Here is a 57,671-nt window from a genome sequence, read left to right as displayed (position 1 = left end):
CTCCGGAAAAGCCTCCGGCCGCGCACCCGCCAATGCCGCACGGCAGATGTAGTTGATGTCCGCGTCCGCACCAATGCCGCAAACTGCGTCGCATTCCGGCAGCTGCTGCATAATTTCACTGCGGTAGCGCTCCGCAAGGCAGCCGGTGACAACGATGGCCTTGAGGTGCCCCTCTTTTTTGAGGCGGGCAAGCTCCAAAATCTCGTCGATACTCTCCTGTTTGGCACTCTGGATAAAGCCGCAGGTATTCACAATTGCAACATCCGCAAGCGCGGCATCGTCCTTTACTTCCCAGCCTGCGCTTTCCAGCGACGCCAGCATCCGTTCTCCGTCCACCTGGTTTTTTGCGCAGCCCAGGTTCACTAATCCTACTGATTCAGCCATTCCATTCATCCTCATTTGTATTGTATCGGCGCAGCGCGGCGCGAATCTCGTCATAACCGTAGCCCAGCCGCTGCAAAGCCGCCGAAGCCCGCCGCTGGCTTTTCTCATCGGAAAGGTCGCGGTACTTTTTCTGCAGAATCCGCAGAATCGCCTGCTGCGTCTCCGGCTCGTTGTCATCTGCGGCCTGCTGCACGATTTCCGGCGCGATGCCCTTATGCGCCAGTTCATAGCAAACGCGCCGTTTGGCGCAGCCCTTACGGTACAGTTCGCGCGCAAAACGCTGGGCGTAGTCCTCATCATCCACCAGACCGAGGTCCTCCATTTTCTGTGCGGCGACCTGTGCCGCCTCTGGTGATACCGTGCGGGCAATTTTCTGCTCCAGTTCTTTTTTTGAGTGGCTGCGGTGCTCCAGCAGATACAGCGCCTTTTCGCGCGCACGGTGTGCATCCGACTGCTGCAGCAGTTCGTGCAGTTCCTCGTCGGTAACATCTTGCCCCGGCTTCCAGCCGGCCTGCAGCAGCGTTTCGGTATCCACGCTCACCGCGTACTCTCCATCCAGAAACAGCGCCGTCATGCTGTGCCGCCGCGGTTCCGCCGCCGTCAGTTCCACCGCGCACACGCCCCCTTGGTCTATTTTTTACTCGTCGTCCGCCTCAATATCAATATTAACAGAAGCGCTCCGCGTACTTTGTTTGTTTTCCGCAGGTGCTTCAGGCTCCTGCGCATCGACTTTTTCCGCTGCCTCCGCTTCTACTTCTTCCAGCGGCTTCGCCGCGCTGGCGCGAGGCGAAATGGTTTTTTCGTAAAGCTTGTCCGCATTTGCGCGCACCTTGGCTTCCACTTCTTCGGCAAGCTCTTGGTTTTCTTCAAAGAATTTTTTCACATTATCGCGGCCCTGTCCCAAGCGCTGTCCGTTGTAGGAAAACCACGAGCCGCTCTTCTCAATGATGTCCAGCTTCACACCGAGGTCAATCAGCTCCCCAACGTGTGAAATGCCCTGGCCGTACATAATATCAAACTCTGCCACACGGAACGGCGGCGCAATCTTATTTTTTACCACTTTGGCGCGCGTGCGGGAGCCGACCTGCTCATTGCCGCTTTTCAGCGTTTCAATTTTGCGGATGTCAATGCGCACAGAAGCGTAAAACTTCAGCGCGCGGCCGCCGGGGGTTACCTCTGGGCTGCCGTACATCACGCCGACTTTTTCGCGCAGCTGGTTAATAAAAATCGCGATGCAGTTACTCTTGCTGATGGCGCCCGCCAGCTTGCGCAGCGCCTGGCTCATCAGGCGCGCCTGCAGACCGACGTGGCTGTCGCCCATTTCGCCCTCGATTTCCGCGCGGGGCACCAAAGCGGCAACGGAGTCCACCACAATCACGTCGATGGCGCCGGAACGTACCAGCGCTTCTGTAATCTCCAGTGCCTGCTCACCGGTGTCCGGCTGGCTGACCAAGAGGCTGTCCACATCCACGCCGAGCGCCGCGGCATAAATTGGATCCAATGCGTGCTCCACATCAATAAAGGCGGCATTGCCCTTGCGCTTCTGCCCCTCCGCGACGCAGTGCAGCGCCAATGTGGTTTTGCCGGAACTTTCCGGGCCGTAAATCTCGATAATCCGCCCGCGCGGAAAACCGCCGATACCCAGTGCCAGATCCAGACTCAGGCTGCCGGTGGGGATGGACTCGACGTGCATGGCCTCGTTCTGCCCCAAACGCATTACGGCACCCTTGCCAAACTGCTTTTCAATTTTCGCAAGCGCGGTTTTCAGCGCTTCCTCTTTATCCTTTGCGTCATCCACGGTTTTGTTCGCTGCTTTGCTAGCTGATGCCATAAATGGATTCCTCCTGAAAAGTCCGGCTTTTCGCCCGCCGGCCCGCGTTTTTTCCAATGTGCTGTAAAACGGCAGAGCACCGCTTCTTTGCTGTCTCTGCCGCAATTCCAGTTTAAGTATACTGTAATCAGCGGAAAAAAGCAATATACTTGAACGTTTGTTTGAAATTTTGCAAGAGATTTTCGCCGCTAAAATATTGGGGGAAGCCCCAGTATTTTCTCCCATCCGACCTTTGTGCCCACGCCATTTCCCACGGTACCCTGCCAAAGCCGCCCGGCAGGGCGGCAAGGGCTTTCCCCTGCCGCACGAATGCGGCAAAAAACGCGCGGTTGCTTCGAGCCGTACCGGCAGGCTGTGTGACACTTCGACCCTGCGGCTTGCAAAAAAAGGCAAGGTGTAAGCCTTGCCTTGCCCCAATTCGTACAAATGCCGCATTTCCCGGCAGTCAAACAAGTTTTTCGCCGCGAAAGCCATACACCACGCGGTCAAAGGCATTGAAATCCCTGCACACCGCCACATCGCGAAGACCCGCGCTCTGAAACAGCCCGGAAACCGAGGCTGCCTGGCTTTCGCCGATTTCCACCGCACAAAGTCCGCCCGGCTTGACCTGCGGCACCCAAATCTGCGCGATGGCGCGGTAAAACCGCAAGCCGTCCTCTCCGCCGTCCAGTGCGGTTTCCGGCTCGAAGTGCAACTCCGGCTGCAGCTGCGGAATTTCGTTTTCCTCTACATATGGCGGGTTGCACAGAAAGCCATCCAGTTTTCCACAGGCAGCCGCATCCTCAGTGGAAAACGCGTCCAGCTGCAGCGGCTGCACATGCAAATTTGCGTACTTACAGCAGTTTTCTCGCAGGTAGCGCAGCGCACCGTCAAACTTTTCCCCACAGAACACCGTCAAATCCGGTCGCAGGCTTGCAAGCCCCAAGCCAACCGCCCCGCTGCCCGCACACAAATCCAAAACCCGGCCGCCCTGCGGCAGCCGCTGTGCCGCTGTGCGCACCAGCAGTTCCGTTTCTTCACGCGGGCAGAGCACGCCTTCGCCGACCGCAAGTTCCAGTTCCAGAAACGGCCACACACCAAGCAGGTACTGCAGCGGTTCTCCCCCGGCGCGCAGCGCCGCGAGCCGCTGTAGTTCCCGCGCGTCTGCGTCCGGCGCCGCTTCCTGCCCGTGTACCGCCAAGCCGGCGCGGTCCAGCCCGAACACTTTCCTGCACAGACAGACCGCGTCAAAGGCAGGACTTTCCTTGCCTGCCTGCCGCAATGTCTTTTTCGCCTGCAGATACGCCTGCTCTTTTGTCATGCTACGATTCTGTCCTCCCCGTTTTCCGGAATTACCGTCTGCATGGCGGCAATCGCCACTTCCATCATGCTGTCATCTGGCTCCTTGACGGTAAGCCGCTGCATCCACAGCCCGGGCGCGGCGATTACACGCGTCAGCCGGTTTTCGTGCCGCCCGCAGTAGCGAATCAGCTCATACCCCAGCCCCATGACCAGCGGAATGCACAGCAGCTTCACAAATGTGCGCAGAAACGGATTGGAAAACGGAATGAAAATGCCCACGAACACGCCGATTAAAATCATCAGCACCATGAAGCTTGTCCCGCAGCGCGGGTGAAAGCGCCCCTGCTTTTTCACATTTTCCACCGTCAGCGGCAAGCCCGCTTCATAGCAGAAAATTGTCTTATGTTCGGCACCGTGATACTGAAACATCCGCTTCACGTCTGTCTGGTAGCCAATTAAGCCCATGTACAAAATGAAAATTAACAGCCGCAGCACCCCCTCAAAGGGGCTGCGCCACGCCGCCGCAGCCGGGCCAGCTGTCTGTGTGAGCAGATTGTACAGCGCGGTCGGCACAATGAAAAACAACAGCAGCGCCAGCGCCACGCCGAGTACCGAACCAATTGCCATCACGACACCGCCGAGCTTGTCGCCCAGGTGACGGTCAAGCCACTGGTCAAACTTGCTTTCGCTTTCCTCACTATCCAAGTCGGCCATGCCCGACTTTTCGGTTGCCATATTGAGTGCTTTGCTGCTCATCACTAAGCTGTCAATAAAAGAGGAAACCCCGCGCAGCAGCGGCAGGCGCAGAATCTTATAGCGGTTCCACAGGGGAACATACCGCAGCTCCTCCGAATCTATGGAGCCGTCCGGCGTGCGCACCGCAACTTCAATCCGCTTCGGCCCGCGCATCAGGATGCCCTCAATCAGTGCCTGCCCGCCAATCGACGTAATGCACTTTTTAGGTTGCTGAGTCGTCATTCGCTTTCCTTTCTTCCAACTGTTTCTTTTCGTGTTCTTCTTCCAGATGGTCGCGCAGCTTCTGAATGGTGGGGATGGTGATGGTCACCACGGTGCCGACGCCCTCCTGGCTTTCAATATCCAAGCTGCCGGAATGCAGCGTCATAATCTCATCCGCCAGTGCAAGCCCGATGCCGGAACCGCGCACCGTCTGGTTTGCTTTGTAAAATTTCTTTTTCACATTGGGCAGATGTTTTTCGGGAATGCCGCAGCCGTCATCACCGATGGTGACCTGAATGAAGCCCTCCGCCTCGTTTGCCGCCACGTTAATGGTACCGCCGCGGTCGGTATATTTCAAAGCATTGTCCAAAATATTCACAAACACCTGCCGCAGGCGGTTCACGTCGCCCAGCACCGGCGAAAGCATTGCCGGCTCCGCATACAGCAGGAATTTGCCCTCGTTTTTAGCGCGCTCGCTGAACATATACACCGCCTCGCCGAGTTCGGCAAGGATGTCAATGCGGTCCATCGTGAGCGTCATGCGGCCGGACTGCATCCGTGAAAAGTCCAGAAGCTCCTCCACCATGCTAGAAAGCCGCTCGGTTTCGCGGATAATCACATCCATACCCTTATTAAAACTTTCCGGAGAAAGGCCGCCGCCCTGCAGGGTTTCACCCCAGCCCTTAATAGCGGTCAGCGGCGTGCGCAGCTCATGGGAAACCGAGGAAATGAAGTCGTTTTTCATCCGCTCAGCGGTGTCCAGTTCTTTGGCCATGTCATTGATGGTTTCACAGAGTTCGCCGATTTCGTCGTCCTGCCGGATATTTTCAATGCGGGCGTTAAAGTCCCCCTGCGCAATCCGCTTTGCCGTGCTGCCAATCTCCTGAATCGGCAGCAGAATGCTGCGCATGAAATAGCGGCTGGAAAGCAGCACCAGTGCGACCACCACCAGTCCCACCGCGACCATCATCAGCACAAGCAGCAGAATCTGCCAATCCGCCGCAGAGAGGGAAACCACATAGCGGATGCCGCCCACCAGATTGCCGGTGTCGCTGCGCAGCACGCGCGTAACCGCCATAACCCGCTCCCCGCTGGAAAGCTTTCCGGTCCAGGTGCCGTAGCCGTTTTTGCTCTGCAGGGCGGCCTCATAATCCGGCATAACTTCCTTTTCGTCCGGTGCAAAACCCAAGCTGGTGTTCATGACCTTGCCACGGTTGTTAAAAACCATCAGCTCCATGCTCTCCTTATTCGGAAAGTTTTCCACATACTGGCGCGCCGCCTTATTAAACTCCGCGGGGGAGCGGCGGCCGTAATTGGCAAATACATTGGTCAGTTCTTCGCTTCTGGAGTCGATTGCGGTTTGAATACCATTGTACGTATAGCTGCGCACCGTGAGGGACAGAATCACAATCAGCGTAATCAAAATCGCCAGAATCATGCCTAAAGAGTTCAGCAGCCATCGTTTTGAAATTTTCGAAGCATTCATCCGCTGTCCCTCCTTTTGCGCTGATTCCGGCGGCACCAGCCGTCAGGTTTCCCACTTGTAGCCCAGACCCCAGACCGTCACAATATGCTGGGGGTTGCTCGGCTCGTCCTCCACCTTCATGCGCAGGCGGCGGATGTTGACATCCACAATTTTTTCTTCACCGACGTAAGCGTCGCCCCAAACGTGCTTGAGAATGGCGCGGCGGTCCAGTGCGGAACCGGGGTTGCTGAAGAAAAATTCCATAATCTGAAACTCAACCTGTGTCAGTTCAATGTTCTGCGCGCCCTTCATCAGCGTGCGGCTGCGCAGGTTCAGCGCAAACTCGCCAGAGCGGATTTCCTCCGTAAAGTTGTTTTCATCGCGCATCTGCGCCAGCGCCACGCGGCGGTAAACCGCATCCACCCGCGCAACCAGTTCGCTGGGAGAAAAAGGCTTCGTTACATAGTCATCCGCCCCCATCATCAGACCGCTGACCTTATCCATTTCCTGGGTACGCGCCGTCAGCAGGATGATGCCGATGGAGCCGCTTTTTTTGCGCAGTTCCTTGCAGACCGACAGCCCATCGTGCTCGCCGGGCATCATAATATCCAACACCGCCACGTCAAAGCCGCCGCCCTGCTCCTCATAAATCTGCAGAGCCTGGTCGCCGTTTTCCGCTTCGGTGACATCATAGCCGGCGCGGTTCAGATTGATGACGACAAACTCCCGAATGGCCTGTTCGTCTTCCGCTACCAATATCTTTTTCATGCTTACCTCCGTGTTCTGTGACCGCAGCAAATCCAGGCGCAAACGTACTGGATTACGTACCGGTTGTTACGGTTTGAAAGTCCTTTTTCAACTGCTGCGCCGAAATGGCCAGTGCAGCCTTTGGCGTTGGGCAGGATATAGCTGTGACCAAACCGCCGTCTGTCAAAACCTCGGTAAAGCCGGTGTGCGGCTTGCTTTCCCACTCTGTTTTTGAAAAAATCTGCACAACCAGCAGTGGGCTGCCCGCGGCGCCTTTGCTCAGGTCAAATGTATAAACCGTAAGCTTGCGCGCGCTAATGTCCTGCTTGGTTGTAATGGTATCCTTCCATTTGTCCGGCAGAATCAGCCGGTAGCCGTCGCGCGCATTGATGAGCATACTGGAAACCGTGGTATAGCTTCCCTTGGCGGCATCAAAACGGTTCCACTGCACCTCGTTGCCCACATCATCGGAAGCCGCGCCGGTGTAACCCGGCAGCCGCGTAACGATTGGAAACTCCAGAATCGCGTTGTTGTCCACATCGCTGCTGTTCACCGACAGGTCGCGCAGCGTCACATTTTGCTGCGGTGACTGTGCGTTGTACAGCGGCGCCTGCAGCATTTTTTCTTTTTTGTCCCAGTACAGCAGTTCGGTCAGGGACTTCCCGTTTGTCTGCACGCAGTCCAGCATGACGCCCGTCTGTCCTTTACTGATGTCACCGACAGAAATGCCGGAAAACTTGGAGATGCCGGTGTCCAGCCGGATACTGCCCATCAGCTGCAGCGCCGTTCCCTTCAAACGAAAGAGGCTTGCGGTAAACTGCTGCTGGTCGTCTGTGGACAGGTTGGCGGTAAACAGCTCCTTTTTGCCGTCGCCATCAAAGTCCATGAGTGCCATTTCGTTGTAGGTCTGGTCGAGTTTCAACTCGTTCATTTTGCCCTGCGCATACTTGAAAACAGAAATTGTGCTGGCGGAGCCGGCGCTGCTGCCCCAGCCAACGATGACCTCGTCTGTGCCGTCGCCGTCTAGATCGCCGAAACAGACACGATCCACCTGCGCTCCGGGATTGCTAAAGGAGCCGATGTCCTGCCACTTGCCGTTTTCCTCTGCGGTAAAGAGGATGTTGACCGAAGTGTCGTCATCCCCCCGCTGATACAGCGCAATCGCTTCCGGATGCGAGTCGCCGCACAGGTTGTGCTGAATGATGGCAGAGCGGTACTCTCCCGCCGCCGGGTACTTCAGCGTAAAGTTTTTGCCTGCCTTTGACTCCAGCAGTGCATAAATATCCGCTTTTTCCCCTGTCGGGCGCGGTGGATGCATCAGCGCACGTGCATCCAGCCCGGTGACGGAGCAGCCGGAAAGCAGCAGGCTGGCTGCCAGCCCAAGCACCGCTGCCCGAACTGCGGCGTACTTTTTTTTACGTTTCATGCCTCCGCCCCCCTCTACCGCTTCAAGCCTTTTTAGTATAGCATTTTCTGTACAAATTGACCAGTTTCAAATCTGTTACAGCCTTTGAATCCTTCCTATTATACCCGAAGCCTCTGCCGGATGCAACTGCCGGTGCTTGCAGAAGCCGGTAAATTCTGATAAGATAGTCTGCAGACTGTATATGAAGGTGCTTTCATGAACACAAATTTCGAATACTACAGGGTATTTTGTCAGGTGGCAAAGTACCACAGCATGACCCTTGCGGCACAAACGCTGAACATTTCTCAGCCGGCCGTCAGCAAGTCCATTCATCATCTGGAGACTGTACTGGGCTGTATTTTGTTCCAACGAAATAAAAACGGCGTACATCTGACCGCCGAAGGGCAGGAGCTGTACCGCTATGCTGCCCACGCCTATGAGCTGCTTGCCCGTGGAGAAGAGCGGGTGCGCAGTATGCGGGAGCTTTCCAGCGGCAGCCTGTGCATCGGCACTTCCGATATGCTCATGCATTTTTTTCTGCTGCCGTATCTGCGCAAATTTCATAATCTGTACCCAAACATCAAAATTCATCTGGTGACCGGCAACTCTCCGCAGACCACTGCCGCCCTGCGCGAGGGCCGCATTGATGTGGGCATTGTGGCCTCTCCGGTGGAAAAGGACGGGCTGACCGCTGTGCCTATCTGCTGTATCTACGATATTTTTGTTGCAAGTAAAAGCTTTTCGCAGCTTTACGGAAAGAATGTGACGCTGCAGGAGCTTGTGCGTTTTCCGCTCATTTGCTGCTCACCCGGCACCACTTCGCGGCAATTTTTGGACTCCTTTTTCCTGCAGCACAACATTGTGCTGCACCCGGAGTTTGAACTTGCCTCCACCGACATGATTGTGCCCTTTGCGGAAAGCGGCCTGGGCGTGGGCGTCGTATTACGCACGCTGGCCGCAGACAGCCTGCAGCGCGGCACCCTGTTTGAGGTGCAGACGTGCGACCGTATGCCAACGCGAAAAATCTGCGCAATCACCCAACAGGACACCCAGCCGTCCTGCGCAGCGCAGTCCTTTATGGAGGGACTGACCGCCAGTGGTGCGCTTGCGAAGCCGCCGGCGTTTCTCTGAGGCGTTTTTCCGGCAGCGCTCTCTTTTCCGTTTTTCTCTCCTGCAGAAGAAAAGCGGAGAAAGAAGGTACCGTTTTTGAAAAAAAGTATTTTTTATATCGCCCTTTCCGCTATCTTATTCAGCAGTATGGAAGTGGCTTTGAAGGCTGTTTCCGGGCAGTTTAACGCGATTCAGATGACCTGCACCCGCTTCCTGGTGGGCGGAATTGTTTTAATTCCATTTGCGCTGCACGCGCTCCGGCAGCGTGGTCTGCACCTGACCGGCAGCTTTTTAAAGCGCAGCCTGCTGCTTGGGCTGATGAACGTGGTGGTCAGCATGACACTGTACCAGCTGGCAGTGCAGAATGCTAATGCTTCGGTGGTGGCGGTGCTGTTCAGCAGCAACCCGATTTTCGTGACGCTGTTTGCCTTTCTGCTTCTGCATGAAGAAATCCACAAAAACCAAGTTGCCGCCCTGCTGCTGCAGCTGACCGCCATTCTGGTCATCATCAACCCGGCGCATATGCAAGCTGGCCTGCTCGGCATCCTGCTCACACTCGCGGCCGTGGTCACGTTTGCGCTGTACAGCGTCCTGGCTAAACGCGGGTGTGTCGAGTACGGCAGCATCGTGACAACCTGCGGCAGCTTTCTGTGCGGCAGTGCGGAAATGCTCCTGCTCATTCTGCTGAGCTGGGCCGAGCCGGTGGCAAGCCTGCTTGGTCGTGTCGGCTTATCTTCGTTTGCGCGGATTCCCATGCTTTCCGGCTACACCCTGCAGGATTTTCCTGTTTTCCTGTACATCTGTATCGGCGTGACCGGCGCCGGATTTGTCTGCTACTTCAAGGCAATGGAAATTTCCTCCACTGCCATGGCTTCGCTGGTATTTTTCTTTAAGCCGATGCTTGCCCCCATTTTTGCCTTGCTGTTCCTGCGGGAAAGCATCACGCCGGAAATGGCAGCCGGTATCGTGCTGATGCTGGCAGGCTCGCTTGCAGCCTTGGTGCCCGGCTTGCTGCAGACACGCCGGCAGCAGGCGGTTTCCATTGAACCGCCGGAGGCTTCCTGAGAATTTCGAGACAGCTGCAGCCTGCTGCGCTGTAATCGAATCCGGGCAGCAAAAGAATCGGTCGAAACCCTGCGCGGTTCCGACCGATTCTTTTTGATAAATCTCACCTTGCAGTTCAGCCTATCGGCGTGACTATTTTGTCTGATTTGTAGAGGTACTGACAAGTTTGACTTGCTTGGAAGAACCACTCCACACAGACAATTCGTTTGTGTATTGAATCGTTTGAATGCCGGCCGACTCCTGCGGCAGTAAATCCAGATCGGTTGTGCTGCCGTCGTCGTAAAGCAGCATACCCTTTGCCTTGCAGTCTGCGGTTAAGGTAAAGCGTAGCAGAATATGCGAATGCAGCTGAAAAGGGGATTTCCATGCGGCGGTGACTTCCAAATTCTTCGCGGCGACTTTTCCCCAGCGGTAGCCTTTTGTGATTTGCTGCTTTGCAAGTCCTTCGTATGCTTTTTCATTATTTTTGTCTGAATTGTATTGCTCTGCAAATTTAGAAATCTGCGCAATCTGTGTCTTTACCAGTTGGTCGGCAGTCTGCTCTTGTGCATCGGCGCGCATGGTGTTTGCCTGGGCAAAATCTGTAACGTACTGCCTGGCTTTCGAGATATAGGCATCTTTCTGCGCAAAAAAGACGATTTGATCAATACCGACGTATGCAAAAAAAACGACAAGTACACCCAGTAGAATCGCTCTGGCTTTGTGTTCTTTTATCCATTGACTTTTTTTCAATGCAGATGACCGTCCTTCATATGCAGAATGCGGGAGCAGCGGGAGGCTACCGTTTGGTCATGCGTGACGATCAGCATGGTGGTTCCGCCTTGGTTCAGAATTTTCATTTGCTCCATTACCTCATCTGCTGTCGCAGAATCCAGCGCGCCGGTCGGCTCGTCTGCAATCACCAGCTTGGGGTCACAGACGATGGCCCGCGCCAACGCCACCCGCTGCTGCTGCCCGCCGGACATCGTGCCCACTTTCTGCTTTGCGAGAGCTTCAATGCCGACTTTTTTTAATGCCTGCAGTGCCTTTTCTTTCATTTCAGGCAGCCGTGTTTTGTTAAAGTAGAGCGGGATTTCGCAGTTTCCAAGCGCCGTGTCCTCTTGCAGCAGCGCGAAATTCTGCAGCAAGATACCAATGCCCTGATTGCGCACCTTTGCAAGCCGGCTGTCCTTTAACTGACTGACATCTTCTCCGTCAAAATGGTAGCTGCCGGAAGTCGGGCTTTCCAAACACGCTAGAATATGTGCTAAAGTCGACTTTCCCGCACCGGAAGCCCCCATGACCGCAATCATTTCCCCTGCATCAATCTGCAGGTTGATGCCGTCCAATGCTGTCAGCTGGTTTGGCTTTCCGATATTATATTGCTTCGTAATGTTTTCAAGTACAATCATACGCTTATTCCTTTCTCAGCAGTGCCGCCAAGTCATTCTTTTGCAAAATCAGGTACGGTGCCAGCAGGGAGCAGACAATGACAATTGCGCAAATCAGCAGAATCCACAGAACGGACTGCGGCTGCAAAATCAAATATGCCCTTAATACCAAAGTGGTGTGAAGTTCTATATGCTGCAAAGCCGCAAACACAACGGTAAACAGCGCTCCCGCCAAAATAAGATAGAACAGCATATACCAAAGCAGCATCTGCAAAATCTGCTTCCGTGGGCAGCCCGTCAGGTAATAAACCTTAAACAGCCGCAGATTTTTCATAGTGGTCAGCATACTCATGGAAACCAGCCCTAAAAATACAACAAGAAAGAAAGTGATTAAAAAGGGCATCATCGTTTGCAGGGTTTGCAGTTTATCCGCCTGCTCCGCCGTAATCATTTCGGTATCCAGTTCTGTAAAGCCGCGCCCGAATTCCGCGCGCACCTGTTCAATTTGGTCTGTTGTGGCGGAGCGGTCTAAGTACAGGAAGGAGCTTTGACTTTCAATACCGCTGGTGCGCACCCCTTTGTAAAGCTGGCTTGGCGCAATCAAAAACATCGAATAATTGGTCATATCGTCAAAAAACGCAGAAGCACGGTCTGTAACGCTGGAAGAAAAGTTGAGATCCGGCGTTAGCTGCGGAAGGGAAAGTATGCCGGTCACAACAAAGTCCTGTTTCGGAATGGCACGGACTCCTCCGTTGTCGTTGCGTAGGACAGTATATCCCGGCAGGGTATCTCCCACATGAAAGCGTTTGGCATAGATACCGCCAATCACACAAGGAATTTTGCCGTCTACCAATGAAGTTCCCAGCCACTTGCCGCTGGAAAGTGAAAAGTGGAGGGATTCAATGGTCGCATTGTCATACAGTAAAACATGGGAACCGCGCGTTGTGGGAATGCTCTGTGAATTTTGCACGAGATTTGTAATAGATTCCGCGTCAAGTGCCAAATCTGAGGTATTAAACATCGAGTATCCCTTGATGAAAGGGTACTTTTTCTGCAGCTGTTTAATTTTTGCCGTATAAGCATTTCGCGAGTCCATGGTGATTGCATCAGGTTGAGGTGGGACCGTATTCGAGCAAAACAAAACGCGACTGCTGCTGGTTGTAAAAACGTTGATGCAACTTTGGCTGTACTGAAAAATATTTCCAAAAATCACCGTGAGAATGGAAATCGCCGCCAATTCAAGGGCGAGCACGCAGTTGGCAATCGGTCTTTTCCAAAACAAACGAATGCTTAACCAAAAAGTTTTCATCACAGTTCCCCTCCGCTGTTTACAATCTGTTTGCCGTAGTGCCGCAGGTAAGGCAGAATGAGCAGCACCATCAGGCATACGGTCACACAATAGATGACGAGAACATGGGCGGGAACAAACGCGGAATTTGTGAAAACCGTATTGGTACGGAACGCATACCGCAGTCCGGCAAAAATAGCGGTTCCAAGCAGATAACAGCCGGTAAACAGGAGCAGCAGCTCTCCAAACAAAATTTCAAGCATTTTGCCGCGGCTGCAGCCGCATACCTGCAGTACAAAGTAACTTTTCTTGCTGCTTTCCAACATATATTTAAAGATGAACAGCAGGTTTACCAATGCACTGACACCAATCAGCAGTGCCGCGAGGAACGGGAAAAGCAGGCTGACAAAGGTTCTTTCCGTCAAAGACTGCGGTACGGTCAGTTCTGCCCCCGGCAAAAGACCGCGTACATAATCACTAAGCTGTTGCTTTTCATCGTCCGCCGCACTGGCAGGGATAGTCACATCAACCTGTGTCAAAACAAAAGAGCGCAGCCCCACCGTATAGGGAATTTCTCCGCTCATATGATAAGAAAGCGGATTGGTTCCAATGACTTGAAACGGCATCCCGTTCAATTGGACTGTGCTGCCGGTTGCGTAACGCGTTCCTCTGTCTTCAGGAGACAAATCGGGATATCCGCTGATCAACACCTTTGCCCCGGACTGAATCTGCTGCTTGGTGATTTTTCCACCAACAACCTGATAGGCAAATTCATCCGGATTCCAGTAGGCGATGAATTTTTGCGGCGCAGCGCTGTCCTTTTCAGAAGGCAGAATAAAGGAAAAGGTCAGGTTTGTGGGTGTCAAAATGGAATTTTTCATCAGCTTTTCCGGCAGCTGTTCCGGCTTTTGCACTTGCGCGGAAAGCGGCAGCTTTGCTGTGATGGTGCGCATGGAATCATATTGGCGAACATAATTTTGCCTTGCCGTGTAGGTTGTGGTAAAAAAGAAAAGGAACCCAACACTGACGGTCACCTGCACCAACAGGAAAATAAAAAACGCAACGCGGTTGTTGTGATATAGTAAAGTGATTTCTTTTCGGATGAGCCGAAACCGTTTCACAGAAACACCTTCTTTAAAAAATCAGGCGATTCGCTTTACAAAAACCGGCTTGTAAAACCAACCGCCTGATTCGATTTTTGATATTGCTCAGCTTAGCTGATGGTTAAGTATGCGGAGTTCACCAAGGAGGAATTCAAGCTGTTCCCAGAATACACCTTCGAGTAACAATTTCCGGTTGCGGTATCGTGACTGGAATATTCGTAACCGTCAGAGATACTTTGAATTCGCTGCCAATAAGGGAATAAGAATGTTGCTCACTGCTGCGCCCAGCAAAACGGTAACCTATTTGGCGCATACGGATAGGCGCCGCCCCTGCCTCCGTATAAATATAGGCATCGTCAAACGGCTTAGTAGATCCAACATGGTACTCGACTTTCTGAAAATACGTGCTGCCGTCGCCCTGTGTATGTGCGGCACTGAGGTTAGAACTGGTATGGTAACTGCTTGCATTTGCAAAGGTGGTAAATGCAGCAATTGTACCGACTGCGCAAAGAACACTCATGACTTTTTTAAATTTTTCATTGTAATCCTCCATTTTGCAAAACCAGTTGATTTTTTCTTACCAAACTATTGAGAGGTTGGATAAGAAGCCAGCCCAACAGAATCACCTACTTCCGCTTCTATGGATTATTAACTACCAATATATTACTTAATTTGACCTTTATTGTCAATGTAAAATATTCACTACATTTCAATGTGTTATCTGTGCATGATTTAAAAATTTTCATCTACATTCCATCTATTTAAGGGTGCGTTTATAAAAATTTGATACCCGTGCGGTGCAGATGCACCACGCTGTTTCAAAATCGCAAAGCCGCCGTTTTCGTCTATCTCCCCAAGATTATCCGAAACTTTCTTTTAATTTTTATCATACGTTCACATACCGTACATGTTTCTCCTGTATATTTAAAACTGTTCCAAGGGACAGGAAATGACAAAAGCCTAAGCCCATGAAGCTGTACAATGAAGATTGTGCGCTGCATGACCGATATGAATTACTGCCGGGTGAATGAAGATGGACGGAATACCGGCTTCATTACATGGCAGACTAAAAATTCCCCCAGTGGGGTTTACATAAAAGGCCGAGGTGCTGTTCTGTAGGGCGCACCCCGGCCTTTTTTCTGTTTAAACTGGCGGTCCCTCTTTCTTTAAAAGATATTTCAATTCTAAATAATACATAATAATAATGAATATTGACAAAATAATAATAAATGCTATACTGAAGCTGTAAAGAAAAAATCCACTGCCGTTTCGCAGAAAGGTCGGTTTCTATGAAAATCATCAGCGCACCTGATTATCCTGCCATGAGCCGAAAGGCGGCAAATCTTCTGTCCGCACAAATTATCCTCAAGCCGGACTGCGTGCTCGGTCTTGCCACCGGCGGCACACCGGTCGGCGTGTACCAACAGCTGATTGACTGGTATCAGAAGGGAGATCTTGACTTTTCCAAAGCACACACGGTCAACCTGGACGAGTACATCGGTCTGCCGGTACAGAACCCGCAAAGCTATCGTTCCTTTATGAATGAAAACCTGTTTCAGCACGTCAACATTCCGATTGAAAACACCCATGTGCCCAACGGAACCGCGCGCAATATGGAGGCAGAATGCATTCGCTATGAAAAGCTGATTGAAAGCCTTGGCGGTGTGGATATGCAGCTGCTGGGCATTGGCAACACCGGACACATTGGCTTTAACGAACCAAATGACCGTTTCGACACCATGACGCACATTGTCACTTTAAAGGAAACGACCATTAAGGCAAATGCACGCTTTTTTGACAAGGAAGCGGATGTACCGCAGCAGGCCATCACCATGGGAATCCAAACCATTATGAAGGCGCAAAAGATTGTCCTTGTAGCGAACGGAGAAAGCAAGGCGGAGATTTTGGAGAAATCGCTGTTTGGGCCGATTCGCCCGGAAATTCCGGCATCCATTCTGCAGCTGCACAAGGACGTAACCGTCTTTGCAGACGAAGCCGCACTGGCAGTGATTCGCGAAAAGCATATGCAGTCCATCGACTAGCGGGGAAGCCCCCGCCGGCGATGTGCTGAAGCTCCCAGAAACTTTTCTCACTTCTTTTATAATCTGCGTCAAAGCCACGCAAACACTTCAAGGTTCTTTCAGCAAAAGTTCCGCCCGCCCTTTCAAGGACAGTAGGGTTTGGGGCAACGCCCCAAGGACTTAATCTGCAGGAAGAGCATGACCTAACGCAGGCGCAAATTGGCGCGGCGCTCGGTCTGCCGCAGCGTACTTATGCTTCCTATAAATCCGGTCAGCATATCCTGCCGCCGGAAGTGCTTAGTGCGCTCGCCGATTATTACGGCGTCAGCACAGACTATCTGCTGGGCCGCACCAAAAATCCGCTTACCAACCGGTAAGCGGATTTTTTCGGTCTTTGTGGTAAAAAAATTAGGGTAGATTCCGTAAAGATTGTCCCTTTCTTTTTCGTTTCTGGGTTGTTATAATGAAAGCAGTTTCAAAAAATGCAAATGGAGGATCGTATATCATGGAGACCCTGCTGAACAACCAAATGCTGCACGGCGGCGACTACAATCCGGATCAATGGCTTGACCGCCCGGATATCTTGAAAAAAGATATTGAACTCATGAAACAGGCACACATCAACTGCGTTTCTGTGGGGATTTTTGCCTGGTCCAGTTTGGAACCGGAAGAGGGGCACTACACGTTTGAGTGGCTCGAACGTGTCATTGACTCTCTGTATGAAAACGGCATCTATACGGTTCTTGCAACCCCCAGCGGCGCGCGGCCAGTATGGATGGCGCACAAATACCCCGAAGTCCTGCGCGTTGACGAAACCCTGCACCGCAACCGCATGGGCGCGCGGCACAACCACTGCTACACCTCTCCGGTCTACCGGGAAAAAGTGTGGGAAATGAACCGCCGCCTTGCCGAGGCTTTCGGCAGCCATCCGGGCGTGCTGCTCTGGCACATTTCCAACGAATACGGCGGTGCCTGCTACTGCCCGCTGTGCCAGGCGGAATTCCGCAGTTGGCTCAAGCAGAAGTACGGCACACTGGAAGCGCTGAACAAAGCCTGGTGGGCACCATTCTGGAGCCACACCTACACGGACTGGGCGCAGATTGAAGCGCCAGGCCCGCGCGGCGAACAATTGCTGCACGGACTGGTACTGGACTGGCGGCGCTTTGTGACCTCTCGCACCGTGGATTTCTGCGACTGGGAAAAGCAGGCCATCCGTGCGGGCGGCTCCAGCCTGCCGGTTACAACCAACCTGATGGGCTTCTACTACGACCTGGACTACACCAAGTTCCGCGACGTTCTGGACATTGCTTCTTGGGACAACTACCCCGCATGGCGCACAGAGGAAAACGACGTACAGACTGCCATTCACACTGCCATGACGCACGACCTGATGCGCTGCGTTAAATTTGCACCGTTTTTGATGATGGAAAGCACGCCGAGCCAAGTCAACTGGCGCGATGTAAACCGTCTGAAAGCGCCGGGTCTGCATGAGTTGGCATCGCTGCAGGCGGTTGCACACGGCTCCAACTCCGTGCAGTACTTTCAGTGGCGCCAAAGCCGCGGCGCTTCTGAAAAATTCCATGGCGCGGTGGTAGACCACTACGGCGAAAGTGACACCCGTGTGTTCGGAGAAGTTGCGCATCTCGGTGAACGTTTGGAAGGGCTTGCCGCGCTGTGCCACTCCAATGTCAAGCCGGAAGTTGCCATTCTGTTTGACCGAGAAAACGAATGGGCGCTGGACGCCGCCTGCGGTCCGCGCAACGGCGCGATGCACTATGAGCAGACCATCGAATCCCACTACCAGGCATTCTGGCGCATGGGTGTCGGCGTGGACCTTGTCTGCGAAGCGGACGACCTTTCCGGCTACAAACTGGTGATTGCGCCGATGCTGTACCTACACCGCGCCGGAATCGCCGCCAAGCTGCGCAGCTTCACCGCGAACGGCGGCACGCTGATTGGCACTTACTGGAGCGGTCTGGTGGATGAAAACGACCTTTGTTTTGAGGGAGCTACCCCCGGCGAAGGTTTGACTGAAATTTACGGTCTGCGCACAGAGGAGATTGATGGTCTGCGCGACGAAGACTGCAACCACATGATTTGGAACGGCAAAACCTACCAGCTGCGTGAACTGTGTGAGCTGGAACGCCTCTCCGGTGCAGAACAGTTGGCGTGTTACAGCGATGATTTTTACGCGGGCAAGCCGGCGCTGACTGTCAACCACTTTGGCAGCGGCGCAGCTTACTTTCTTGCCGCGCGTGCGGAAGATGCTTTCTATCATGATTTTTACGGTATGCTGGTGCGGCAGATGGGAATCCGCCCGGCGTTGGGCAGCACAGCCCTGCCGGACGGTGTGACCGCAGGGCTGCGTCTGGCGGCAAACGGTACCTCCTATGTCACCGTACAGAACTTTACCGAGCAGCTGGTCTGCTTTCCGCTGGAAGAGCCGATGAAGAATCTGGAAAACGGTTGTATCGGCGACTCGGTCACCCTGCAGCCTTACGGCATTATGTTCCTGACAAAGTAATCAAAAATCAAAAAGGCTCTGTAAACGGCAGACAGGTCGTTTACAGAGCCTTTTTAGCAATTTAATTTACCGGAACAGTCCGTGCTTTCTTCTGCGGTAACCGTAAGCTTTATCCGCCTGCAGCTCCTCTGTGATGTTCCACGCGGCGGGTTTTTCATCCAGATACAAAGCGCCGTCCTTCAGCGCCGTAATCTGCTGCGGCACGTGCTCCGCAGCAGCGGGCAGTCCCTGCCACTGCAGGCTGCCATCATCCTCCACACGCTCCGCCCAAACGGTGAAAACCAGCCCTGCCGCCTCTCCGTAACAGCTGCGCTCCAACCGCACCCGACCATCGTAGTACAAAAGCAGGCAATCCCGAAACCGCCAGGGGCCGCGGTTTCGTTCGTAGCGGTTTGCAACCGTTTTGCTGCTAAGCAACGTACCGGTGCGCAGCTGCTGCAGTTCCTCCTGTGTCAGCATTCTGCCGCATCCCCTTCCAGACAATATTTTTTCATGTAGGCATCCATCTTCGGCAGCAGTGCTTCATAGCCGCCGTGTGCGGACAGCCACGCGCGGATGTCGCGCACAGTCACCAACGCGTGCACGCGGATACCAAACGCCTCCTGTACCTCCATCACGGCAGTTTTGCCGGGCGTCTGCCCGACTTCGCAGCGGTTCACGGAAATGAACATCTCCCTGCAGGAAATGTCACCGCAGGCTTTCAGTACCGGCATGGTTTCCCGCACCGCGGTACCTGCGGTAATCACATCTTCAATAATTATGACGCGGTCGCCGTCTTTGGGCTTGTACCCAACTAAAGAACCGCCCTCGCCGTGGTCTTTGGCTTCTTTGCGATTAAAGAAATACGGCTTGTCCTCGCCGTACGCGGTGTAAAGCGCGCCCGCGCAGGCGGTCACCAGTGGAATGCCTTTGTACGCCGGACCGAACAGGGCGTCAAAGGAACAGCCGGTTTCGTGCACCATGTCTGCGTAAAATCTGCCCAGACCGGCAATCTGCGCGCCGGTGCGGTAATTTCCCGTATTGACAAAGTACGGTGTGCTGCGGCCGCTTTTTGTGACAAAGTCCCCGAAGCGGAGCACGTCAGCCTGCATCATAAATTCAATAAACTGCTTTTTCTGCTCTGTCAGCATCGCTTGCCTCCTGCTTTCCCGTGCAACGTATTTTTACCATTATACCAGTGCAGGCGGGCGCAGGCAAGGAAATCCTTCGCGGTTACTTCAAAACCGTCAGTTCCGGCTCCTGAATCATCTTAAACATCTGTACGCGATTGCGGATGCCCAGCTTGCGGTAAATATTGAGCACGTGCTTTTTCAGGGTGTTGACACTGATGACCAATTTGGCGCAGATAGCGGCATTGTCCATTCCTGCCATGAGCATACGCAGGATGGTTTCCTCCCGCTTGGTCAGTTCATACCGTGCCGCCGCCTTTGCAACCGTCAGCTTTTTGCTGCCGGCACGGCGGCGCTCCTGATACAGCCGGTATGCCAGATGATCCTTGAGCATATCCAGCAGAAAAATATCGTCATACCGGAAATTGTCCTTACCGATGGTGCGGTAAAAAGTGACAATGCCCAGAAACTCTTTTTCCCGCGCCAGAATCATACGCAGGGAAAAGTGCCAGTTGTTTGGAACAAAAACATTCCGATAGTATTCGGTCTGCACGCGCTTTTCGTCACTAATCATATCCGTCTCGCGGTAAACCATGCTTTTGCCACCGTCCATCACGCTGCGGCTGTACGCAGGGCCGCCGGTCTGCGAAGAGACACTGTCGCAGTTGTAGGTGACCGGCCGCACAAAGTCGGCGCCGCCGCTGCCCGCAAGGAAGAAGTCCGCGCTGTCGAAATCCAAGACCATTTTCAGCTGCTCCAGCAGCATCCGGCGCATTGCGTCGAAGTCCTCGGTTGTGTAGATTTTGTAGATGATGTTGTTCAGTACGAGCCAATCATTTGTTGCCAACTGCTTCATGTCATGCCCTCTCTTTCCGCCGTGTACCCATCTGCAGTAGTTTCCGCATTGTTTTCCTGCAGTGTGTTACCCCAAAAAATTATCTCATAAGAAAAAACAGCAACATTTGCAGATGCCGCTGACACTTTGTTACTTTAGTATAGCATACTCTAAAAGTATCTGCAAACCCTTTCTCCTGAAATTTCATACGAAAAAATGCCGGATTGGTTTGTAAAGAAAAACCGACAGGCAGACACGCGGCAAACACAGGCGCTTGTCACGGCCTTCTTTGCCCTGTTTAGGCGCAGTTCAAGCGCCCGCTTTTTTGAAATATTTTTTGCCCTCCATTCGTTTTCTGCTTTTGCACATCTGCGCGAAGTCACTATTTTTGCAGAAATGCTGTGCTTTTTATGCTTTTTAAAACTCGTCTCTTTCTTGCACTGCTTTGTTTTGCAGGATTTCTTTTGAAAAGCTGCATAAAATGATTGACAAACATAAAAAAGCACGCTACCATATTTATATGCAATGACAGAGACGTCTGCGTGGTGAAAACCCTCAGTCTGTCTCTATTTTTTCTCACTTTACGCTTTACCAAGTTGCTGTGGTAACACAAAATGTGCATATTTTATGCTAAAAAATGCGTATAACGGAGGGCAAAATTATGAAGAGAACGAAAGCGCCAGACACCAACCGCACAGGCAGACCGATGCTGCATCGTGCAGCCGCCCTGCTGCTTGCTGCTGTGCTCGCCAGTTCTTTCACCGGCTGTGGCAGCAGCACTTCCGGCTCCGGCTCCTCTGTGGGCAGTGCTTCCGCAGCCGTAACCAACACCCTGTATCCCGGCACTTCCGCAGCAGATTCCGTCACCTTGAATCTGCCCAATGAGCCGCCGCAGATGAACAGTATGCTGACCACCGACCAGGTTTCCGGCGATGTGCTGCGCCTGACCGTGGCAGGGCTGACCAAGCAGGACAAAAACAACCAACCGCAGCCGGATCTTGCAACCAGCTGGGACATCAGCTCCGACAAAAAAACTTACACGTTTCACCTGCGCAAGGATGCCAAATGGAGCAACGGCGAACCGGTAACTGCTAAAGACTTCGTGTTTGCTTGGCTAAACGTGATGACTGCCTCCACCGGCTCGCAGTATGCTTACATTTTGACTGACAATATCGCGGGCGGGCAGGACTACTATGACGGAAAAGTTTCGGCAGACAAAGTCGGTGTCAAAGCGCTGGACGATTACACCCTAAAGGTGGAGTTCAGCAACCCGATTCCATACGCCCTGAGTCTGATGGCATTTCCGTCCTATATGCCCGTCAACGAAAAGGGCTACAAGGAAATCACCAACGGAAATCCCGACAAGTACGGAAAAAGCCCGGAAACGCTGCTGACAAACGGTGCTTATAAATTGAAGGAATGGACACACGACGACCACATCACTTTGGTAAAAAATTCTGACTATTGGGATGCCGCCAAAACGCCGGTCACCAATGTCAAGCTGTCTATGCTCAAAGACGAAAACGCCATGTTTAACGCTTTCAAAGCCGGCGACACGGATGAAATCAACGTCAACGGCGACCAGATGGCGTCGCTGAAAGCAGAGGGGCAGAAAGTCGTCACCTACTCGGACGGCGGCCTGCAGTACTTGGAGTTTAACACCAAGCGAACCGATCTCGGCCTGAACAACGCCAAAATTTGTCAGGCGCTGGGTATGGCAGTGGACCGCCAGAGCCTTTGCACCGACGTGCTCAAAGACGGCTCCACCCCCGCCGACGGCATGGTGCCGCCCGCCATCACCGGGGTAAACGGCAGCTATGCGAAAGCGCGCGGCTCTATCCTGCCGGATTACAACAAAGACAAAGCCAAAACGCTGTTTGAAGAGGGGCTGAAAGAAGCTGGTTTGAACAAAAGCAGCCTGAAGCTGACCCTAGTCTGCAGCGATGACAGCAAAACCCAGAAAACCGCCGCTTACCTGCAGCAGCAGTGGAGCGACGCACTGGGCATTTCCGTGGAGCTGAAGCCCATGCCGTCCAAGTCGCGTTTTTCCGCGATGAGTTCCGGTGACTTTGAAATGGTCTATACCAACTGGTTCCCGGACTACAATGACCCCATGACCTATCTGGATACGCTGATGACCGGCGGCGGCAACAACGACGGCAAGTACAGCAACACAAAGTACGATGCCCTGCTGAAGCAGGCAACCGCCGAAACGGACACCACCAAGCGCCAGCAGATTCTCATCCAGGCAGAAAAGCTGATGCTGCAGGACTACCCGATTTTTCCGCTGGTCTTTAAGTCCCAGTGCTACACCACCTCCGGCAAGCTGACCGGACTGACCCGCACCGCTTTCCAAGATTTAGACCTGTGTGACGGCGCAAAAGTCAGCTAAACGCTTAGCAGCCATCCGGTTGCTTTTCCCAAATAATCTGCCGCCGCACCGCTGTGCGCTCCGGCAGATTTTTTTACCCGCAAATTCCGCGTGATGCCTTGCTTTTTCCTTTTTAGGGGACTACAATTAAAATGCGCGGAGTGTGCTTTTACTTTGCTTTTTAAACTTCTAACCGAAAGGTCTGTTCTATATGAAAATTGCTTCTATTCACACCTCCGAGTTCCGTGTCGGGTTGCGCACGCCGTTTAAAACCGCCCTGCGCACCGTCCGGGAAATCCACGACGTACTGGTCACCGTAACCACCACCGACGGTCGCCGTGGCTACGGTGAGGCGCCGCCGACCGCGCCCATCACCGGCGAAACCATCGGTTCTATCCGCTGCGCAGTCGAAGAATTTATCCAGCCGGCTTTAGTCGGGCGCGAAATTGAAGATTTGGAAGACACCATGCACGCCCTGCACACCGCCATCCTGCACAACACCAGTGCCAAAGCCGCCGTGGACATGGCCATTTACGACCTGTACGCCCGCAGTCTGGGGGTACCGCTGTACCGCCTGTTGGGTGGAAACAAGAAGGAACTGGAAACCGACCTGACCGTCAGCGTCAACAGCCCCGAAGAAATGGCTGCAGACAGCCTTGCCGCTGTCCGGCGCGGATTTCGGATTCTGAAAATCAAAGTCGGTCTGCAGCCGGAACTGGACCTCGCGCGCATCCGCGCGGTACGTGAAGCTGTCGGCTCGCAAATCGCCATCCGTGTGGACGCAAACCAAGGTTGGAGCCCCGCACAGGCGGTACGCATCATCCGCGGCATGGAGGATGCCGGACTGAACCTAGACTTCGTGGAACAGCCGGTCAAGGCCGCCGATTTGGACGGTATGGCTTATGTGCGCCAAAATGTATCCACCCCCATCCTTGCGGATGAAAGCGTTTTCTCCGCGGCTGATGCCATGGCTGTGCTGCAGAAAGGCGCTGCGGATCTGCTGAACATCAAGCTGATGAAAACCGGCGGAATCTACGGCGCGCTGCAAATCTGCTCCATCGCGGAAAGCTGCGGGGTTTCGTGCATGATCGGCTGTATGCTGGAAAGCAGCCTTGCGGTCAGCGCGGCCGCGCACCTTGCCGCAGGCAAGCGCGTGATTGCCTGCGCTGATTTGGATGGCCCCGGTCTGTGCAAGGAAAATCCCTACCACGGCGGGCCGCAATTTTTGGAGAACCGCATTGTAATGAATGAAAATCCCGGGCTGGGAATTTCACCAAAGTGGGTAGACGAAACAGAAGAAATGCGGTAAAATAAAGCTGAGGTTATTCATAAACTACAATTTCAGGGAATTTATGATTCCTTTATTTGTTTATTTATAAGCAATGAATCCATGTAGTCTTGTGGGTTTATCCATGTCGTCGTTCATATACACGAAAAGGATGTTGTCCATATGAAATCGGAAGAGCTGCGGAAGCAGACTGACACCCTGGCAAACGCCGCCCACGCACGCGTTTCCTTTCTGGTGCAGGAGCTTTCTCAGGCAGAACCGCTGCTGGCGCGTGATGCCCAGCGGAAGCTGGTTTCTGCCAGCACCATTAAAATACAGATTCTGCTGACCGTTCTGCAGCAGATTCAAAGCGGCCGCTTCTCCCTGCAAACCGCTGTGCCGATTAGCTCCGCGGCAATTTTGCCAGACAGCACCGCCTTTGACCGGCCGGTTCGTGAGGCAACAGTTGCGGAACTGCTGTTCTGGATGATTGCCATCAGTGACAATACCGCAACCAATCTGCTCATCCGTCTGGCGGGGATGGACGCGGTCAATGCATACTGCCGGGAGGTTCTGCACTTAACCGACACAGTTCTGGAACGAGAAATGCTGGACTGGCGCGCTGTGCAGCAGGGCCGCAACAACTACACCACCCCGCGCGATATGCTATGTACATTCCGGCTGCTTACACAGCAACGGATTCTGACCCCGCAGCTGTGTAACTATGCGCTTTCCCTGCTGGCGCGCCAGCAGGACAAAACCGTTGCATTCCGGTACATTTGGGAGCCTCTGCAGACCGCACACAAAACAGGCGGTCTGGATGTGGAACTGGACCATGACACTGGCTTGCTTTTCTGGAAAAACCGTACTTTCTTTTTCGGCTTCTTCACAACCGACGGCACCTCAAACCGTGAAAACCAGCAGCTAATCGGGCGGCTGTTTCGCCTGCTCGTCGACTATCTGAAGGAAGAGGAAAAATGAACACCGTATTTGTCAACAGCATGACCGATCTTTTTGATCAGCCCAACAGCACAGAACGGGTGGATCAGGCTCTTTGCGGAACCACCGCGAATATTTTGGAACAAAGCAGCGGGTGGTACTACCTGGAAACCTGCTATGGCTACCGCGGCTGGGTGCAGAAATCCCGGATGCGCCCCGTTGCCAAACGCAACACCTGGGATTTAGCTCCCAAGCTGATTGTGCTGCAGGCCATGGCTGATGTCTTAATCGAACCGCGCGTGCAAAGCGCCTGCCTGATCACCGCTGTGCGTGGATGTATTTTGGGTCAGTTCGGCGCCGTTTCGCAAAACGGCTGGCAGCATGTCTGCCTGCCGGGCGGAGAGGCAGGGTGGATTCCGGCCGCTTTTCTGTCTAAAATGCCGAAAATTGACGGCGTTTCCGAAAAGGAACTGCGCGAACGTGTGACCCGCTCAGCGCTTTCTTATCTTGGCACCCAGTACCGCTGGGGCGGCAAAAGCCCCGCCGGTATTGACTGCTCTGGTCTGGTACAGATGGCCTACCAACTCAACGGCGTGTCCATATGGCGTGATGCTGAAATCAAGCCTGGCTTTGCCATACACGAAATTGATAAAAGCCAAATGAAGTCCGCTGACTTGCTGTATTTTCCCGGCCATGTGGCGATGTACCTCGGCAACGGAAAATTTGTGCACGCCACTGGCCACATCGGCGACAACTGCGTTACCATTAGCAGTTTAGACCCTTATAATGACATCTATCGCAAGGACCTGGCAGAAAACATCACCGCCGTCGGCAGCGTGTTCCCGCTGACCAAAGCCGCAGCTTTTACCATTGACTGAACCGATTATCTTATAAAAAAGGCTGCCGCGGAAGGCAGTCTTTTTTTATAAGATTTCAACGTTTGCGGCACGCAGGGCATTGACCGTGCCCTCATCCGGCACCGTATCGGTAATAATCGCGTCAATGTCATCAAAATGCGCAAAGCGGAAGGAATCATTGAAGTAAAACTTGTCCCGCTCCATGACAATGTACTTGTGGCGGCTGCTGGACAGCACCGCACGCTTGGTCAGACCGTCCTCCACCCCCAGCGTGGTAATGGAGCCGTCCACCATATCAACGCCGCAACTGCCCAGAAACGCGCGGTCAAAGCTGTACTGCTTGATGACGTCGATGGCCGCCGCACCGAAAAAGCCATTCACCGTGCGCACCATGGTGCCGCCGGTGCCAATTGCCGTAATATACGGGCTGGCGGAAAGCGCCTGCAGAATATCAATCATATTAGAAACAACCACCAGCCGCCTGCCACTGCCTGCCAGCAGCTTTGCCAACAAAATGTTGGATGTAGAAACATCCAAAAAGATGGTCTCATCCTCACGGATGCAGTCGTATGCCTTTTGGGCAATCATGCGCTTCTGGGAAACATTTACGCTGCGCCGATCCACAAAATCCCGGCTCAGGGGAAAATCCTGCGATAAAATGGCGCCGCCGTAAGCCCGGCGCAGCTTCCCCTGATTCTCCAACACTTTCAGGTCCTTCCGTATACAGTCGGCAGAAACCTTGAACTTTGCACTCAAATCCTTTACCTTTACCGTTCCCTGGTCACGCAGGCACTGCATAATTGCATCCAGCCGCTCCTCAGTAAACACGCTCTGTCCCCCTTCTAATCTAAAATTGCATTTTTTTCGCGACAATCATTCACGTTTAATCATATCACATTTTTTTAAGATATACAATTCCTGCAAAAAATTAGGATTTTATAGAGTGGTTTTATTCATGTGTGTCAAATCATCCTTACAAAGTTGTCGACTTTTCCCTATGCCCGGTCAAATACCGCTGCACCTCAGCCCGCGTGGGAATCGCCTGCTGCGCACCCACACGCGCAACCGTAAGAGCTGCGGCCTGCGCCGCAAACACCATCGCCTGCCGCACAGTCCCGCCGCGCAGCAGTTCTGCGGCAAGGGCACCGATAAAGGTATCGCCGGCACCGGTTGTATCAACGGTCTGCGGTGCCGGTACGCACGGCTGAAAAAATGTTCCCTCCGCACCACTGTACAGGCTGCCCTTTTCTCCCAATGTAATGACCACGCTTCGGCAGCCGCTGGCGTGCAGCCGCGCAAACGCGCCTCCACACGCCAGCGGTGTTTCCGGACAGACGCCGGTGTAAAAGGCACACTCCGTTTCATTGACAACCAACAGGTCTGTGCTGTCAAACACATCCTGCGAAAGTTCCCGCGCCGGTGCCGGATTCAATAAGGTGTAAAGTCCCTGCTGCTTTGCCGTACAGAGTGCCGCCTGCACGGCGGCACTGCCACACTCATTCTGCGCAAGGAAAAAGCCGCCGTCCGGCGCGTTTTCCACCACCAGCCTGGCCGCCTGCTGTCCGGTGAGTTCCAGGTTGGCGCCCCCGCTGACAGCAATGCGGTTTTCCGCACCCGTTCGCGTGATGACCGCCACACCGGTCGGCTGCACGCCGCGCACCACCTGCGAGCAGTCCACACCGCTTGCCGTTAAAGTCTGCAGAAGCTCTGCGCCGAACGCATCCTGCCCTACACAGCCGAGCATGACGGTCGGTGCACCCAGACGTGCCGCCGCTGTGGCCTGATTGCCGCCTTTCCCGCCCGGATTGGTAAAAAAGTCATGCCCCTGCACAGTTTCCCCCGCCTGCGGTGCTTCCGCACAGGAAACGCACAAATCCATGTTCATGCTGCCAAATACCAGTACTTTTTTCACAAAAGCGCCCCCATTCCTGCTACAGCCTACCACTTTCCGGCAGCACCGGTCAAGTCTTTTTGCACGCAACCCGATCCGCTGCGCCTGTTTTTGCTATTCTTACACAATACGAATTATTGTTGACTTTTTAAATAATCTTTTTTATAATATGATTATTCAATTTATAAACGCAAGGAGAATATCATGCAGTCTTACGAAGACGCGACATTAACGGAACTTCAAAACGGATATATCCGCGGTACGGACGGTGCGCTAATCTGCTTGTCCTGCGGCCAGCGCTTTGAAACAGGGGAAGTCTACCCCTTTGGCGAACATTTTTACACTGCGGAACGCGCCCTGCAGCAGCACTTACAGGAACAGCACGCCGACCGCCTGGAAGAACTTCTGCGTGGCAGTTCGGAAATTCTTTCGCTGACAGACAAGCAGAAAGAACTGCTGACCTTGTTTTATAAAGGGTTGTCCGACAAAGAAACCGCAGCGCAGCTCAGCATTTCTCCCTCCACCGTTCGGCATCAGCGCTTCATGTTTCGCGAGCGCGCGAAAGCCGCCAAGCTTTATCTGGCTGTATGGAGTCTGGTGGAGGAGAGAAAAAACAAACAGCAGGCGCAAATCCTGCCTGTACACAAGGGGGCCATCATGGTAGACGATCGCTACAATATTACTGAAACAGAATACGAGAAAATTCTCGGCAACGTTTTCGAGAGCTTGAAACCGCTGAAATTGAAAATATTTTCTGCAAAAGAAAAGAAAAAGATTGTGATTCTGCGCAAACTTGCAGAACAGTTTGAAGTGGGACGCAACTACACGGAAAAAGAAGTCAATGATATCCTTGGGAATATCTATGCAGACTACGCAATGCTGCGCCGCTACTTGATTGAATACGGTTACCTGGAACGCACCAGGGACTGCAGCCGTTACTGGCGTAAATAAAGCAAAAAACGCACCGGCGCGGAATTTCCTTGACGAACGCCTATGAAATCGGTATACTAAAGCCAATACAAAAATAAAAGCAAGGAGGCTCTATCATGAAGGAAAAAAGCATCGGTGTTTTCGTCGGAAGTTTAAGAAAGGCATCTTATAACCGCGCGGTCGCAAAGTACCTGGAAACTCTGGCGCCGGAAAATTTTAAAATGCGGGAAATTGACCTTTCCGGGCTGACCATGTTCAACCAGGACTTTGACGACGAGGGCACCACGCCTGCCGCCTGGACAAAGTTCCGTAGCGAAGTAAAAGCACTGGACGGCTGCCTGTTTGTCACGCCGGAGTACAACCGTTCCTTTCCCGCCGTGCTGAAAAACGCACTGGACATTGCCTCCCGCCCCTACGGTCAAAACGTATGGGATGGCAAGCCTGCCGGCATCATCAGCGTATCGCCCGGCGGCATGGGTGGCTTCGGGGCGAACCAGCAGCTGCGCCAGCCCCTTTCCTTCCTGAACCTCCAGCTTTTGCAGCAACCGGAAGTATACCTGGGTCACGCAAACGCTTTTTTGGATGAAAACGGTCAGATTACAAATGATTCTACCAAAGCTTTTTTGCAGCAGTACCTGAATGCTTTTGTTGACTGGGTAACGTTCCTTTCTGAAAAACACTAAGCACACAGAATTTACAAATAAAAAAGGCGCCTGAAACGGGTTTGATAACTCCTGTTTCAGGCGCTTTTTTATCTGTACCGTTCGCTTTGCGCTGCGCCTGCAAACTCAGAAATTTGCCTGCAGCAGCGGAACCGTTTGGCGGCAGCGCTCAACTTCTTCCAAGGTCGGCATTGCCGGAATAGCGCCGCTCTTGACCGTTGCCATAGAACCGGCCGCATTTGCAAATGAAACGATTTCCTCCAACTCTGAAACCGGCAATGCCCGGATTTCCTGCAAGGCTTTGCCCTTCAGGCGGAAAAGCACCGCCCCAAAGAAGGTGTCGCCCGCACCGTTGGTATCCACTGTTTTCACATCGTAAGTCGGCAATGTGCCAAAAGCATCTCCCAGCAAATAAAAGGCGCCCTTCGGCCCCAGTGTGACCAGAACCAGCGTCACGCCCAGCGCCTGAATCCGGCGTGCACCCGTCAAAAGATCCTGCTCGCCGGTCAGCATCTCCATTTCCTCCTCGGAAAGCTTCACTAAATCGGCAAGCGGCAGCGCCGCGCCCATCTGCTCTTTGGCTTCCTGCTCGCTTTTCCAAAGCGGCGCGCGGTAATTCGGATCATAGCTGATGACCGCACCGGCTTCCTTTGCGGTTTTCACCGCATACAGCGTTGCGGAGCGGCTTGGCTCATCGGTTAGCGAAACGGAACCGAAATGCAGCACGCCGGTGTTGCGCAGCAACTCCGGCTTAACTTCTTCCGGTTTCAGAAGAATATCTGCGCCCGGGTTCCGGTAAAACGCGAAGGAACGGTCGCCGTGCGCATCCAGCTGCACAAACGCAAGCGTTGTGTGTACCTGGGAACTGAACACCAGATTCTCGGTACAGATTTGGTTCTGCTCCAGCGTTGCTTTTAAAAATCGGCCGAATCCGTCCGCCCCAACCTTACCGATAAAGGCAGTCCGACAGCCCAAGCGGCCTGCCGCCGCCAGCACATTGGCGGGTGCGCCACCCGGATTTCTCGCAAACAGCGCATTGCCGGCCTCATTGCTGCCTGCCGGTGTAAAATCAATCAGAAGTTCGCCCACTGCTGTGATGTCAAACATTTTCCCACTCCCTGCTGCATTCTATTTTTCATCCGTATCATTTTCTCACTTTGCCACTGTCCCGTCAAATCTTGTGCAGCGGAAGCGGCGCATAGGCATCCGTGCGCACCTCTTTTTTCAGCCAGTCCAAAAAGCGCACGATTTCCATATCCCAAAAACGCCACTCATGCGCATAACCCGGCACCGCGTGCCAAACGTGTGGCACCCCTCGACTGGCAAAGGCTTCTTCCAGTTCCCGATTATCCGCAAACAGCGAATCCTCCGTGCCGCACGCCAGATACGCCTGCGGCATCTTCCCGCCGGCTTTCTGCAGTCCATCCAGCAGGGCAAGCACATCCGGCGCGCCGGAAATCTCCTGTGATGCCGTCACCGTGCGAACTGGCGAAGAAAACGCGCCGAACGCCGCATACTGTGCCGGACAGCTGAGCGCGTGAATCAGTGTGCCGTAGCCGCCCATGGAAAGACCGGCAAGGTAGCGGTCCTCCGGACGATCTGAAATCGGGAAGTTTCCGCTGACAAACTCCGGCAGTTCCTGCTCCAAAAAGTCAAAATAGTTTTCGTGGTTCGGGCAATTGAGGTAAAACCGATTGCCGCAGGAAAAAGTCACAACAGCAATCTGCTGTTCTTCCGCCAGACGGCCGATGCCCGTGTAGCGCAGCCACGACTGATAGTCGTTCCCTTTGCCATGCAGCAGGTACAAAACCGGATACTTTGCGCGCGGCGTGTGACACGGATTGTCCGCAAAGTCACAGGAACTCAGTGTGGGCAGCGTTACGGTGATGTTCACACCGTGTTCCAAAGAATAAGACACAAAATTGCACTCTAATAATGCCATGGTATTCTGCTCCTGTTCCGCCTCGGTTTTGCCGAAGCAATTTCCTTTTTTACAGGCTCAGTTCTTTTTCGGCTCCCCCAGCAGGACTTTCAGCGCACGCTCTATATAGCAATCCCAAAACGCCCAATTGTGTTCGCCGGGTCCTTCCTCATAGGTAAAGTCAAAGCCCAGTGCGCGCAGCCGGTCACGCATCGCGCGATTCGGGCCGAGCAGGTCGTCCTCTGTACCGCAGGCAAGGTAAATGCGGGGGCGAGGTTTGTCGGAACGGGCAAGTCTTTCGGCAAGCGCTTCGGGGTCGCAGTCGCCGCCGCGCAGCTTAGACAAATCGCCAAACACGCTTTCATAGAACGAATAGCCTTCTATATTGTCGTGCTCCCCCGGCTGCAGCATCAGCACGCGATCCAAAATGAAGCCGGAAGAAAGCGCAATGACGGAGCCGAAAACCTCCGGGTGGCGCAGACCGTTGTAAAACGCACCGTAACCGCCCATGGAAAAGCCGCCGAGCATGGTGTCCTCCCGCTTCGCGGAAAGCGGAAACAGCGCGCGGGTAAACGCAGGCAGTTCCTGTGTCAGAAACGTGGCGTACCGTTCCTCTTTCGGGCCGTTGTCCGTGTAAAAGCTGTTGTCACCGGAGGGCATAACCACAGCAATACGGTACCAGTCCGCCAGCTGCTGAATCCGCGTGTTGTACAGCCAGTCGGTGTAGTTGCCTGAATAGCCATGCAGCAGGTACAGCGTGCGGAACGGTTCTGTGCTGCCGTCCTGCCTGCGCTGTTCCATGGGGAGAACCGCGTAAAACGGAACAATTTTCTTTAAGGATTCCGACAAAAAATTCACTTGTGCAACCGCCAATACAGTCAACCAGCTTTCTGTAAAAATCAGGTTTGTGCCGGTGTCACTCCGCCGCGTCTTCCTGCACCACGGAAAAGGACTGCGGCGGCACCAACACGCTGTCCGCCGTCATTTTTACCGGCGTGCCGATGGCGTACAGCAGACTGCCCCGCACCTGTACCGGCGCAGCCGCCACAGCCGCCGACGGGTTCAGCAGAAAGACCAGACTGCCGCGCCGGTAAACCAGCGGACAGCCCCGCTTCTGTACGTACAACACCTCAAACGGCGCATCCGCGCTGAGCTGTGCGTACTGCGCACGCAGGTGCAGCAGGCTGCGCACCGTTTCATAAAGGGACTCTGCCTGCCCCGCCTGTGCTTCCACATTCGGCGCATCCGGCGCGTCATCCACCGGCAGGTACAGCTTTGCGGCAGGCGCTTCTGAAAAACCGGCATTCTGCCCGGCGGTCCACTGCATTGGCGTGCGGGTGCCCGTGCGGCGGTAACCGCCCTCTTTACTGACCATGCCTTTCCGGTAGCGCATCCCGACTTCGTCCCCGTAATACAGGAATGGGACACCCGGCAGGGTAAACAGAAACGCATAGGCCAATTTGATTTCCTGCGGTGTCAGGCTTCCACCCAAACGCTCGGTGTCGTGGTTGCAGGTAATCAACCCAATGTAACCGCGGTCTTTAGTGCTGCGGTACCGCTGCTGAAATTCCTCCAGAAACGGCAGAACATCGCCCCCACCGTCCCTGCAAAAGAAGCTGTTCGGTTTTCCGCCTGCTTCGTCTGTGTCCCGCAGCAGGCGGTAGTATCCGTTGCCCTTTTCATTGAGGAAAAAGTCGCAGTGAAATCCGGCGGGCAGCGCCTGCTCCGGCTGACTCCACTCGGAAACCAGTGCCGCCTGCGGATAGGCAGTGTCCAGCATTTCGCGCACATTCCTCCACAAAGCACCAGTTGCCGACTTCTGCTCATCATCGTTTTTGACCAGAGAGTTTGCCATATCCACACGGAACCCGTCACAGCCGCGATCCAGCCAAAAGCGCATGACGTCTTTCATCGCCTCACGCGTTGCCACGCAGGCCGGGTGCTCCGGCGGCATCTGCCACGCCTCGGTACGCTTGGCAAACCCGTAGTTTAGCGCCGGCTGGGTACTGAAAAAATTCACCAAGTAGTTGCCGTCACGCTGAGAGCGGCCGCTGATAAAATGATAGCCCACCGGGTAATCCCAAACGCCCTCAGTCCAAACATAGCGGTTTGTAAACTCGTTTTCGCGGGCAAGGCTGCTCTGCCGGAACCACGGGTGTTCCTCTGAGGTATGCCCCGGCACCAGGTCGAGCAGCACATGCATCCCCAGCGTGTGCGCGGTTTCAAACAGCCGGATCAGGTCTTCGTTGGTTCCGTAGCGCGGCGCAACCTTTTTGTAGTCCCGCACATCGTAGCCCGCATCCATAAAGGGAGAGTCGAAACAGGGGTTTATCCATACGGCATTGCAGCCCAAATTTCGGATATACGGCAGCTTTTGGGTAATTCCGTTGATATCCCCGATACCGTCCCCGTTGGTGTCCAGAAAAGACTGCGGGTACACCTCATAAAAGATTGCTTTTTTGAGCCACTCCGGCATAGTCATGCCCTCCTGTTAGTCGTTGTCTAAATCGATGGTCGTTTCACAGCCCTGCGCGTCCCGCGTGGTAATGACGAATTTGCGGCTGGGAAGATCCGCGTGCAGAACTGCCTCACAGCCGTGCGCAGTCCTATGAATTTCGATGGTATGGTCATCGGTATCTGCCAGTGTGCACGCGCCGTCAAACGCGGGACAGCTGTTGCGAAAACGCATCAGGCTGCGCAGCCGCCGCACCACCGGGCGCTGCATCGCGGTGTCCACTTCTGCAGTCGTATAGTTATGGCGGTTAATATCGCGCCCCTGCTTGGTCTTTTCCAGAAGCGCAATATCATTTTCACCGGCAAGCATTCCTACATAATACACCTGTGGCACCCCCGGTGCAAAGAACTGCAGGGCGCGCGCCAGCAGGTACGCGTCATCGTTGTTGCCCAAAGCAGAGTAATAGGTGCAGTTGATCTGATAGATGTCCATGTTGTGGTACAATTCGGAATTATAAACGCGTTTCACGTGCGCACCCTGCTCAAACAGGCAATTCTGCGTTTTTTCCACCTGTTCGTCCGTGAGCAGGTCTTTTACGTCCACCACGCCGATACCGTCGTGGGTATCCAGCGTGGTAAACTGCCTGCGCGGGCAAATGGTCAGCCAATGTTTCAGCGGAGCGGCGTCGTGCAAGTACAGGGTGTAAAGCACCAACATGGGCAGTGCGAAGTCGTATACCCAGTAACCCTTTTCGGCAAGCTTGAGCTGAATGGTGTAATGCTCATGCATTTCCGGCAAAATCATGCGCCCGCTGTCGTCCAAATCCTTTTGAACAGAAGAAAGGATTTCCCAGATTTCCGGCTCGACAAAAAAACACTTGGTTCCCCTCTTCTTTGCCGTGTACGCGAAAGCGTCCAAACGGATAATCGCCGCACCGCGCGCCGCCAAAAACCGCAGCGTATCGCGCACATAGCGCCGGGTGACCTCACTCTGAAAGTTCAGGTCAATCTGCTCATCATCAAAGGTGCACCAGACCTTTTCGCTGGTTCCGTCCGCAAAGGGAACCTCCACATACGGTGCGCGCGGCTTGCGTTTGTAGATGCGGTCAATGTCCGTTTGGGTCGGCTCGCCGCCGGGCCAAAATTCCTTGTAGCGAATAAACATATCCCGGTAGGGAGATGCGTCCTTCTTTGCCGCAAAGTCCTGAAAATATTGGGACTGGCGGGAGATGTGGTTAATCATAAAGTCAAACATCAGGTAGTATCGCTCAGACAAGCGCCGAATGTCCTCCCAATCCCCGAAAGCCGGATCGACAATGTCGTACCGAACCGGTGCGAACCCGCGGTCTGCAGAAGAAGGAAAGAATGGAAGGATGTGCACGCCGCCGACCGCCCCTTGATAATGTTTTTGCAGGACGCTGTCCAGTTCCTTGAGGTTTTTTCCCATGCTGTCCGCATAAGTAATCAGCATAATTTGATTGTTAAATTTCATAATGTTTTAGTCCTTGCTATACAATTTCATTCCGTCAGGAATGTCACACACGGTCAGGTCTTCACAGCACCCGCAACGATGCCTTCCACAATATATTTCTGCAGGAAGATGTAAATAATCAGAACCGGCAAAATCGTCATAATCAGCGACGCAATCAGCGGGCCGAAGTTGACCGACATCTGCCCGGAGAACGAGTACGTGGAAAGCGGCAGTGTCAGCTGATTCGGCTGCGTCAAAACCAGCGAGGGCAGCAAGTAGTCGTTCCATACCCACAAAACGTCCAACACCACCAGGGTTGCAAACACCGGTTTGAGCAGCGGAAGCACAATCAGGAAAAACGTCTGGCGCAGGTTCGCGCCGTCAATGCGCGCTGCCTCTTCCAGTGAAATCGGCACGCCGGTCTTGATGAAGCCGTGAAAAATGAATGTTCCCATGCCGCAGCCAAAGCCAATGTACAGGTACACCAGCATCGGGCGGCTGTTCAGAACCCCCATGTGACCGTAAATGGTGACCAGCGGAATCATGATGGCCTGAAACGGCACCATCATGCTGGCAATCAATGCATAAAACAGGATTTTGCCTGCCTTGCTTTTGGAACGAACCACATAGTACGCCGTCATGGCAGAAGCAATGGCGATCAGTGCCACACTGACAATGGTCAGTACCACCGTATTGAACAGCGCGCTCATGTAGTTCATCTGGTTAAACGCATCCACAAAGTTCTGGAATGTGGGCTGCGAGGTCAGCGCCAGCGGGTTGTCCATGATTTCCGCGTTGGTTTTGAAGGCGTCGATGATGACCACCACAAACGGCAACACAAAAATCAGCAGCAGAACCCAAAGCAGCACTGTACTGAAAAACTTGCCCCAGCGAAAGGGCTTTTTTGCTGTTGGTGTCATTGTTCCACCTCCATCTTTTTGCCTGAATAAACCTGTGTCAGGGAAATTGCAGCGATGATCAGGAACAGCAGGAAGGCTTCTGCCTGACCGGTGCCGTAGTTCTGGTTATTAAATGCTTCGCGATAAATATTCAGCGACACCAGCACCGTGCTGCCGAATGGTTCCCCCTTGGTCAACGAAATGTTGACGTCGTAGACCATGAAGCACCTGGACAGCGTCAGAAACAGGCAGATGATAAAGGACGGCACCATCAGCGGTGCTTCCACCTTCACAATCTTCTGCCAGTAGTTGCAGCCGTCGATGTCGGCGGCCTCCAGCACATCTCTGGAAATCCCCATAAAGCCCGCCACATAAATAATCATCATATAGCCGGAAAGCTGCCACACGGTCACGATAATCAGCGTGACCAGCGCCTTGTTCGGATCTGCCAGCCAGGACTGCTCAAAAATCGGAATGTGCAGCGAGGTGCCAACGTAAACCAGCGCATTCTGAAACACAAAGCGCCACACCAACCCCAACACAATGCCGCCCAGCAGGTTCGGCGTAAAAAATGCCGCGCGCAGGAAGTTCTGACCCCGGATGCCCGTTGTCAGCAGGTATGCGATGATGAATGCCAGCAGGTTGGTCAGCACCACGCAGCCCAGTACGTACTTGAGCGTGACCACCATGGAGGTCCAGAAAACTTTGTCCTGAAACACCTTGATGTAGTTCTGCAGACCTACAAACTGGTTGGTGCTGGAGATGCCGTTGGTGTCTGTAAAGGACATGGCAAGCCCGTAAATGAACGGAATCAGCATCACCGTAACGAATATGAACGCGGTCGGCGCCGCAAACGCCAGAAAAAATTTGAAGTCATACCACTTTTTATTTTGTCCCATTTTATACCTCTTTCTGCAGTCCGCGCGGGCAGCGCCCGGCCTTTTGCGATTTTTCACAGGAGATAAAAATCGGCATATCCTGCCGCGCTGTCAAATCTGCGAACAGAGCGCGCCGGAATATGCCGCGTGAAAATCCCGCTCAGGCAATCTGCTTGCTTCGGGGCTTTCGCTGCCCGCCGAAAGGCTGTCGTGCCTGCGGCCGTTATTTTACCCAGGAAGCGGACTGGAAGTAGCTGTCGATTGACTTTGTCAGGGTGGACTTGTCCATGTTGCCTGTCAGATATTGCTGCAGGTATGCGCCGACCTTGGTGTAATAATCGCCGGAAAGGTTCGCGCCAACAAAGGTCTTGCCCGCTTTAATGTAGCTGACCATCGACTTAGAGAGGCTGTCGCTGGGGGTGTACTTGGAGTCTTTGAATGCAGAGATAATGCCCATGTCGACACTCAGTGCTTTCTGCCCCGCGTCATCCGTCGCAAGCCAGTTCAAGAAGGTATTTGCCGCTTTGCGCTGCTCCGGTGTGGACTTGGTATTGTCAATCAAAATGACCTTGCTGCCACCTGCCATAATGTTGCCGTCTGTCTTACCGCCGGCATACAACGGCAGGAAGCCCAGCTCATCCTTGGCATGGTCGCCGGTCAGGAACTGCGAAACGTTCGGCATAACCCACACGCCGTTAAACCAAAACGCGACCTTGCCGGTAGCGATGTTCTTTGGATCGGATGTATTGTAATCAGAGGACATCGGGGAAGCCTTGTAGATGTTGTACTTTTTGTTGAGATCCAGCAGATTCACCAGGCCGTTGTAAACGGTGTTGTTGGCAAGGCTTTCTTTGCCACTCTTTAAGTCCTTATAGTACTGGGTTTCGGAAGTAGAGCTGTCCTGCCCCGTATATGCCAGCGCGAGATAGTGGGAAGCCAACGACCAGTCGTCATGGGAAATTTCCACCGGCGTTACGCCGCCTGCCTGAATCTTCTTATACAGTGCCTCCAGGTCTGCCTGGCTTTTGATGCTGGTCGGGTCAAAGGTACCGCCAATTGCCTTTTCGATGGTGTTCTTGTTATAAATCAGGCCGTCGCCTTCCACCGCAAAGGGAAATGCGTAAATCTTGCCGTCCACTTTCAGGGAATCAACAAAGGAGTCGTTAATCTGGCTTGCCCAGGATTCCGAAGAAAGGTCGGCAGACTTGGAAGCATAGGAGGCAATGTTGACCGGATCCACCATGTTGATGGTGCAGGGATTGCCGGAGGCGTACTTGCTCATCATGGTTTCATCCACCGTAGAGCTGGAGGAAACGGTGGTCATGCTGATGGTGATGCCGTCCTTGTTGGTTTTGTTAAAGGTATCCACCGCCTGCTGCAGCTTCTGTGCAATTTCGCTTTTGCTGTTAAGCATGGTAATGCTGACTTTACCGGTCGAACCGGTGGTAGAGCCGGCTGCGGAGCCGCCTGTTGCAGAGGTGGTTCCGGTCTGCCCGCATCCTGTGAACAGGGTGGAGGCAGTCAGCACGGCGGCGAGGGTCGCTGATACAATACGTGTTTTTTTCATTTTTATCCTTCTTTCTTTCACTGAAGCGATTGACTGCGTGAGAATGTTCGAAACGTTAAATGATTCCCACATTTCTGCGTATTCATGTACAACTTGCCTGCTCAATTCACTTGCATTATAAATCCGGTTTCCGTGTATGTCAATACGTTGATGTATAATCTTTTAATATTTTTTTTAATATATAAAGATATTTATGTATTTATCGACCAACAATATCCTCAGCCATTTTTGAATTTCTCCCGATTTGTGATAGATTTATCATACATAATCTCGTAATTCATGATAACATATTGATAGAAAATCTGGGAAGCCTGATAAAGATTCGCTGTTTTTGCGCAGTTCCTGCCCGCTAAACTCCTCCAATTTTCGTTTTTTTGCCGGAATATCTTGTTTTATCGAAAAAAAAATGATAAGCTTACATAGAATTCCGAAAGGATAAGCAATTCATATATGGTACCACAGGCAGGCGCCCTGCGCCCCTGCCGAAACGTGAGGAAGGATTGTAATTGGCAAATATTAAAGACGTCGCGAAGCTGGCCGGACTTTCCGTTGGCACGGTATCGCGCGTGCTGAACAACCGGGGCTACATCAGCGACGAAACCCGAAAAAAAGTGCACGATGCCATGCGAGAGCTCAATTATGTGCCCAACGAACTGGCCAAGTCCATTTTCCGGCAATACACCCGCACCATCGGCGTGATGGTGCCGTTCGTCACCCACCCTTATTTCGGTATGATTGTACAGTATTTGGAATACTACGCCTCCAAAATGAATTATAAAATCATTCTCTGCAACTCCTACTTTGAGCGGGACAAGGAACTGGAATATTTCCGTATGCTGCAGGGTTACAAAGTGGATGGTATCATTCTTTGCAGCCGCAGCATGGATATCCGCAATGAGATTCAGGAGGGTCCGCCCATTGTTTCCATTGACCGCATCCTCAGCGACCGAATCCCGTATGTTTCTTCGGATAACTACCAAGGCGGCTCCTTAGCTACCGAACATCTGATTCAGAAAGGCTGCCGGAAAGTCGCGCACATCTGCGGCTCTCCTTCCCTGCACATGACTGCCAACCAGCGCAGCAGCGCCTTTGAGGAAACGTGCCGCAAAAACGGCATCGAGTCAATCGTTGTTTCCACTAACGAAGACCAATTCTCCTCCCTGTCCTATTATGACAATATTCAAAAGCTGTTTCAGAAGCATCCGGATGTGGACGGCATCTTTGCCAGCAGCGACATCATCGCGGCGCAGGTCATACAGGTGGCTGCCAAGGCCGGCCGGCACATTCCGGAAGACTTGAAACTGGTCGGGTTTGACGATGTCAACATCGCCGCGCTCACCGCCCCGCCGCTCACCACCGTCCACCAGCCCATTAAGCAGCTGTGCAAATATGCCTTTGAACTGCTGCTCGACGAAATCAAGGGGGAAATTGTGCCGATGTGCACGATTCTGCCCGTCAGCTTCGTGCAGCGGGACTCCACCTGACACCGGCAGTGCCGACCGGAAAAGGAGCTTTAAAAATGGAGATTTCAGAAATTCTGTCCAAACTGACTTTAGAGGAAAAGGCGCGCCTGTGCACCGGTGCGGATGCCTGGCACACCGCCTGCCCGCAATCAATTTCCGTACCACAGGTCACCGTTTCCGACGGGCCGCACGGCCTGCGCCGTGAAACCGGCGTACCCGGCGAGAGCGCATCTGCCACCTGCTTCCCCAGCGGCTCCGCACTCGGCGCTTCCTGGGACCCCAATCTGCTGGAGGAACTTGGGGAAGCTTTGGGCGAGGAATGCCGCGCGCAGGGGGTGGATGTCCTGCTCGGCCCCGCCGTCAACATCAAGCGCTCACCGCTGTGCGGGCGCAACTTTGAGTATTACGCCGAAGATCCCTGTCTGGCAGGCACGCTTGCGGCAGCGTACATCCGCGGTGTGCAGAAGCAGGGTGTGGGTACCTCACTCAAACACTTTGCTGCCAACAACAAGGAGACCGGCCGCCTGACCACCGACACCGCCGTGGACGCGCGCACCCTGCGTGAGCTTTACCTGCCCGCCTTTGAAACAGCGGTAAAAGAAGCGCAGCCGTGGACGGTCATGGCGGCGTACAACCGGCTCAACGGCACCTACTGTGCAGAAAACAAGCGCCTGCTGACCGATCTGCTGCGTGGTGAATGGGGCTTTCAGGGGCTGGTCATGTCAGACTGGGGCGCGGTCAGCGACCGTGACCGCGGCATTGCCGCCGGACTGGACTTGGAAATGCCCGGCGGCTGCGCCATCGGGCCGCAAAAAATCATCCGTGCCGTGCAGAACGGCACCCTTTCCGAAGAAGCACTGGACCGATGCGTCACCAGAGTCTTGGAACTTGCCCAAAAAGCCGCAGCACACAAAAAGCCTGCCCCTGCGAAAACACCGGAAGCACTCTATGCGCAGCACCACGCACTTGCCCGGAAAATTGCGGAACACTGCATGGTGCTGCTCAAAAACGACGGTACTCTGCCCCTGCGGAAAACCGGCAGCCTTGCGGTAATCGGCGAATTTGCCAAAACACCGCGCTGCCAGGGCGGCGGCAGCTCTCATATTCACCCGACCGCACTGGACGTGCCGCTGGAGGAAATTCGCAAAGCGGCGCCGCAGCTCACCGTTTCTTACAGTGAGGGCTATACCCTGACCGATGACCGGCCGGACGAAGTGCGTATTGCTGCAGCTGTCCAGACGGCAGCTGCAGCGGACGCGGCGGTGATTTTTGCCGGTCTGCCGGATGCCTATGAATCCGAAGGGTTCGACCGCAGTCATATGCGGATACCCGAAAGCCACAACGCCCTGATCCAGGCGGTTGCGCACGCGCAGAAAAACACCGTTGTCGTCCTGAGCAATGGCTCTCCGGTGGAAATGCCGTGGACGGAGCAAGTGTCTGCCATTCTGGAAAGCTATTTGTGCGGGCAGGCCACCGGCAGCGCACAGGCCGCCATCCTGTTCGGCAGTGCCAATCCCTGCGGCAAATTGGCAGAAACGTTTCCGCGAAAGCTGCAGGATAACCCCTCATACCTCAACTTCCCTATCACCAGCCCCGACTTTGTAGCATACCGCGAGAGCGTGTTTGTCGGCTATCGTTATTACGACACCAAGCAGGTGCCGGTGTGTTTTCCGTTTGGCCACGGGCTGTCCTACACCACTTTCTCCTACCTGTCCATTGAAACCGACCGCGCAGAACTGACCGATCGCGAAACGCTGACCGTGCGCGTGACCCTAAAAAACACCGGCAGCCGTGCCGGCCGTGAAACCGTGCAACTGTATGTGCACGACATGGAAAGCAGCATTCCGCGTCCGGAAAAGGAACTGCGTGCTTTCCGCAGTGTGGAACTGCAGCCTGGCGAGGAAGCAACCGTTTCATTCCCGCTTTCCAAGCGTGCCTTCGCTTACTACGATGCCGCGGCACAGGACTGGACGGTGGAAGACGGTGTGTTTCAGATTTTAGCGGGTGGCTCCAGTGCAGAAACGCCGCTCTGCGCTTCTGTAACCGTGCATCCCGCCGAACCGAGGCCCCACATCTTTACCCGCCACACCCTGACCGCTGAAGCTTGGGACAAACCCGCCACCTGCGCAGTTTTAAAAGAGTTTCTAACAAAAGCCGGTTGTGACAACTTACACGTGCAGGCAGACTGGATGCGAGATATGCCCCTGCGCAACCTGTTTATGTTCGGCGCAGTCTACACGCAAGAAGAACTGGACCAGCTGGTGGAAACACTAAACCGGACAACCACCTTCTGCTAAAACACCCTTCCACGCAAAAAAGGCACCCGCGGTTTTCCCGCAAGGCGCCTTTGGTCGCTTTTGAAGCAGTCCGTTAATGCGATTGGTCCGTTTTCGGTGCCTGCAAACTGCTGTTGATGTGTGAAATCACGGTATCAAACTTCACTTTTTGTGAAGCTGGATACTGCAGAATATAACCGTCAATGGAACCTTTGCCGACAATCCCGGTTTCATAGCCGATGGTCTTGCCGTCTGTCCACGATACCGCATACCCTTTTGCTGTTTGTGCATGGTAACTCACCCGGCCATGCAGTGTCTGAAGCACCTGCTTTAAATATGCCGCCGATGTCAGCATCTGCGCGTTGTTCTGACCAAAAGCTGTAAATTTCACACTGCCGTCCTGTGATGCGAAAGTCTGTCCTTCCCCATTTGCGGCACTGTCCGTTTTTTTAAGGTCAGCAGGATACTCTACAGAAAATCCAAACCGAGCGTTTTAGTAACGCAAAAAAGAGCTTGCCGCCGATTGTGATGATGGAAACTGCGCCTCAAACGATGCAAAGCTTTTGACTTGCCCAATTGTTTGACTGGTTTTCCCCGTACCTGTCGGAAGTGCTGAGGTTTATCCCCTATTTGGCTGTGACACGGGGAGCCGCGCGGTCTTCCCTGCTGTACCGCAACCTGCGGCGGCCAAAAGCAAAGCGGTAACTGCCGCCACACACAAAACCCGCAAATTTTTTCGTTTCATTATGATACCACCCCTGAAAATTATTTTTACGTCGCCGGAAAACTTTATCCGGTTTTATCTATCAAACAAGTATACAGAAATCTCTTCATTTTTTCAGAGAATGCGGTGGCTGCGCCGATTTTTTGCAGGCACGCAGAGTTGAGGGCTTATGAACAAATTCAGAAAGTATCCTGAGCAGCTGTATTTTCTATACTACACGCTCCTGTACGCCGGCATTGCCGTGTACGGCGGCTACATCAGCATTTACTATATGAAAGCCGGTTTTTCGCTTTCCGAAATCGGGACGCTGACCACAGTCGGGCCGCTGTTTTCGCTGTTTGTACAGCCGGTCTGGGGCATGGTGAGTGACCGCACCGGCAGGCACCGCCTGGTGCTGACGATTTCCCTAATCGGCAGTGTGCTCTCCGTTCTGCTGTATTCCCTGCACACCGGCTATGTCTTTTACCTAATCATCACAATGGTCTTTATGCTGTTTTACACGGCAATTCAGCCACTGAGCGACACCATTTCCGTCGACTACCTGACACGCTCCGGCTACAATTACAGTGCAGTGCGCATGGGCGGCTCCATTGGCTACTCCGTGGTGGTCTTGCTGCTCGGCAACTTTTTTAACGACCACCTCAGCTTGCTGTTTGCGCTGTGCGCCGGTCTGCTGCTGCTTGCCCTGTTTTCCACCGCGCTGCTGCCGAAAGAGCAGCCGAAACCGGATGCCGCTGTGCCGGACAGCGCCCCTGCTGAGAGCAAACCCTTTAACAGGCGGCGGCTGATTCTGTTAATCGGCTTTTCCTGTGTACTTTTCTTTGCGTTGAGCTTTAATATTTCGTTTGTTGGCATTTATGCCAAGGAAATGACTGCTTCCGGCACCCTGCTCGGTGTCGCGCTGTGCGCGTCTTCCATCAGCGAAGTACCGGTGCTGCTGCTCATTACAAAGTATTCGCGCCGGTTTAACCAAATCAATATCTTTACCATTGTCACGTTTACCGGATTCCTGCTGGGCGCGCGGATGCTGCTTTATTTCTTTGCGCAGGGAATCGGCATGGTCATTTTTGCGCAGGCACTGCAGGGCATTACCTCCATGCTGCTGTTTTACAGCATGGTCACATACATCAACCGCGAAGTGCCCACCGCCCACAAAGCCACCGGGCAGAGCGCACTGGTCATTGCGCAGTCCGGCATCAGCAGTATTTTGGGAAACACCGGCGGTGGTTACGTCAGCGAGTGGATTGGCCTGCGGCAGACCTACCTGCTGACCGCGGTCATCGTTCTGGCTGCCACAGCACTGTTCGCCGTCGCTTATCTGCTGCACAGAAAGCACACCACGCAGACACGCCCGACCAGCTGAAAATTGACAGAAGAAAGGATCAGGTGATTTGCAATGTCCAAAAAACTGCACGCACAGAATATACAGAAGGCAACCCTCGCCGTCCGGGAAACGAGCCGCCTTGTCAACCCCCGTTTCCGTCAGAAGTATCACTTCATGGCGCCGGCGGGCTGGCTGAACGACCCCAACGGGCTGATTCAGTTTGGCGGACAGTACCACCTGTTTTATCAGCACAACCCGTACGGTTCCTCCTGGGGGCCGATGCACTGGGGGCACGCGGTGAGCCGGGACCTGGTACACTGGGAGCACCTGCCTGTGGCGCTCGCCCCCAGTGAAGACTACGAAAGCGGACACGGCGGCTGCTTCTCCGGCAGCGCGGTCGAAAAGGATGGGCGGCTGACGCTGCTTTACACCGGCGCTAGCACCGTGGGCGGTGAAGAGCGACAAGTGCAGTGCCTGGCGCAGAGCACCGACGGTGTCGTTTTTGAAAAGTATGCCGGAAATCCGGTTTTAAAGCGTTCCGGCAGCCGCCAGAGCGACTTTCGCGACCCGAAAGTTTGGCGGCACGGTAATTTTTGGTACATGGTCATCGCGTCACAGGAGCAGGAAAGCGGCGCGGCGCTGCTGTACCGCTCCGCCGACCTGCTGCACTGGAGGTTCATTTCCCAACTCGCGGGCGGCAGCCCGCAGCAGGGTCGTATGTGGGAATGCCCAGACTTTTTTGAACTGGGCGGCACCGGCGTACTGCTGTTTTCTCCTGTCGGGTTCGACAATCGGAAGGCCACTTACCTGACCGGCCGATTCGACTACGATACCGGTGCTTTTTCTGCAGAAACGCTGGGCGAAACGGACTGGGGCTTTGACTTTTACGCCGCGCAGTCCTTTCCCGACACACAGGGCCGCCGCATTGTAATTGGTTGGGCAAACGGCTGGGACTGGATGCCGTGGTGGAACGGCTTTGGCCCAACCCAGCAGGACCGGTGGTGCGGGCACATGAGCCTGCCGCGGGAAGTGACCATGTGTGCCGATGGCAGGCTTGCCTTTCACCCGGTTTCAGAGTTGCAAACCCTGCGCACAGACGCTTGGCGCACCGAATCGGTCACACTGCACGACAGTGAACCGCTTGCGCTGCACGCAGGGGACGGCATACACTTTGAGCTGCTGGCAGACTTTGACCTAACTGCCTCCACTTCCACACAGATTCGCCTGCTGATGCGCTGCTCGGAAACAGAGCAGACGGTGCTGACCTGCGATCTGCGGCAGGGAGAACTGATTTTTGACCGCAGTGCTTCCTCCCCGCACGATGCCGGTATCAAGCGCTGCCCGCTGGAATCCGCACAGCAAAAGAAACTGCGCCTGCACGTGTTTGCAGATACCTGTTCCGTGGAGGTCTTTACAGACAGCGGCAGAACCGTGCTGTCCTCCAACCTCTACCCCGCTGCGGAGAGCACCGGCATCTTCCTCTGCGCGGACGGCGGCGACGCGCAGCTTTCCTGTGTGGAAACCTGGGGGCTTGCGTAACGTTATCTGCCCTATCAAAAAAGAGCCATGGCATTGTTTGTAAATGCCGTGACTCTTTTTTTCATCTATTTAGTCCGCTGCAAGCAGTTCCACGCCGGCGTGCAGCACGCGGCTGCCAGTCAGCGCAAAGCTGCGCGCGTCCGGCTGGTGACCGCCGACATACACCGTATACCTCCCCGGCACATATGCCCGGCTGCCATCTTCCGCGACCGTGTAAAACAGCTCCGCGGGTATCTCAAACGAAAGCTGTCGGCTTTCACCTGCCGCAAGGTGCGTGCGACAAAACCCGCACAGCCGAAAAATCGGGTCTGCCGCCCCGACATTCTGTTTTTGCAGATACACCTGCGTTACTTCATCCGCATTGCAGGTGCCACTGTTTGCAACGCAGACTTCCAATTTCAGGCTGCTGCCCGCGCAAAGCCTGTCCGCTGCTATGCGCAGGTCGCTGTACGCAAAGACTGTGTAGGAAAGCCCGTACCCGAAGGGGTATAGCGGGGTGCCGCGGTAGTAGCGGTATGTGCGCCCTGTCATGGTGTAGTCCTCAAAGCCGGGCAGGTCGTTTACATCCTGATAGAACGTGACCGGCAGCCGTCCGGCGGGGGCTGCTGCGCCGAAAAGCAACCGCGCAAGCGCCGCACCGCCATGTGCGCCGCTGTACCAAACCTGCAGCACCGCGCCGCAGTGTTCCTGCGCATAGCGAAGGTCCATCGCACCGCCGCTGTTCATCACCAGAACCACCGGTGTTCCGGTTTCACAAACTGCCTCCAATAGCCGCTGCTGTGGTGCGGGCAGCGACAGGTCGCGCTTATCGCCCGCCGCAAACTCATTGCCGGCGTCGCCCTGCTCACCCTCCAGTGTCGGGTCAAGCCCCAGGCAGAGAACCACCACATCGGAAAGCCGCGCCACCGCGCAGGCTTCGCTCAGGCGGTCATCTTCCTGTGCCAAATCCATCACGCTGGTTTTGTAAAGATGGCAGCCCTGTGCGTAGCGCACCCGCGCCTTATCCCCGACATAATCCTCCACACCGCGCAGGTTCGTTTCCCATCGGGAGGCTTCGCCGCAGTAGTTGCCGCGCAGCACCTCCACGCTGTCTGCATTCGGGCCGATGACACCGATGTTTTTGATGGACGCAAGTTTCAGCGGCAGCAAACCGTCGTTTTTCAGCAGCACCGCGGACTTTTCGCTCATGCGCAGCGCCGCCGCGTTGTTTTCCTCACTGTCCACTTCGGAAAAGGGAGTATCCCGATAGGGGCAATCCGGTGCGAACTCTCCCAGCGCGAAGCGGATGGTAAACAGATGCACCGCCGCCGCGCGGATGTCCGCCTCCGCAATGCGCCCTGCGCGGTAAGCCTCCATGGCGTGCAGGTACGTGTCGCCGCAGTCCAGGTCACAGCCGGCAGGCAGCGACCGCTCCATGGTATCCACCGGCCCCTCCGTCAGTGGATGAAACTGGTACAAATCGTGCAGTGCCCACGCATCGCCGACAAAGTAGCCGTCAAATCCCCAGTCTTGCAGCAGGGCGTTCAGCTTTGCGCTGGCACAGCAGGGCTCGCCGTTTACGCGGTTGTAGGCGCCCATCACACCCGCCACGTGTGCTTCTTTTACCAGTGTTTCAAATGCGGGCAGATAGCTGTCCCACAGGTCGTGCGCGCTCACGTGCGCGTCAAAGCCATGACGGGTGGCTTCGGGGCCGCTGTGCGCTGCGAAATGCTTGGCACAGGCAGCTGCTTTCATATATGGGCCATCTCCCTGCAGGCCATTCACATACGCACAGCCAAGGCGCGCGGTTAAAAACGGGTCCTCGCCGTAGGTCTCCTGTCCGCGCCCCCAGCGCGGGTCACGAAACAGGTTGATGTTGGGTGACCAAAAGGTCAACCCTTTGTACAGGTCGCGGTCGCCTGCAGCCGCCTGCATATGGTACTTCGCACGCGCTTCTTCGGCGATGATGCCGCCCATTGTGAAAACTTCCGTTTCGTCAAACATCGCTGCAAGCGCGATGGCCTGCGGAAAAACCGTTGCCGTACCGGCGCGCGCCACGCCGTGCAGCGCTTCGTTCCACCAATTGTATGCGGGAATGTGCAGCCGCTCAACCGCCGGTGCGGCATAAGTCAGCTGCGAGGCCGCCTCTTCCACGGTCATTTGCGCAACCAAATCGGCTGCCTGCTGCTGAAAGCGTTTCCAATGCTCTTTGTAACTCACGGGTACCTCCTAAAAAACACAAAAGCCGCTTTTGCGGCGGCCTTTGCCTGCTTATTCCGCAAAGCGGATTTTAAAGGTCTTAATTTCATACGGCGCAATCTGGAAGGTAAAGCTGTTTTCGCCGCAGGGCACCGCGCCCTGTTCTTTTTCCACCAGGTTACACTCGGTAACGGACTGAACCGGCTTGCCGCAGGTCACAGTAACCGGCCCGCGCTGGTTCTTGTAGTCAAACACGCGCACCACCGTACCGCTGGCGTCCTCCGCCTGCTTGACGGTTTCCAACAGAACGTGTGCCGCGTCCACAGACAGCAGGGAAAAGGAAAGCCCCGCCTTACCCGGCACTGCGTAAGCAGGCTGGTTCAGCTTTGCAGCTTCCTGCTCGGTGCCGCCCTCCTGCCAAGAGCCTGCGTGCGGATACAGGGAATACGTAAAGAAATGCTCCTCCTGGTCAGTGGTCGGGTTCGGCTCGATGCCAGACTTAATCAGCGTCAGCGCAAGGTCGCCGTCGTGTACAGAATGACCGTACTTGCAGTCATTGAGCAGGGAAACCCCGTATCCCCCCTCGGAAAGGTCGGCCCACTTGTGCCCGCAGGACTCAAACCGCGCCACTTCCCAGCTGGTGTTTTGCGTCACCTTGCGCTTCACGTTGCCAAACTGAATGTCAAACGTCGCCTCGTCCGTGTGAATGGCCAGCGGAAAGTGCACCTTCAGCAGCTGCTGATGTTCGTGCCAGTCCACATAGCTTTCAAAGTCAATGCGGCGCAGGTTCGCGTAAAAATGAATCTTCTGGCGAATCAGCGAATTCTGGTACCGACGCTCAATCTGCAGCGTTGCGCGCACCGGGCCGCGTTCGGTCCACTGCTGGGAGGTGACATCTGTCACATCCCAGTATTTTTCTTTATAGAAAATATCAATATCCCAGTTGTCGTAATACATCGGCTTGTCTTCGTACACGCGCATAAGGTTGGCAGACTTGCCCGCCTGCAGCACTTCGCGCCGGTTTTCCTTGTCCCACACAGAGGCAAGGCAACCATCCGCGCCGAACTGCACGGTGTAAAACGGCGTTTCAATGCCGCGTTCCGTGCAGTGCAGCGGATTTTCGGCGGCAGCCGCTTCGCAGGGCTGCAGGCTGACATAGCCCTTAGCGGGCAGACCGGTCACATACGCGGCCGCGCCGCCGTCCGCGCACTGCTGCACCGGCGCGGCGGTGCCGTCCGGCAGGCGCAAAGCTGCCGCTGTGCAGTCCGGCAGCAGGAGCACATCGTCCCGCACAAAACCGAGGGTGTTGAACACAACCTGTGCATCGCCGGTTCCCGCCAGCAGGCGCAGACGTTCCTGCAGCAGGCTGCCCGCCTGCGCCGCAAGCGCCGCGTACTCCTTTTTGGTCTGCTCATACACCTCGTGAATCGCGCTGCCCGGCAGAATGTCATGGAACTGGTTGAGCAGCACCGTCTTCCACATCTGCTCCAGCTCCTGTGCCGGGTACGCCGCACCGGCACGCTGCGCCAGTACAGAAAGCAGTTCCAAATCCATCAGCAGCAACTCGCTTTTGCGGTTTGCCCGCTTGTTGCGCGCCATAGAGGTGTAGGTGCCGCGGTGATACTCGAAGTAAAACTCGCCCTCCCACACCGGCAGACGCGGATTTTTAGAAACGCGCTCGTCCAGTTCGCGGAAGTACGTGCCGGCAAACGTCTGGCGCACCTTCGGTACGCCGGGCAAACCCTTTTCCAGGCGCTTAGAGGTTTCCAGCATCTGGCGGGTGGGGCCGCCGCCGCCGTCGCCGTAGCCGTAAGCAATCAGCACATCGTTGTTGATTTCTTTGTTCTGGTAGCGCTCCCACGCGCCCATGACCGCATCCGGATGCAGCATGCCGTTGTAAGTGGTAAAAAAGTTACCGGTCGGTTGGCCGATACCCAGCGTCGTGATGAAGTGCGTCAAAATCTCCGTGCCGTCGATGCCGCGCCAACGCAGCGTGTCATACGGAATCTTGTTGAACTGGTTCCACGAAAGCTTCGTGGTCATGAAGTAATCAATGCCGCACTTTTTCGCAATCTGCGGCAGCGCGCCGGAGTAGCCGAACACATCCGGCAACCACAGGATGTGGTTTTCCTTGCCAAACTCCTCGCGGAAAAACCGCTCGCCGTGCAGAAACTGCCGCACCAGCGATTCGCCGGAGGTCAGGTTGCAGTCCGCTTCCAGCCACATCCCGCCTTCCGGCTCCCAGCGACCCTCTTTGACACGCTCTTTGACCTTGGCGTACAGCTCCGGGTAACGCTCCTTGAGAAACTGGTACAGCTGCGGCTGGCTGGACATAAATTTGTAATCCGGATACTCCTCCATCAGTTTAAGCACCGTAGAGAAGCTGCGTACCACCTTTTCACGTGTCTGGTCAACCGTCCACCACCAGGCAACGTCGATGTGCGTATGGCCGATGCAGGTCGCTATCACCTCGTCATGCCCGGCAAGCTCTGTGTAAAGCTTCTGCCCGATATACGCACGCGCCTTTTTCACAGAAGCCGCGAAAGCCTCCGACGGCGCCTGTCGCAGGTCAATCAAATTGACCGTATCGTTTAAAACGGTTTCGATGGCGTGGCAGGACTGGCTGTCCTTCTCCATCCGGCTGAGCGACCACAGCGGCACCTGCAGATCATAGTAAAGCCCCATGGTTTCCGAGTCGATTTCCAGCATCTCGCCCAGCAACTGAAACTCCCTGTGCAGAATACCGGTATACGCCTGCAGGTCAATTTGGTAAGTTTCTCCCGCCTTGGCGCTGCGCGTCACCAGCACCTCACGGTGATTCATATCCAGTCCCTGCACAACACTGCCGTTGAGAAACAGCAAAAACTGCGGATTTTTGCCGTCGTCCCACTCGTCAATCTGCGTGCGGATGCGAAACCAAAGCGGCCGCCCGTCAAAGCTTTTCGGCACGGTCAGCGTGGCGCGGAACCAATCGTGCCGATCCGGCCCATACCAGTGCATGGTGCGGCTGTCGAACGCCGCCCACGCCTGTTCGTCTGTTTCCGCTTCCTCCGGACGCAGAAACAACCCTTCCTTTACCTGCCAATCCGTCAGTTCCTGCTGCTGCAGGCACGCGGCCTTTTTCAGTTGGTCACAGATGACCTGCGCCCGCTCCTTTGCAAATTTCATATTGGCTCCTCCTGAATGCCTCAGTCTGTTAAAATCCGAACAACGACCGGATGGTCATTTTTTGCTTTTTCCATGCGGACGGTCAAAGCCTGCGCGGAACGTTCCCACTGCGGCTTTTCGCTTTCTCCCAGAACGATTACGTCCCGAATCACACCGTGAAAGCAGGGTGTCTTCTGCGCATCGCGGTCTGCCAGGGACTGTATGCGCACCACGCCGTCTTCCGGCGCGCGCAGCACAATGGCGTACACATACGGGCCTTTGGCGGTAAAGCGGATGTCGCTTGCCGTGTAAGCGGTGCCCTTCTCATCGGCAAACTGACCGTTTGCCGCCTTGGTTTCGCCCTCTTGGGAAACACGCCACACATGGGTGTCGTAAATTGCCTCGCCGTTTACACGCAGCCAGCTGCCCACTTCCAGCAGCAGGTTTCGGTCTTCGTCCGGAATGGTGCCGTCCGCGCGCGGGCCAATATTGAGCAGCAGGCAGCCGTTTTTGCTAACCACATCCGCCAGCGTGCAAAGGATCTCGCTGACTGGTTTGTAGTCGTTGTTTTCCGTGTAGCCCCACGAGTTGCGCGCCACAGAGGTGTCTGTCTGCCAGAAGTACGGCTTGGCGTCCGCAAACTGACCGCGCTCCATGTCCAGCACCGCGCTGCCCATGGGAAATGCGTCATACTTATAATTGATAACCGCACCGGTGCCCCACTGCGCAGCACGGTTGTAGTAATACGCCGCAAATTTTTTGAGATACGGTTTGACCGCGCTGTGCTGAATCCACCAGTCAAAGTACAGCACCCGGGGGTGATAGCGATCCACAAGCTCACAGGTGCGCAGCAGCCAATCCTCCAGAAACGCCGCGGTGGGTTTCGGTTCGCTGAAGAGGTCTAAAATCTCGCGCTCCGGCATGGACGGCCAGTACAGGTCGCCCTGCTTGAGCGGCTCATGAATGTCGCTCGGAAACTCCTTGCCATGACCCATAAAGAACCAGTGCTCCACCCGGTGGGACGAAGCGCCGTACACCAGGCCGCGGCTTTCCAGCGCCAGCTTCAGCTCGCCCGCCACATCGCGGTGCGGGCCCATCTCATAAGCGTTAAAGTGTGACAGCTCGCTTTTATACATTTGAAAGCCGTCGTGATGCTCCGCCACCGGCACCACATACCGTGCGCCCGCCTGCCGAAACAGATCCGCCCATGCTTCCGGGTCAAACCGCTCGGCGCGGAACAGCGGGATGAAGTCCTTGTAGCCAAAATCCTTTTGGTTTCCGTACGTTTTGCGGTGGTGCTCAAATTCTTTGGTGCCCTGCAGGTACATATTGCGGGAGTACCACTCGCTGCCGAATGCAGGCACGGAGTAAACGCCCCAGTGAATGAAAATGCCGAACTTGGCATTCACATACCAGTCGGGAACACGGTATTGCGAAAGCGACTCCCAGGTATCCTGAAACCTGCCCTCATGCACCACGCGGTGAATTTCCCGCAGATAGTTTTGTCTGTTCAAAATCTTGTTCTCACCCTTTTCACAGTTTCGAAAATTCGCCCGGCAGCCTTTCTTGCGGGGACTTTTTGATTCTTGCCGGCAGCTGCACCGTCACGGTGGCGCCGCCCTTTTCGTTGCTGGAGTAAGTCAGCCCGTACTGTTCGCCAAACATCATGCGGATGCGGTTGTTGACATTGACTACTCCGATACCGTGCTCTTTGGCGGGCACCAGATCACCGTTTTGCAACCGCTGGTTTATCTGCGCCGCATCGACACCGCAGCCATCATCAAGCACCTGCATTTTCAGCAGACCGTCGGCCACCTCGCCGGTGATTTGGATGTGCCCGTTTCCCTCCTTGCACGCAATGCCGTGTACGATAGCGTTTTCAACCAGCGGCTGCAGGATGATTTTCGGCACCACGCAGTTTTGGCACGCCTCGGAAACCGCACAGCTGTACTGCACCTTTTCGCCGTAATGCAGCTTTTCAATAACCAGAAATTTATCAACGTGCTGCAGCTCGTCTGCGACAGTGGCTTCGCTGCCCTTGCGGCTGATGCTGTACTGCATGATACCCGAAAGCGCAGACACTGCATTGGAGATGTCGTACTCCTTGCGCATGATGATCATCCAGTTGATGGAGTTGAGCGTGTTGTACAGAAAGTGCGGGTTAATCTGCGCCTGCATGGCGTCATACTCCGCCTGCAGCTGGCGGGCGTGGCTTTCGCGAATGTCTGCAATCAGCGTCCGGATGCGCAACGTCATGTCGGTAAAACTGGTATAAAGCTGGCTGACCTCGTCATTCGGCAGCTTTACATTTGGCAAGTGCGGCGCTTCTTCCACATTGAAATGTTCCATGGTCCGCGTCAGCATGATGATCGGTTTGGAAATTTTCCGCGCCACGAAAATCACAAAGAACGCGCCTAGCAGAATGGCGCCGGTCAAAATCAACATGATTAGGTACAGCACTGGCCGCATACCCGAAGTCAGGCTGGAATACGGTACGGCGGAAATCATGTACCACCCCCACTGCAGCTGATTGGAAGTGATGATGTACGGTTCGCCGTCAATACTCACCGTTTTGCAAGCAGAATCAATCTGATTCTGCTGTACAGCCTGCAGGATATCCGCATTGGCAGGCTGCGCGCCGCCGGACGGCGTGCCGCTGTAAATTACGTTTTTGTGGTTGTCTGTCAGCAGAATAGTGGTGGACTTGGTGTACTGCGACATTTGGATCTGCTGTGCAAACGCGTCCGGAGAAACCACAAACAGCGCAACCCCCATGGAGTCTGAAAAAATATAAGGATTGATAATCAGCTTGGAAATATAAATCTGATTCACACCCGAAGCATCCTTCTGTACAGAAAAGCCCAGCTGCCCGTGCGTTTTCACCGCCTGCTGGTACCACGCGGTATTTTCTACCGCGTCGGTGTTGTAAACACCGCTTGCCGTGTGCTTGCCGCCGGTGTTAAAGGAAGGCAGCCACGCCGAAAGCGGTTCGCTAGGATTTAAAAACAAATACGCACAGTACACCGTGTTCAGGTCGGTGGCAGGCAGGTCAACAAAGTTGGTAAACTGCTGCTTGAGCAGCCGAGCATAGTTATATGCCGACACCGTGTCCAGATTCCGGTGGTTTAAAATTTCCGCTGTGTACTGGTCTGCGCTCATGTACACAAACGCATAGTTGATGTTGCTGACCAGCAAGTCGATGTTCTCCTGACTCTGTTTCAGCAGATGCTCGTGGTCCGTCATGACTTGCTGCGTGAGCGTTTTCTGGAAAACCACGTATGTCATGCCGCCGAGAACCGACAGAAAGGCCGTAAACACCAAAATGTACACAACCGCGATTCTTTTCTGGATGCTGCGCACCCGTCTGTGTTCCCTTTTAATTGGCATGAAAAATTCCCCCGCTGACATTGCGGTACTCCGATGGCGTCAGATTGACCACGCGCTTAAATGCCTTGGCAAAGTAGTGCGAGTCTGCGTAGCCGACCAAACTGCCCACGTCGTCGATTTTCAGCGAAAAATCTTTGAGCAGCTCCTGCGCCTTGGCCATGCGTATGTGGGCAAGCGAGGTGCTGAAATTCACGCCAAAGGACTTGCGGAACAGGACACTCAGGCGACTGGGCGTTATACCGAGTTTGTCTGCAACATACTGCAGGGAAAAGCTGCTGTTTGAATACTCGCGCTCCATCATCTGTCTGGCGGCGCTGGCCAGCACGGCTTCGTGGTCGACTTTTTCTTTGGAAACGCACGCAAAAACATCACAGAAGACACGGTAAGTCACACTGCAGATTTCCTGCGCAGAGTGAAGCTCCATAATCCGCTCGATGACCTCTGTCTGCGAGCCGCAGACTGCATCTAGGTTCAGCCCAATACCGCGGTAGTAGCTAAATAGAAACTCCACCAACTTCAGACACAGCCCCTTGAGATCCTCCGCTTGGGCAGACTCCCCAAACGCCTGCTGCTTGAGCAGTGCCTCAATGTCGCCCAGCCGCCCTTCTTTCAAGTCCGTAAAAATCCGCGTCTTCAGGTCGCCGTTGTAAAGGTTGCGCATCACGCTGCTTCTGGCGCACTTCGCATCCCGCAGCTGCTTGAGGCGGCGCACCAGCTGATCAATTTTGTCCAGGTCTATCGGTTTCAAAATGTAGTCGGACACCCCATACTGCATGGCGGAACGCGCATACTGAAAGTCCTCGTAAGCGCTCATGATGATCATGGAAACGCCGTTCATGGTTTGATGAACCTTGCACGCGAGCGCAAGCCCATCCATAATTGGCATACGGATGTCTGTGATAATGATATCGGGATTTTCGGCAACCGCCTTGCGGTACGCTTCTTCCCCATTTTTTGCGCTGATGACTTTGCCGAATCCAAGAGCCTCCCACGGAATCACGGTATGCAGGCCCTGCAGAACAACTTCATCGTCGTCGACCACAATCGCTTTCATCAACTCACTCCTTTGGGCTAAGTGGAAACGGTTTACGCTTCGGAAAGGCTATCGGACATCGCCTGCAGCAACTGGCGAGTGCTGTCCCCACCATGTTCCCAGTAAAACAGCCCTGCCAAGTCACGCTGCCTGACGTATGTGCACTTGCAGCGCACCGACTCCGGGTCGTCATAGGAAAGGAACATACTGCCGTTAAACAGCCACGGCGCCTTTGCCTCGTCGTCCCAGTAGCGGACAAAGCCGTTTTTGTTGATATAGGCTTTTACCAGTTCGTCATAATTCGGCCCGTAGCCGCCGGCGGACTCGGTGAGCTGCAAGAAACCATGGTTACGATCCTGCACGTGCTCCCACATACGGGAATACATCGCCGCGCCGATGACGATTTTCTCTTTCGGCACGCCTGCCTGCTCAAACAGGCGGGCGGCGGCATCCGCACTGGTGCGGTTCAGGTCACCGGTTGCCGTGTACAGGTTCGTGTGGTGACCGGTCAACGTATGAAAGCCGCAGCGCAGGTCGTAAGTCATTACATAGACAAGATCCAGGTACTGCTGCACTTGCTCCATCTGCGTATTTTCGGTGTAGTACCGGTCCGCGCCGGCAGCGATGGTCAGCAGATGGTGCGCCGGAAAGGCAGCGTCCAGCGCGCGGCGGATTTCGCGGCACAGCAGCGTAAAATTCTGCTTGTCTTCAGGGCGTGCTTTGATGAAATTTTCCGGACAGCAGGGATATTCCCAGTCCAGGTCAACACCGTCAAACCCGTACTTGCGAATGACTTCGACGCAGGACTGCGCAATTTTGCGCCTGCCCGCTTCGTCGGCGCTGCCGTCAGAAAAGGCTTCCTCCTCTTTTCCCACCAGAGAAAGGAGGATTTTTAAATCCGGATTCCACCGCCGAATCTGTTCTATCTGATCCAGACCAGTCATGTGGCTGGTCTGGATGTTTCCGTTCCGGTCAATCTGACCGAACGCCAGCATCAGGTGTGTCAGCTTTCGGGCATCCTCCTTGGTGACGCAAAACGGCCTGTCCTGACTCAGTACATAGCCTGCCAAAACACGTTTCACTGCTGTTCCTCCTCTTGATACAGGGATTGATACGCTGCGTGCAGCAGCGTCCGCGTGGTGTCGCAACCATGCTCCCAGTAAAATACGCCTGCGTAACCATGCTGGCGCACATAGGCGCATTTGCACCGAATGGACTGCTCGTCATCATAAGAAATAAAGGTATCGCCGTTAAACAGATACGGCGCTTTGCACACGTCGTCCCAGTAACGGGTGTAGCCATTTTGATTGATGTAGCCGGTCAGCAGTTCATCATAATGCGGGCCGTACTCGCCGCGCGTCTTGGCAATCTGCAGGTAGCCGTTGTACCGGTTGGGAACCCCTTTCCATACGCGTGTGTAAAACGCCATGCCGATGGCAATCTTGCTTTTCGGCACGCCGGCTGCCGCATACGCGCGTGCGGCAGCATCGGCACTGTCAAGGAAGATATCCCCGACCGGCGCGTACAGATTGGTGTGGTGCCCGGTCAGCACCTGAAACGCTCCGCGCAAATCATACGTCATAATATAAACATAGTCAAGGAACTCCTGCGCCTGCTGCATCTGCGTGCTGTCCAAAAAATACTGCCCCGCACCCACAGCACTGGTCAAAAGCAGCCCCTGCCCGGCAGTTTCCAGCTGCGCGCGGATTTCCTGCAGCAGCAGGGTGTAATTTTCGCGGTCGGCAGGGTCTGCTTCCAAACCATTCTCCCCACAGCAGGGGTACTCCCAGTCAATGTCGACCCCATCCAGACCGCAGCGGCGGACAATCGCCGCCAGGTCTCCGGCAATCTGCCGGCGGCCCTCCGCAGTCAGACAGGGCGTGGAAAACTCCCCGCCGAAGCAGACAGAGCATTTCAGTGCGGGATTCCACTGCCGCAGCTGCGGAATACAGGAAACCCCCTCCTCCGAAACCAAAACCGCGCGGCCGTCCTGCACCG

At 54.5% G+C, this 57,671-nt stretch carries 50 protein-coding genes (2 of these 50 cut by a window edge); 16 read left to right on the top strand and 34 right to left on the bottom strand.

All coding sequences use genetic code 11. The annotated features are described in order from the left end of the window. The 8 genes from rimO to PXC00_RS01260 all read right to left on the bottom strand — a co-directional run. On the bottom strand, nt 1-384 hold the beginning of the coding sequence (gene rimO, locus PXC00_RS01295) for a 30S ribosomal protein S12 methylthiotransferase RimO (RefSeq protein ID WP_275844606.1). Its footprint begins 972 nt before the window's first position; only the first 384 of its 1,356 coding nucleotides appear in the window; its start codon is at nt 382-384; its stop codon lies beyond the left edge, outside the window. After that, nucleotides 377-994, bottom strand: coding sequence for a regulatory protein RecX (locus PXC00_RS01290; RefSeq protein ID WP_275844607.1), 618 nt, complete (start codon nt 992-994; stop codon nt 377-379). Before PXC00_RS01290 ends, rimO begins: the two co-directional genes overlap by 8 nt. Before the next feature lie 27 nt (nt 995-1,021). Further along, complete coding sequence (gene recA / locus PXC00_RS01285) at nt 1,022-2,215, bottom strand: recombinase RecA (protein WP_275844608.1); 1,194 nt, start codon at nt 2,213-2,215, stop codon at nt 1,022-1,024. 445 nt (nt 2,216-2,660) lie between these two features. Then, nucleotides 2,661-3,515, bottom strand: coding sequence for a peptide chain release factor N(5)-glutamine methyltransferase (gene prmC, locus PXC00_RS01280; protein WP_275844610.1), 855 nt, complete (start codon nt 3,513-3,515; stop codon nt 2,661-2,663). Continuing rightward, a complete protein-coding gene (locus PXC00_RS01275) occupies nt 3,512-4,474 on the bottom strand; it encodes a DUF1385 domain-containing protein (RefSeq protein WP_275844611.1) in 963 nt (320 codons plus the stop codon). The genes prmC and PXC00_RS01275 overlap by 4 nt, the downstream gene beginning before the upstream one ends. Continuing rightward, entirely contained in the window at nt 4,455-5,939 is a 1,485-nt protein-coding gene (locus tag PXC00_RS01270; RefSeq protein ID WP_275844612.1) for a sensor histidine kinase, read from the bottom strand. The genes PXC00_RS01275 and PXC00_RS01270 overlap by 20 nt, the downstream gene beginning before the upstream one ends. A 42-nt stretch (nt 5,940-5,981) precedes the next feature. Continuing rightward, a complete protein-coding gene (locus tag PXC00_RS01265; RefSeq protein WP_275844613.1) occupies nt 5,982-6,686 on the bottom strand; it encodes a response regulator transcription factor in 705 nt (234 codons plus the stop codon). A gap of 52 nt (nt 6,687-6,738) precedes the next feature. Beyond that, entirely contained in the window at nt 6,739-8,091 is a 1,353-nt protein-coding gene (locus tag PXC00_RS01260) for an FG-GAP repeat domain-containing protein (protein ID WP_275844614.1), read from the bottom strand. A gap of 195 nt (nt 8,092-8,286) precedes the next feature. On the opposite strand from PXC00_RS01260, the gene PXC00_RS01255 reads away from it, so the two are divergent. After that, nucleotides 8,287-9,201, top strand: a complete 915-nt coding sequence (locus tag PXC00_RS01255) for a LysR family transcriptional regulator (protein WP_275844615.1) — start codon at nt 8,287-8,289, stop codon at nt 9,199-9,201. 75 nt (nt 9,202-9,276) lie between these two features. Continuing rightward, complete coding sequence (locus tag PXC00_RS01250; RefSeq protein ID WP_275844616.1) at nt 9,277-10,245, top strand: DMT family transporter; 969 nt, start codon at nt 9,277-9,279, stop codon at nt 10,243-10,245. A gap of 132 nt (nt 10,246-10,377) precedes the next feature. On the opposite strand, the gene PXC00_RS01245 is transcribed toward PXC00_RS01250, so the two are convergent. The 5 genes from PXC00_RS01245 to PXC00_RS01225 form a co-directional block, all read right to left on the bottom strand. Next, nucleotides 10,378-10,977, bottom strand: coding sequence for a hypothetical protein (locus PXC00_RS01245; protein ID WP_275844617.1), 600 nt, complete (start codon nt 10,975-10,977; stop codon nt 10,378-10,380). Continuing rightward, a complete protein-coding gene (locus PXC00_RS01240) occupies nt 10,974-11,636 on the bottom strand; it encodes an ABC transporter ATP-binding protein (RefSeq protein WP_275844618.1) in 663 nt (220 codons plus the stop codon). Before PXC00_RS01240 ends, PXC00_RS01245 begins: the two co-directional genes overlap by 4 nt. Before the next feature lie 4 nt (nt 11,637-11,640). After that, nucleotides 11,641-12,924: an ABC transporter permease family protein gene (locus PXC00_RS01235; protein ID WP_316935044.1), complete on the bottom strand. Its 1,284-nt coding sequence runs from the start codon at nt 12,922-12,924 to the stop codon at nt 11,641-11,643. Then, a complete protein-coding gene (locus tag PXC00_RS01230; RefSeq protein WP_275844620.1) occupies nt 12,924-14,024 on the bottom strand; it encodes an FtsX-like permease family protein in 1,101 nt (366 codons plus the stop codon). The genes PXC00_RS01235 and PXC00_RS01230 overlap by 1 nt, the downstream gene beginning before the upstream one ends. Before the next feature lie 133 nt (nt 14,025-14,157). After that, nucleotides 14,158-14,559, bottom strand: a complete 402-nt coding sequence (locus tag PXC00_RS01225; protein ID WP_275844621.1) for a hypothetical protein — start codon at nt 14,557-14,559, stop codon at nt 14,158-14,160. A gap of 736 nt (nt 14,560-15,295) precedes the next feature. Here PXC00_RS01225 and nagB point away from each other — a divergent pair. The 3 genes from nagB (at nt 15,296) to PXC00_RS01210 (ending at nt 18,551) form a co-directional block, all read left to right on the top strand. Next, the gene (gene nagB, locus PXC00_RS01220; protein ID WP_275844622.1) at nt 15,296-16,048 is read left to right on the top strand and encodes a glucosamine-6-phosphate deaminase; all 753 of its coding nucleotides are present in this window, start codon (nt 15,296-15,298) and stop codon (nt 16,046-16,048) included. Between the two features lie 164 nt (nt 16,049-16,212). Continuing rightward, nucleotides 16,213-16,404, top strand: a complete 192-nt coding sequence (locus PXC00_RS01215; protein WP_275844665.1) for a helix-turn-helix domain-containing protein — start codon at nt 16,213-16,215, stop codon at nt 16,402-16,404. 128 nt (nt 16,405-16,532) lie between these two features. Continuing rightward, complete coding sequence (locus tag PXC00_RS01210) at nt 16,533-18,551, top strand: beta-galactosidase (RefSeq protein ID WP_275844623.1); 2,019 nt, start codon at nt 16,533-16,535, stop codon at nt 18,549-18,551. 66 nt (nt 18,552-18,617) lie between these two features. Here the strand turns inward: PXC00_RS01210 and PXC00_RS01205 are convergent, their stop codons facing one another. The 3 genes from PXC00_RS01205 to PXC00_RS01195 all read right to left on the bottom strand — a co-directional run bounded on the left by PXC00_RS01205 (nt 18,618) and on the right by PXC00_RS01195 (nt 20,516). After that, nucleotides 18,618-19,010, bottom strand: coding sequence for a hypothetical protein (locus PXC00_RS01205; RefSeq protein WP_275844624.1), 393 nt, complete (start codon nt 19,008-19,010; stop codon nt 18,618-18,620). Continuing rightward, a complete protein-coding gene (gene pyrE / locus PXC00_RS01200; protein WP_275844625.1) occupies nt 19,004-19,681 on the bottom strand; it encodes an orotate phosphoribosyltransferase in 678 nt (225 codons plus the stop codon). The genes PXC00_RS01205 and pyrE overlap by 7 nt, the downstream gene beginning before the upstream one ends. A gap of 82 nt (nt 19,682-19,763) precedes the next feature. Then, the gene (locus PXC00_RS01195; RefSeq protein WP_275844626.1) at nt 19,764-20,516 is read right to left on the bottom strand and encodes a response regulator transcription factor; all 753 of its coding nucleotides are present in this window, start codon (nt 20,514-20,516) and stop codon (nt 19,764-19,766) included. A gap of 195 nt (nt 20,517-20,711) precedes the next feature. Here PXC00_RS01195 and PXC00_RS01190 point away from each other — a divergent pair, with 195 nt between their 5' ends. From PXC00_RS01190 to PXC00_RS01170, 5 genes are all read left to right on the top strand, one after another. Continuing rightward, nucleotides 20,712-20,963, top strand: a complete 252-nt coding sequence (locus tag PXC00_RS01190) for a hypothetical protein (RefSeq protein ID WP_275844627.1) — start codon at nt 20,712-20,714, stop codon at nt 20,961-20,963. A gap of 193 nt (nt 20,964-21,156) precedes the next feature. Further along, entirely contained in the window at nt 21,157-22,887 is a 1,731-nt protein-coding gene (locus PXC00_RS01185) for a peptide ABC transporter substrate-binding protein (RefSeq protein WP_275844628.1), read from the top strand. Between the two features lie 190 nt (nt 22,888-23,077). Beyond that, nucleotides 23,078-24,175, top strand: coding sequence for a dipeptide epimerase (locus PXC00_RS01180; protein WP_275844629.1), 1,098 nt, complete (start codon nt 23,078-23,080; stop codon nt 24,173-24,175). Nucleotides 24,176-24,316: 141 nt separating this feature from the next. After that, complete coding sequence (locus PXC00_RS01175; RefSeq protein ID WP_275844630.1) at nt 24,317-25,114, top strand: serine hydrolase; 798 nt, start codon at nt 24,317-24,319, stop codon at nt 25,112-25,114. Then, complete coding sequence (locus PXC00_RS01170; protein ID WP_275844631.1) at nt 25,111-25,950, top strand: C40 family peptidase; 840 nt, start codon at nt 25,111-25,113, stop codon at nt 25,948-25,950. Before PXC00_RS01175 ends, PXC00_RS01170 begins: the two co-directional genes overlap by 4 nt. Nucleotides 25,951-25,995: 45 nt before the next feature. On the opposite strand, the gene PXC00_RS01165 is transcribed toward PXC00_RS01170, so the two are convergent. Both PXC00_RS01165 and PXC00_RS01160 read right to left on the bottom strand, forming a co-directional pair. After that, the gene (locus tag PXC00_RS01165) at nt 25,996-26,757 is read right to left on the bottom strand and encodes a DeoR/GlpR family DNA-binding transcription regulator (RefSeq protein ID WP_275844632.1); all 762 of its coding nucleotides are present in this window, start codon (nt 26,755-26,757) and stop codon (nt 25,996-25,998) included. A gap of 145 nt (nt 26,758-26,902) precedes the next feature. Then, entirely contained in the window at nt 26,903-27,841 is a 939-nt protein-coding gene (locus PXC00_RS01160) for a ribokinase (protein WP_275844633.1), read from the bottom strand. Between the two features lie 183 nt (nt 27,842-28,024). Here PXC00_RS01160 and PXC00_RS01155 point away from each other — a divergent pair, with 183 nt between their 5' ends. Then, the gene (locus tag PXC00_RS01155) at nt 28,025-28,771 is read left to right on the top strand and encodes a DUF2087 domain-containing protein (RefSeq protein WP_275844634.1); all 747 of its coding nucleotides are present in this window, start codon (nt 28,025-28,027) and stop codon (nt 28,769-28,771) included. A 95-nt stretch (nt 28,772-28,866) separates the two neighbouring features. Continuing rightward, nucleotides 28,867-29,433: an NADPH-dependent FMN reductase gene (locus PXC00_RS01150; protein WP_275844635.1), complete on the top strand. Its 567-nt coding sequence runs from the start codon at nt 28,867-28,869 to the stop codon at nt 29,431-29,433. Between the two features lie 105 nt (nt 29,434-29,538). Here the strand turns inward: PXC00_RS01150 and PXC00_RS01145 are convergent, their stop codons facing one another. The 8 genes from PXC00_RS01145 to PXC00_RS01110 all read right to left on the bottom strand — a co-directional run bounded on the left by PXC00_RS01145 (nt 29,539) and on the right by PXC00_RS01110 (nt 38,602). Next, nucleotides 29,539-30,519 carry a carbohydrate kinase family protein gene (locus PXC00_RS01145; RefSeq protein ID WP_275844636.1) on the bottom strand — a complete coding sequence of 327 codons (981 nt, stop codon included), beginning with the start codon at nt 30,517-30,519 and terminating at the stop codon, nt 29,539-29,541. 64 nt (nt 30,520-30,583) lie between these two features. Further along, complete coding sequence (locus PXC00_RS01140; protein ID WP_275844637.1) at nt 30,584-31,354, bottom strand: alpha/beta hydrolase; 771 nt, start codon at nt 31,352-31,354, stop codon at nt 30,584-30,586. A gap of 57 nt (nt 31,355-31,411) precedes the next feature. Then, nucleotides 31,412-32,191, bottom strand: coding sequence for an alpha/beta hydrolase (locus PXC00_RS01135; RefSeq protein ID WP_275844638.1), 780 nt, complete (start codon nt 32,189-32,191; stop codon nt 31,412-31,414). A 58-nt stretch (nt 32,192-32,249) separates the two neighbouring features. Continuing rightward, complete coding sequence (locus PXC00_RS01130) at nt 32,250-33,809, bottom strand: alpha-amylase family glycosyl hydrolase (protein ID WP_275844639.1); 1,560 nt, start codon at nt 33,807-33,809, stop codon at nt 32,250-32,252. A 15-nt stretch (nt 33,810-33,824) separates the two neighbouring features. Further along, on the bottom strand, nt 33,825-35,279 hold the full coding sequence (gene gtfA / locus PXC00_RS01125) for a sucrose phosphorylase (RefSeq protein ID WP_275844640.1): 1,455 nt from the start codon (nt 35,277-35,279) through the stop codon (nt 33,825-33,827). A 53-nt stretch (nt 35,280-35,332) separates the two neighbouring features. Beyond that, nucleotides 35,333-36,178, bottom strand: coding sequence for a carbohydrate ABC transporter permease (locus tag PXC00_RS01120; protein WP_275844641.1), 846 nt, complete (start codon nt 36,176-36,178; stop codon nt 35,333-35,335). Further along, complete coding sequence (locus PXC00_RS01115; protein WP_275844642.1) at nt 36,175-37,056, bottom strand: carbohydrate ABC transporter permease; 882 nt, start codon at nt 37,054-37,056, stop codon at nt 36,175-36,177. Before PXC00_RS01115 ends, PXC00_RS01120 begins: the two co-directional genes overlap by 4 nt. Before the next feature lie 202 nt (nt 37,057-37,258). Next, on the bottom strand, nt 37,259-38,602 hold the full coding sequence (locus PXC00_RS01110; protein WP_275844643.1) for an ABC transporter substrate-binding protein: 1,344 nt from the start codon (nt 38,600-38,602) through the stop codon (nt 37,259-37,261). Between the two features lie 506 nt (nt 38,603-39,108). On the opposite strand from PXC00_RS01110, the gene PXC00_RS01105 reads away from it, so the two are divergent. Both PXC00_RS01105 and PXC00_RS01100 read left to right on the top strand, forming a co-directional pair. Continuing rightward, on the top strand, nt 39,109-40,086 hold the full coding sequence (locus PXC00_RS01105; RefSeq protein WP_275844644.1) for a LacI family DNA-binding transcriptional regulator: 978 nt from the start codon (nt 39,109-39,111) through the stop codon (nt 40,084-40,086). 35 nt (nt 40,087-40,121) lie between these two features. Then, nucleotides 40,122-42,362: a glycoside hydrolase family 3 C-terminal domain-containing protein gene (locus PXC00_RS01100; protein ID WP_275844645.1), complete on the top strand. Its 2,241-nt coding sequence runs from the start codon at nt 40,122-40,124 to the stop codon at nt 42,360-42,362. A gap of 73 nt (nt 42,363-42,435) precedes the next feature. Here PXC00_RS01100 and PXC00_RS01095 read toward each other — a convergent pair whose 3' ends face one another. Continuing rightward, nucleotides 42,436-42,732, bottom strand: a complete 297-nt coding sequence (locus PXC00_RS01095; RefSeq protein WP_275844646.1) for a hypothetical protein — start codon at nt 42,730-42,732, stop codon at nt 42,436-42,438. A gap of 502 nt (nt 42,733-43,234) precedes the next feature. Here PXC00_RS01095 and PXC00_RS01090 point away from each other — a divergent pair. Continuing rightward, nucleotides 43,235-44,428: an MFS transporter gene (locus tag PXC00_RS01090; protein WP_275844647.1), complete on the top strand. Its 1,194-nt coding sequence runs from the start codon at nt 43,235-43,237 to the stop codon at nt 44,426-44,428. Between the two features lie 33 nt (nt 44,429-44,461). Then, complete coding sequence (locus PXC00_RS01085) at nt 44,462-45,928, top strand: glycoside hydrolase family 32 protein (protein ID WP_275844648.1); 1,467 nt, start codon at nt 44,462-44,464, stop codon at nt 45,926-45,928. 69 nt (nt 45,929-45,997) lie between these two features. Here the strand turns inward: PXC00_RS01085 and PXC00_RS01080 are convergent, their stop codons facing one another. The 7 genes in view from PXC00_RS01080 to PXC00_RS01050 are tightly spaced (at most 51 nt apart) and all read right to left on the bottom strand, a layout consistent with a single transcriptional unit that may run on beyond the window. Beyond that, nucleotides 45,998-48,127, bottom strand: coding sequence for a glycoside hydrolase family 3 C-terminal domain-containing protein (locus tag PXC00_RS01080; protein WP_316935043.1), 2,130 nt, complete (start codon nt 48,125-48,127; stop codon nt 45,998-46,000). Nucleotides 48,128-48,178: 51 nt separating this feature from the next. Further along, nucleotides 48,179-51,274 carry an alpha-mannosidase gene (locus PXC00_RS01075; RefSeq protein ID WP_275844649.1) on the bottom strand — a complete coding sequence of 1,032 codons (3,096 nt, stop codon included), beginning with the start codon at nt 51,272-51,274 and terminating at the stop codon, nt 48,179-48,181. 20 nt (nt 51,275-51,294) lie between these two features. Then, nucleotides 51,295-52,770: an alpha-L-fucosidase gene (locus PXC00_RS01070; RefSeq protein ID WP_275844667.1), complete on the bottom strand. Its 1,476-nt coding sequence runs from the start codon at nt 52,768-52,770 to the stop codon at nt 51,295-51,297. 16 nt (nt 52,771-52,786) lie between these two features. After that, complete coding sequence (locus PXC00_RS01065) at nt 52,787-54,640, bottom strand: cache domain-containing sensor histidine kinase (RefSeq protein ID WP_275844650.1); 1,854 nt, start codon at nt 54,638-54,640, stop codon at nt 52,787-52,789. Next, nucleotides 54,630-55,694, bottom strand: a complete 1,065-nt coding sequence (locus tag PXC00_RS01060) for a response regulator transcription factor (protein ID WP_275844651.1) — start codon at nt 55,692-55,694, stop codon at nt 54,630-54,632. The genes PXC00_RS01065 and PXC00_RS01060 overlap by 11 nt, the downstream gene beginning before the upstream one ends. Nucleotides 55,695-55,726: 32 nt before the next feature. Beyond that, nucleotides 55,727-56,755: a glycoside hydrolase family 18 protein gene (locus PXC00_RS01055; RefSeq protein WP_275844652.1), complete on the bottom strand. Its 1,029-nt coding sequence runs from the start codon at nt 56,753-56,755 to the stop codon at nt 55,727-55,729. Then, a protein-coding gene (locus tag PXC00_RS01050) for a glycoside hydrolase family 18 protein (protein ID WP_275844653.1) crosses the window boundary here: on the bottom strand, nt 56,752-57,671 show its 3' portion. Its footprint extends 103 nt past the window's final position; the window shows 920 of its 1,023 coding nt (coding positions 104-1,023); the start codon falls outside the window, past its right edge; it ends in the stop codon at nt 56,752-56,754. The genes PXC00_RS01055 and PXC00_RS01050 overlap by 4 nt, the downstream gene beginning before the upstream one ends.

The organism is Caproicibacterium argilliputei (assembly GCF_029211325.2).
Taxonomy (GTDB): domain Bacteria; phylum Bacillota; class Clostridia; order Oscillospirales; family Acutalibacteraceae; genus Caproicibacterium; species Caproicibacterium argilliputei.
This window is presented reverse-complemented; position numbering and strand designations above follow the sequence as displayed.

Excerpts from the sequence above, each read along its gene's own strand:
- recA (WP_275844608.1), bottom strand. The coding sequence starts at position 2,215 with ATGGCATCAGCTAGCAAAGCAGCGAACAAAACCGTGGATGACGCAAAG.
- prmC (WP_275844610.1), bottom strand. The coding sequence starts at position 3,515 with ATGACAAAAGAGCAGGCGTATCTGCAGGCGAAAAAGACATTGCGGCAG.
- PXC00_RS01275 (WP_275844611.1), bottom strand. The coding sequence starts at position 4,474 with ATGACGACTCAGCAACCTAAAAAGTGCATTACGTCGATTGGCGGGCAG.
- PXC00_RS01270 (WP_275844612.1), bottom strand. The coding sequence starts at position 5,939 with ATGAATGCTTCGAAAATTTCAAAACGATGGCTGCTGAACTCTTTAGGC.
- PXC00_RS01265 (WP_275844613.1), bottom strand. The coding sequence starts at position 6,686 with ATGAAAAAGATATTGGTAGCGGAAGACGAACAGGCCATTCGGGAGTTT.
- PXC00_RS01260 (WP_275844614.1), bottom strand. The coding sequence starts at position 8,091 with ATGAAACGTAAAAAAAAGTACGCCGCAGTTCGGGCAGCGGTGCTTGGG.
- PXC00_RS01255 (WP_275844615.1), top strand. The coding sequence starts at position 8,287 with ATGAACACAAATTTCGAATACTACAGGGTATTTTGTCAGGTGGCAAAG.
- PXC00_RS01240 (WP_275844618.1), bottom strand. The coding sequence starts at position 11,636 with ATGATTGTACTTGAAAACATTACGAAGCAATATAATATCGGAAAGCCA.
- PXC00_RS01235 (WP_316935044.1), bottom strand. The coding sequence starts at position 12,924 with ATGAAAACTTTTTGGTTAAGCATTCGTTTGTTTTGGAAAAGACCGATT.
- PXC00_RS01225 (WP_275844621.1), bottom strand. The coding sequence starts at position 14,559 with ATGGAGGATTACAATGAAAAATTTAAAAAAGTCATGAGTGTTCTTTGC.
- nagB (WP_275844622.1), top strand. The coding sequence starts at position 15,296 with ATGAAAATCATCAGCGCACCTGATTATCCTGCCATGAGCCGAAAGGCG.
- PXC00_RS01210 (WP_275844623.1), top strand. The coding sequence starts at position 16,533 with ATGGAGACCCTGCTGAACAACCAAATGCTGCACGGCGGCGACTACAAT.
- PXC00_RS01205 (WP_275844624.1), bottom strand. The coding sequence starts at position 19,010 with ATGCTGACACAGGAGGAACTGCAGCAGCTGCGCACCGGTACGTTGCTT.
- pyrE (WP_275844625.1), bottom strand. The coding sequence starts at position 19,681 with ATGCTGACAGAGCAGAAAAAGCAGTTTATTGAATTTATGATGCAGGCT.
- PXC00_RS01195 (WP_275844626.1), bottom strand. The coding sequence starts at position 20,516 with ATGAAGCAGTTGGCAACAAATGATTGGCTCGTACTGAACAACATCATC.
- PXC00_RS01190 (WP_275844627.1), top strand. The coding sequence starts at position 20,712 with ATGCCGGATTGGTTTGTAAAGAAAAACCGACAGGCAGACACGCGGCAA.
- PXC00_RS01185 (WP_275844628.1), top strand. The coding sequence starts at position 21,157 with ATGAAGAGAACGAAAGCGCCAGACACCAACCGCACAGGCAGACCGATG.
- PXC00_RS01180 (WP_275844629.1), top strand. The coding sequence starts at position 23,078 with ATGAAAATTGCTTCTATTCACACCTCCGAGTTCCGTGTCGGGTTGCGC.
- PXC00_RS01175 (WP_275844630.1), top strand. The coding sequence starts at position 24,317 with ATGAAATCGGAAGAGCTGCGGAAGCAGACTGACACCCTGGCAAACGCC.
- PXC00_RS01170 (WP_275844631.1), top strand. The coding sequence starts at position 25,111 with ATGAACACCGTATTTGTCAACAGCATGACCGATCTTTTTGATCAGCCC.
- PXC00_RS01155 (WP_275844634.1), top strand. The coding sequence starts at position 28,025 with ATGCAGTCTTACGAAGACGCGACATTAACGGAACTTCAAAACGGATAT.
- PXC00_RS01150 (WP_275844635.1), top strand. The coding sequence starts at position 28,867 with ATGAAGGAAAAAAGCATCGGTGTTTTCGTCGGAAGTTTAAGAAAGGCA.
- PXC00_RS01145 (WP_275844636.1), bottom strand. The coding sequence starts at position 30,519 with ATGTTTGACATCACAGCAGTGGGCGAACTTCTGATTGATTTTACACCG.
- PXC00_RS01140 (WP_275844637.1), bottom strand. The coding sequence starts at position 31,354 with ATGGCATTATTAGAGTGCAATTTTGTGTCTTATTCTTTGGAACACGGT.
- PXC00_RS01130 (WP_275844639.1), bottom strand. The coding sequence starts at position 33,809 with ATGCCGGAGTGGCTCAAAAAAGCAATCTTTTATGAGGTGTACCCGCAG.
- gtfA (WP_275844640.1), bottom strand. The coding sequence starts at position 35,279 with ATGAAATTTAACAATCAAATTATGCTGATTACTTATGCGGACAGCATG.
- PXC00_RS01120 (WP_275844641.1), bottom strand. The coding sequence starts at position 36,178 with ATGACACCAACAGCAAAAAAGCCCTTTCGCTGGGGCAAGTTTTTCAGT.
- PXC00_RS01115 (WP_275844642.1), bottom strand. The coding sequence starts at position 37,056 with ATGGGACAAAATAAAAAGTGGTATGACTTCAAATTTTTTCTGGCGTTT.
- PXC00_RS01110 (WP_275844643.1), bottom strand. The coding sequence starts at position 38,602 with ATGAAAAAAACACGTATTGTATCAGCGACCCTCGCCGCCGTGCTGACT.
- PXC00_RS01100 (WP_275844645.1), top strand. The coding sequence starts at position 40,122 with ATGGAGATTTCAGAAATTCTGTCCAAACTGACTTTAGAGGAAAAGGCG.
- PXC00_RS01090 (WP_275844647.1), top strand. The coding sequence starts at position 43,235 with ATGAACAAATTCAGAAAGTATCCTGAGCAGCTGTATTTTCTATACTAC.
- PXC00_RS01085 (WP_275844648.1), top strand. The coding sequence starts at position 44,462 with ATGTCCAAAAAACTGCACGCACAGAATATACAGAAGGCAACCCTCGCC.
- PXC00_RS01075 (WP_275844649.1), bottom strand. The coding sequence starts at position 51,274 with ATGAAATTTGCAAAGGAGCGGGCGCAGGTCATCTGTGACCAACTGAAA.
- PXC00_RS01065 (WP_275844650.1), bottom strand. The coding sequence starts at position 54,640 with ATGCCAATTAAAAGGGAACACAGACGGGTGCGCAGCATCCAGAAAAGA.
- PXC00_RS01060 (WP_275844651.1), bottom strand. The coding sequence starts at position 55,694 with ATGAAAGCGATTGTGGTCGACGACGATGAAGTTGTTCTGCAGGGCCTG.